Annotated in this window: 60 protein-coding genes, 5 tRNA genes and 1 pseudogene (1 of these 66 running past the window's edge); 30 read left to right on the top strand and 36 right to left on the bottom strand. The window is 56.3% G+C overall.

The genetic code is table 11. The features are described from left to right. The 4 genes from argJ to HK20_RS07945 all read left to right on the top strand — a co-directional run. Positions 1-939, top strand: partial view of a bifunctional glutamate N-acetyltransferase/amino-acid acetyltransferase ArgJ gene (gene argJ / locus HK20_RS07960; protein ID WP_086646547.1) — the 3' portion only. The gene continues 309 nt to the left of window position 1, outside the view; 939 of the gene's 1,248 nt are visible here — the last part of the coding sequence; its start codon lies beyond the left edge, outside the window; it ends in the stop codon at positions 937-939. Between the two features lie 56 nt (positions 940-995). After that, entirely contained in the window at positions 996-1,655 is a 660-nt protein-coding gene (locus HK20_RS07955) for an RDD family protein (RefSeq protein ID WP_086646546.1), read from the top strand. A 135-nt stretch (positions 1,656-1,790) separates the two neighbouring features. Continuing rightward, a complete protein-coding gene (locus HK20_RS07950) occupies positions 1,791-4,292 on the top strand; it encodes a mechanosensitive ion channel domain-containing protein (protein ID WP_086646545.1) in 2,502 nt (833 codons plus the stop codon). Positions 4,293-4,304: 12 nt separating this feature from the next. Then, positions 4,305-5,057, top strand: coding sequence for a 2OG-Fe dioxygenase family protein (locus HK20_RS07945; protein ID WP_086646544.1), 753 nt, complete (start codon positions 4,305-4,307; stop codon positions 5,055-5,057). 30 nt (positions 5,058-5,087) lie between these two features. Here the strand turns inward: HK20_RS07945 and HK20_RS07940 are convergent, their stop codons facing one another. Further along, positions 5,088-5,429, bottom strand: a complete 342-nt coding sequence (locus HK20_RS07940) for a hypothetical protein (RefSeq protein ID WP_143296473.1) — start codon at positions 5,427-5,429, stop codon at positions 5,088-5,090. A 174-nt stretch (positions 5,430-5,603) separates the two neighbouring features. On the opposite strand from HK20_RS07940, the gene HK20_RS07935 reads away from it, so the two are divergent. After that, positions 5,604-6,017, top strand: a complete 414-nt coding sequence (locus HK20_RS07935; RefSeq protein WP_086646542.1) for a hypothetical protein — start codon at positions 5,604-5,606, stop codon at positions 6,015-6,017. A 72-nt stretch (positions 6,018-6,089) separates the two neighbouring features. On the opposite strand, the gene HK20_RS07930 is transcribed toward HK20_RS07935, so the two are convergent. Next, positions 6,090-7,016 (bottom strand): DnaJ C-terminal domain-containing protein, encoded by a 927-nt coding sequence (locus HK20_RS07930; protein WP_086646541.1) that lies wholly within the window; start codon positions 7,014-7,016, stop codon positions 6,090-6,092. 421 nt (positions 7,017-7,437) lie between these two features. On the opposite strand from HK20_RS07930, the gene HK20_RS07925 reads away from it, so the two are divergent. From HK20_RS07925 to HK20_RS07900, 6 genes are all read left to right on the top strand, one after another. Then, on the top strand, positions 7,438-7,728 hold the full coding sequence (locus HK20_RS07925) for an accessory factor UbiK family protein (protein ID WP_086646540.1): 291 nt from the start codon (positions 7,438-7,440) through the stop codon (positions 7,726-7,728). Positions 7,729-7,788: 60 nt separating this feature from the next. Further along, positions 7,789-8,289: a YbjN domain-containing protein gene (locus HK20_RS07920; RefSeq protein WP_086646539.1), complete on the top strand. Its 501-nt coding sequence runs from the start codon at positions 7,789-7,791 to the stop codon at positions 8,287-8,289. A 2-nt stretch (positions 8,290-8,291) separates the two neighbouring features. Continuing rightward, complete coding sequence (gene proC, locus HK20_RS07915; RefSeq protein WP_086646538.1) at positions 8,292-9,113, top strand: pyrroline-5-carboxylate reductase; 822 nt, start codon at positions 8,292-8,294, stop codon at positions 9,111-9,113. A 64-nt stretch (positions 9,114-9,177) separates the two neighbouring features. Continuing rightward, entirely contained in the window at positions 9,178-9,837 is a 660-nt protein-coding gene (locus tag HK20_RS07910) for a TetR family transcriptional regulator (RefSeq protein WP_086646561.1), read from the top strand. Between the two features lie 69 nt (positions 9,838-9,906). After that, positions 9,907-9,981, top strand: a tRNA-Gln gene (locus HK20_RS07905). A 243-nt stretch (positions 9,982-10,224) separates the two neighbouring features. Continuing rightward, complete coding sequence (locus HK20_RS07900; RefSeq protein ID WP_086646537.1) at positions 10,225-11,466, top strand: MFS transporter; 1,242 nt, start codon at positions 10,225-10,227, stop codon at positions 11,464-11,466. Between the two features lie 87 nt (positions 11,467-11,553). Here the strand turns inward: HK20_RS07900 and HK20_RS07895 are convergent, their stop codons facing one another. Beyond that, a complete protein-coding gene (locus HK20_RS07895; protein ID WP_025826862.1) occupies positions 11,554-11,823 on the bottom strand; it encodes an HU family DNA-binding protein in 270 nt (89 codons plus the stop codon). A 753-nt stretch (positions 11,824-12,576) separates the two neighbouring features. Between HK20_RS07895 and HK20_RS07890 the strand changes: the two genes are divergently transcribed. Both HK20_RS07890 and HK20_RS07885 read left to right on the top strand, forming a co-directional pair. After that, the gene (locus HK20_RS07890; protein WP_086646536.1) at positions 12,577-13,029 is read left to right on the top strand and encodes an Ivy family c-type lysozyme inhibitor; all 453 of its coding nucleotides are present in this window, start codon (positions 12,577-12,579) and stop codon (positions 13,027-13,029) included. Between the two features lie 8 nt (positions 13,030-13,037). Further along, entirely contained in the window at positions 13,038-13,514 is a 477-nt protein-coding gene (locus HK20_RS07885) for a DUF4186 domain-containing protein (RefSeq protein ID WP_086646535.1), read from the top strand. Here HK20_RS07885 and ubiM read toward each other — a convergent pair. The 9 genes and pseudogenes from ubiM to HK20_RS07840 all read right to left on the bottom strand — a co-directional run bounded on the left by ubiM (position 13,496) and on the right by HK20_RS07840 (position 21,796). Beyond that, positions 13,496-14,689: a 5-demethoxyubiquinol-8 5-hydroxylase UbiM gene (gene ubiM, locus HK20_RS07880; protein WP_086646534.1), complete on the bottom strand. Its 1,194-nt coding sequence runs from the start codon at positions 14,687-14,689 to the stop codon at positions 13,496-13,498. The genes HK20_RS07885 and ubiM overlap by 19 nt on opposite strands. 3 nt (positions 14,690-14,692) lie before the next feature. Beyond that, positions 14,693-15,274 (bottom strand): nitroreductase, encoded by a 582-nt coding sequence (locus tag HK20_RS07875; RefSeq protein ID WP_086646533.1) that lies wholly within the window; start codon positions 15,272-15,274, stop codon positions 14,693-14,695. A 40-nt stretch (positions 15,275-15,314) separates the two neighbouring features. Further along, entirely contained in the window at positions 15,315-15,689 is a 375-nt protein-coding gene (locus HK20_RS07870; protein ID WP_086646532.1) for a histidine triad nucleotide-binding protein, read from the bottom strand. Positions 15,690-15,695: 6 nt separating this feature from the next. Then, positions 15,696-16,178, bottom strand: a complete 483-nt coding sequence (locus HK20_RS07865) for a phosphoribosyl-ATP diphosphatase (protein WP_086646531.1) — start codon at positions 16,176-16,178, stop codon at positions 15,696-15,698. Further along, entirely contained in the window at positions 16,175-16,963 is a 789-nt protein-coding gene (hisF, locus tag HK20_RS07860; protein ID WP_086646530.1) for an imidazole glycerol phosphate synthase subunit HisF, read from the bottom strand. Before hisF ends, HK20_RS07865 begins: the two co-directional genes overlap by 4 nt. Continuing rightward, positions 16,957-18,296, bottom strand: a pseudogene (gene hisA / locus HK20_RS13345) (1-(5-phosphoribosyl)-5-[(5-phosphoribosylamino)methylideneamino]imidazole-4-carboxamide isomerase). The gene hisF and the pseudogene hisA overlap by 7 nt, the downstream one beginning before the upstream one ends. Continuing rightward, complete coding sequence (hisH, locus tag HK20_RS07850) at positions 18,296-18,952, bottom strand: imidazole glycerol phosphate synthase subunit HisH (protein WP_086646560.1); 657 nt, start codon at positions 18,950-18,952, stop codon at positions 18,296-18,298. Before hisH ends, hisA begins: the two are co-directional and overlap by 1 nt. Positions 18,953-19,089: 137 nt before the next feature. After that, positions 19,090-19,686, bottom strand: a complete 597-nt coding sequence (hisB, locus tag HK20_RS07845; protein ID WP_086646529.1) for an imidazoleglycerol-phosphate dehydratase HisB — start codon at positions 19,684-19,686, stop codon at positions 19,090-19,092. A 58-nt stretch (positions 19,687-19,744) separates the two neighbouring features. Beyond that, positions 19,745-21,796, bottom strand: a complete 2,052-nt coding sequence (locus HK20_RS07840) for an NAD(+) synthase (RefSeq protein WP_086646528.1) — start codon at positions 21,794-21,796, stop codon at positions 19,745-19,747. Positions 21,797-21,977: 181 nt separating this feature from the next. Between HK20_RS07840 and HK20_RS07835 the strand changes: the two genes are divergently transcribed. Beyond that, a tRNA-Gly gene (locus HK20_RS07835) sits at positions 21,978-22,052 on the top strand. A 1,072-nt stretch (positions 22,053-23,124) separates the two neighbouring features. Further along, complete coding sequence (locus HK20_RS07830) at positions 23,125-24,459, top strand: site-specific integrase (protein ID WP_086646527.1); 1,335 nt, start codon at positions 23,125-23,127, stop codon at positions 24,457-24,459. A 54-nt stretch (positions 24,460-24,513) separates the two neighbouring features. Here HK20_RS07830 and HK20_RS07825 read toward each other — a convergent pair whose 3' ends face one another. The 4 genes from HK20_RS07825 to HK20_RS07815 form a co-directional block, all read right to left on the bottom strand. After that, a complete protein-coding gene (locus tag HK20_RS07825; RefSeq protein ID WP_086646526.1) occupies positions 24,514-25,563 on the bottom strand; it encodes a hypothetical protein in 1,050 nt (349 codons plus the stop codon). Continuing rightward, positions 25,560-25,811 (bottom strand): multiprotein-bridging factor 1 family protein, encoded by a 252-nt coding sequence (locus HK20_RS07820; RefSeq protein WP_369823046.1) that lies wholly within the window; start codon positions 25,809-25,811, stop codon positions 25,560-25,562. Before HK20_RS07820 ends, HK20_RS07825 begins: the two co-directional genes overlap by 4 nt. Before the next feature lie 73 nt (positions 25,812-25,884). Next, complete coding sequence (locus tag HK20_RS12805; RefSeq protein ID WP_143296472.1) at positions 25,885-26,193, bottom strand: hypothetical protein; 309 nt, start codon at positions 26,191-26,193, stop codon at positions 25,885-25,887. A 13-nt stretch (positions 26,194-26,206) separates the two neighbouring features. Next, complete coding sequence (locus tag HK20_RS07815) at positions 26,207-26,398, bottom strand: helix-turn-helix transcriptional regulator (RefSeq protein WP_086646558.1); 192 nt, start codon at positions 26,396-26,398, stop codon at positions 26,207-26,209. Between the two features lie 184 nt (positions 26,399-26,582). Between HK20_RS07815 and HK20_RS07810 the strand changes: the two genes are divergently transcribed. The 11 genes from HK20_RS07810 to HK20_RS07760 all read left to right on the top strand — a co-directional run bounded on the left by HK20_RS07810 (position 26,583) and on the right by HK20_RS07760 (position 34,625). After that, positions 26,583-26,828, top strand: a complete 246-nt coding sequence (locus HK20_RS07810; protein WP_086646557.1) for a hypothetical protein — start codon at positions 26,583-26,585, stop codon at positions 26,826-26,828. After that, on the top strand, positions 26,825-27,271 hold the full coding sequence (locus HK20_RS07805; RefSeq protein ID WP_086646525.1) for a hypothetical protein: 447 nt from the start codon (positions 26,825-26,827) through the stop codon (positions 27,269-27,271). Before HK20_RS07810 ends, HK20_RS07805 begins: the two co-directional genes overlap by 4 nt. Further along, the gene (locus tag HK20_RS07800) at positions 27,268-27,696 is read left to right on the top strand and encodes a hypothetical protein (RefSeq protein WP_086646524.1); all 429 of its coding nucleotides are present in this window, start codon (positions 27,268-27,270) and stop codon (positions 27,694-27,696) included. The genes HK20_RS07805 and HK20_RS07800 overlap by 4 nt, the downstream gene beginning before the upstream one ends. 179 nt (positions 27,697-27,875) lie before the next feature. Beyond that, on the top strand, positions 27,876-28,970 hold the full coding sequence (locus HK20_RS07795; protein ID WP_143296471.1) for a hypothetical protein: 1,095 nt from the start codon (positions 27,876-27,878) through the stop codon (positions 28,968-28,970). A gap of 172 nt (positions 28,971-29,142) precedes the next feature. Beyond that, entirely contained in the window at positions 29,143-29,406 is a 264-nt protein-coding gene (locus tag HK20_RS07790; RefSeq protein WP_233129127.1) for a DNA-binding protein, read from the top strand. Beyond that, positions 29,403-30,077 (top strand): hypothetical protein, encoded by a 675-nt coding sequence (locus HK20_RS07785; RefSeq protein WP_086646521.1) that lies wholly within the window; start codon positions 29,403-29,405, stop codon positions 30,075-30,077. Before HK20_RS07790 ends, HK20_RS07785 begins: the two co-directional genes overlap by 4 nt. After that, a complete protein-coding gene (locus HK20_RS07780; protein ID WP_086646520.1) occupies positions 30,064-31,125 on the top strand; it encodes a toprim domain-containing protein in 1,062 nt (353 codons plus the stop codon). Before HK20_RS07785 ends, HK20_RS07780 begins: the two co-directional genes overlap by 14 nt. Continuing rightward, entirely contained in the window at positions 31,082-33,022 is a 1,941-nt protein-coding gene (locus HK20_RS07775) for a DUF927 domain-containing protein (RefSeq protein ID WP_086646519.1), read from the top strand. The genes HK20_RS07780 and HK20_RS07775 overlap by 44 nt, the downstream gene beginning before the upstream one ends. Positions 33,023-33,140: 118 nt before the next feature. Continuing rightward, complete coding sequence (locus HK20_RS07770) at positions 33,141-33,521, top strand: type II toxin-antitoxin system RelE/ParE family toxin (RefSeq protein WP_086646556.1); 381 nt, start codon at positions 33,141-33,143, stop codon at positions 33,519-33,521. Further along, on the top strand, positions 33,518-33,823 hold the full coding sequence (locus tag HK20_RS07765; protein ID WP_086646518.1) for a helix-turn-helix domain-containing protein: 306 nt from the start codon (positions 33,518-33,520) through the stop codon (positions 33,821-33,823). Before HK20_RS07770 ends, HK20_RS07765 begins: the two co-directional genes overlap by 4 nt. Before the next feature lie 241 nt (positions 33,824-34,064). Next, a complete protein-coding gene (locus tag HK20_RS07760) occupies positions 34,065-34,625 on the top strand; it encodes a recombinase family protein (RefSeq protein WP_025826829.1) in 561 nt (186 codons plus the stop codon). Between the two features lie 797 nt (positions 34,626-35,422). On the opposite strand, the gene HK20_RS07755 is transcribed toward HK20_RS07760, so the two are convergent. The 6 genes from HK20_RS07755 to mnmE form a co-directional block, all read right to left on the bottom strand. Next, a tRNA-Lys gene (locus HK20_RS07755) sits at positions 35,423-35,498 on the bottom strand. A 67-nt stretch (positions 35,499-35,565) separates the two neighbouring features. Continuing rightward, positions 35,566-36,477 carry a ParB/RepB/Spo0J family partition protein gene (locus tag HK20_RS07750; protein WP_086646517.1) on the bottom strand — a complete coding sequence of 304 codons (912 nt, stop codon included), beginning with the start codon at positions 36,475-36,477 and terminating at the stop codon, positions 35,566-35,568. Further along, positions 36,474-37,265, bottom strand: a complete 792-nt coding sequence (locus HK20_RS07745) for a ParA family protein (protein WP_086646516.1) — start codon at positions 37,263-37,265, stop codon at positions 36,474-36,476. The genes HK20_RS07750 and HK20_RS07745 overlap by 4 nt, the downstream gene beginning before the upstream one ends. Further along, the gene (gene rsmG, locus HK20_RS07740) at positions 37,252-37,848 is read right to left on the bottom strand and encodes a 16S rRNA (guanine(527)-N(7))-methyltransferase RsmG (protein WP_086646515.1); all 597 of its coding nucleotides are present in this window, start codon (positions 37,846-37,848) and stop codon (positions 37,252-37,254) included. The genes HK20_RS07745 and rsmG overlap by 14 nt, the downstream gene beginning before the upstream one ends. Further along, positions 37,838-39,718: a tRNA uridine-5-carboxymethylaminomethyl(34) synthesis enzyme MnmG gene (gene mnmG, locus HK20_RS07735; protein WP_086646514.1), complete on the bottom strand. Its 1,881-nt coding sequence runs from the start codon at positions 39,716-39,718 to the stop codon at positions 37,838-37,840. Before mnmG ends, rsmG begins: the two co-directional genes overlap by 11 nt. A gap of 21 nt (positions 39,719-39,739) precedes the next feature. Continuing rightward, positions 39,740-41,059: a tRNA uridine-5-carboxymethylaminomethyl(34) synthesis GTPase MnmE gene (mnmE, locus tag HK20_RS07730; RefSeq protein WP_086646513.1), complete on the bottom strand. Its 1,320-nt coding sequence runs from the start codon at positions 41,057-41,059 to the stop codon at positions 39,740-39,742. A 180-nt stretch (positions 41,060-41,239) separates the two neighbouring features. Here mnmE and HK20_RS07725 point away from each other — a divergent pair, with 180 nt between their 5' ends. Then, complete coding sequence (locus HK20_RS07725; protein WP_086646512.1) at positions 41,240-41,704, top strand: methylated-DNA--[protein]-cysteine S-methyltransferase; 465 nt, start codon at positions 41,240-41,242, stop codon at positions 41,702-41,704. A gap of 314 nt (positions 41,705-42,018) precedes the next feature. On the opposite strand, the gene HK20_RS12970 is transcribed toward HK20_RS07725, so the two are convergent. Beyond that, positions 42,019-42,336, bottom strand: coding sequence for a hypothetical protein (locus tag HK20_RS12970; RefSeq protein WP_158093043.1), 318 nt, complete (start codon positions 42,334-42,336; stop codon positions 42,019-42,021). A gap of 338 nt (positions 42,337-42,674) precedes the next feature. Between HK20_RS12970 and HK20_RS07715 the strand changes: the two genes are divergently transcribed. After that, positions 42,675-43,124: a hypothetical protein gene (locus tag HK20_RS07715; protein ID WP_086646510.1), complete on the top strand. Its 450-nt coding sequence runs from the start codon at positions 42,675-42,677 to the stop codon at positions 43,122-43,124. Between the two features lie 216 nt (positions 43,125-43,340). On the opposite strand, the gene HK20_RS07710 is transcribed toward HK20_RS07715, so the two are convergent. The 5 genes from HK20_RS07710 to hemE form a co-directional block, all read right to left on the bottom strand. Next, a tRNA-Pro gene (locus HK20_RS07710) sits at positions 43,341-43,417 on the bottom strand. A 69-nt stretch (positions 43,418-43,486) separates the two neighbouring features. After that, a complete protein-coding gene (locus tag HK20_RS07705) occupies positions 43,487-44,071 on the bottom strand; it encodes a TIGR00730 family Rossman fold protein (RefSeq protein WP_086646509.1) in 585 nt (194 codons plus the stop codon). A gap of 247 nt (positions 44,072-44,318) precedes the next feature. Beyond that, on the bottom strand, positions 44,319-44,771 hold the full coding sequence (hemJ, locus tag HK20_RS07700) for a protoporphyrinogen oxidase HemJ (protein WP_086646508.1): 453 nt from the start codon (positions 44,769-44,771) through the stop codon (positions 44,319-44,321). Continuing rightward, a complete protein-coding gene (locus HK20_RS07695; RefSeq protein ID WP_086646507.1) occupies positions 44,771-45,463 on the bottom strand; it encodes an HAD family phosphatase in 693 nt (230 codons plus the stop codon). The genes hemJ and HK20_RS07695 overlap by 1 nt, the downstream gene beginning before the upstream one ends. After that, complete coding sequence (gene hemE, locus HK20_RS07690) at positions 45,463-46,542, bottom strand: uroporphyrinogen decarboxylase (RefSeq protein ID WP_086646506.1); 1,080 nt, start codon at positions 46,540-46,542, stop codon at positions 45,463-45,465. Before hemE ends, HK20_RS07695 begins: the two co-directional genes overlap by 1 nt. A 368-nt stretch (positions 46,543-46,910) precedes the next feature. On the opposite strand from hemE, the gene HK20_RS07685 reads away from it, so the two are divergent. Beyond that, a complete protein-coding gene (locus HK20_RS07685; protein WP_086646505.1) occupies positions 46,911-47,543 on the top strand; it encodes a nucleoside triphosphate pyrophosphatase in 633 nt (210 codons plus the stop codon). A gap of 99 nt (positions 47,544-47,642) precedes the next feature. Beyond that, positions 47,643-47,718, top strand: a tRNA-Ala gene (locus tag HK20_RS07680). A gap of 103 nt (positions 47,719-47,821) precedes the next feature. Here HK20_RS07680 and HK20_RS07675 read toward each other — a convergent pair. The 8 genes from HK20_RS07675 to HK20_RS07640 all read right to left on the bottom strand — a co-directional run bounded on the left by HK20_RS07675 (position 47,822) and on the right by HK20_RS07640 (position 54,877). After that, positions 47,822-48,787, bottom strand: coding sequence for a baseplate hub protein (locus tag HK20_RS07675; RefSeq protein WP_086646504.1), 966 nt, complete (start codon positions 48,785-48,787; stop codon positions 47,822-47,824). Between the two features lie 174 nt (positions 48,788-48,961). Continuing rightward, positions 48,962-49,492 carry a hypothetical protein gene (locus HK20_RS07670; RefSeq protein ID WP_086646503.1) on the bottom strand — a complete coding sequence of 177 codons (531 nt, stop codon included), beginning with the start codon at positions 49,490-49,492 and terminating at the stop codon, positions 48,962-48,964. Between the two features lies 1 nt (position 49,493). Beyond that, a complete protein-coding gene (locus tag HK20_RS07665) occupies positions 49,494-50,228 on the bottom strand; it encodes a hypothetical protein (RefSeq protein ID WP_086646502.1) in 735 nt (244 codons plus the stop codon). Between the two features lie 12 nt (positions 50,229-50,240). Next, on the bottom strand, positions 50,241-50,564 hold the full coding sequence (locus tag HK20_RS07660; protein ID WP_086552993.1) for a hypothetical protein: 324 nt from the start codon (positions 50,562-50,564) through the stop codon (positions 50,241-50,243). Further along, positions 50,552-52,006, bottom strand: a complete 1,455-nt coding sequence (locus HK20_RS07655) for a terminase large subunit domain-containing protein (RefSeq protein WP_086646501.1) — start codon at positions 52,004-52,006, stop codon at positions 50,552-50,554. The genes HK20_RS07660 and HK20_RS07655 overlap by 13 nt, the downstream gene beginning before the upstream one ends. Then, positions 52,003-52,272, bottom strand: coding sequence for a hypothetical protein (locus HK20_RS07650; RefSeq protein ID WP_233129126.1), 270 nt, complete (start codon positions 52,270-52,272; stop codon positions 52,003-52,005). Before HK20_RS07650 ends, HK20_RS07655 begins: the two co-directional genes overlap by 4 nt. 245 nt (positions 52,273-52,517) lie before the next feature. Continuing rightward, the gene (locus HK20_RS07645) at positions 52,518-53,084 is read right to left on the bottom strand and encodes a recombinase family protein (protein WP_086552220.1); all 567 of its coding nucleotides are present in this window, start codon (positions 53,082-53,084) and stop codon (positions 52,518-52,520) included. A gap of 398 nt (positions 53,085-53,482) precedes the next feature. Next, positions 53,483-54,877 carry a phage/plasmid primase, P4 family gene (locus HK20_RS07640; RefSeq protein WP_086646499.1) on the bottom strand — a complete coding sequence of 465 codons (1,395 nt, stop codon included), beginning with the start codon at positions 54,875-54,877 and terminating at the stop codon, positions 53,483-53,485. Positions 54,878-55,031 lie beyond the last annotated feature (154 nt).

Raw genomic sequence — 55,031 nt, 5'->3', positions numbered from 1 at the left:
CAGGCCGCCGCCGAAGTAACAGGCTGCTCGCCCGATGCCGTCTATCTGGCCTCCACCGGGGTTATTGGGGAAATTCTGCCCGCCGAGCGCATTACCACTGCCCTGCCCGCACTGCATGCCGCCCTGTCCGAAACGGGGTGGGAGGCTGCTGCACGCGGGATCATGACCACGGATACCTTCCCCAAGGCCGCCATCCGCAAAACACGGATCAACGGCACGGATGTGGTTATTCAGGGCATGGCCAAAGGCAGTGGCATGGTCGCGCCCGACATGGCCACCATGCTGTCTTTTGTTGCAACGGATGCGGCCCTGCCAGCCTCCGTGCTGCAAACCCTGCTGGGCACCGGGGTTAAAACCACCTTCAACTGCATTACGGTCGATTCCGATACGTCCACATCGGACATGGTTCTGCTGTTTGCTACCGGTGCGGCGGGCAATGCCCCTGTGGCCGACACGGTGGATGCCCTGCACGACCCCGCTCTGGCCGATTTCAGGACCGCCCTGAACGACCTGCTGCGCGAACTGGCCCTGCTGGTCATCCGTGATGGGGAGGGTGCAACCAAACTCATGACCATTACGGTCAGCGGAGCGGTATCGGACGAATCCGCCTGGCGTGTGGCCATGGCCATTGGCAACTCCCCACTGGTCAAGACCGCCATTGCGGGGGAAGACGCCAACTGGGGCCGTGTGGTCATGGCCGTTGGCAAATGTGGCGAACCTGCCGACCGGGACACGCTGAGCGTATCCATTGGCGGCGTCTGCATTGCCCGGGATGGCACCGTAACCGAAGGGTATGACGAAACACCCGTGGTCGCCCACATGAAGGGGCAGGAAATTGATATTGCAGTTGACCTGGGGCTTGGCCAGGGCACGGCCCGCACATGGAGCTGTGACCTGACACACGGCTATATCGACATCAACGGCTCGTACCGTAGCTGAGTGTTCCGTTTTTTACAGATGACCTGCCTTTTCGCGGCACATCAGGGAGCCTGACCATGGCCAGCATTACGCCTCCGCCCGGCTGGGGCGCAACACCGCAACCCCAACCTGCCGGGTCCGGAGCATGGAACACACCACAGCCGCAGCCCGATGTATGGGTTTACGCAGGATTCTGGTGGCGTGTCTGGGCATTTTTGATTGATGCGGTCATCCTGAGCACGGCTGAAGGTATTCTCAGCCTGTTTTTTGGCCCCAAAATTAACGTGGACTGGGAAGAACTGCCCATCCCCGATACCTCCAGCCAGACGGTGGATGTGGTGAACATCGCCACAACATCGCTCCCGCATGCAAACCCCATTTCCGTGCTGATCCCGCACCTGCATGCGGGGTCGGAATGGCATACGTTCGGCATTGTGCTCAGTCTGCTGCCCATGGTGTACTGTGTCATGTTCGAAGCCTCCTCGTTCCGGGCAACGCCGGGCAAGCGGCTGTTCGGGCTGGAAGTGGTTACGCTGCAGGGGGAACAGATTTCGCATCCGCGTGCGCTGCTGCGGTTTGTTATCAAGGCGTTTCTGTCCTTCCCCCTGCTTTACATCGGGGTGCTGATGGTTGCGTTCACCCAGCGCAAGCAGGGGCTGCATGACATGATGGCGGGCACACTGGTCCTGCGGCACACAAAACCCGCCCAGATTGCCCCTTTTCCACCCCACAACTAAGCCCACCCGACTGCCCGAATAACAGTTGAACCGGTTGCCGGTCTTGATACCGCCTGATTTGCCTCCTACCCTGCGGGCAATATCAGGCGCGTAGCGCAAAACCCCCAGACCGTTCAGCAAAGGACAGGGCAGGTCATGACCGCACAAAGCCGGGACCGGTTTTTCTTTTTCTCCTGGATCTTCAAAAGTTGCCTTATTCTCCTGCTCGGCTGGGGCCTGCTCCCCACCGCGCGCGCTCTGGCTGACAGCCCTGCCGCCGTGCAGGCAGGCGGGCTGAGCCAGCAGGATGCCCAGCAACTGCTGAACGTGCTGAACGACCCGCAAAAGCGCGCCGAATTTTCCAAAACGCTCTCTCTTATGGCCAAAGGGCTGCCCGCAGCCCCGGCCGGGGCTGCCTCCAAGGCTTCTGCCGCCTCCAGCGCCGCACCTGCGGTCATAGACAATTCCGTGCACTCGGAACTTGATGATCTGGGCAACACGGCCACCGAGTACGTGGACAACTTTACCAGCCTGTTTACCGATCTGGGTTCTGTTGGCACATGGTTCCGCCATGAGGTGCAGAACCCGCAGTCCCGCCAGTCCCTGCTGGATTCCTTTGGCCGCGCCCTGCTGATTATTGCTCTGGCCCTTGTGGCCGAGCGGGCAACCAGCATTGGCCTGCGCCGGCCCCTGACATCGGTCAAAAAAATGGCCGAGGCGCGCGAAGCCCGGCAGGCAGAAGCCCAGACCATAAACCGCGACACACCGACCGAAACCGCAGCCGTGGCCGATGCGGACAGCGCCACAGATGCAGACACGACCCAAACGCGCGAAAAAGACCAGCGCCGCGGGAACGAAGTGCTCCGCTACCTTGTGCGCATTCCCTACAATGCCATGCACTTCCTGCTCAAACTGCTACCGGTTGGGGTATGCCTGCTGCTTGGCTACCTTGGCGCGGAGTTCCTGACCTCCACCGATCAGGCCCGCACCGTGGCACTGACTCTGGTTAACGCCTACGCCATTGCCCGCGGCCTTTACCTGATTGTTGAGACCGTTCTGGTCCCGCGCTCGCCCGCCATCCGCCTGCTGCCCATGCCAGATGACACGGCCCGGCTGCTGACCCGGTGGTGGAACGTGCTGGTCGCAGCCCCGTCCATTGTGATCTGCCTGTCCATTCTGGGGCGGGAGTTTGATCTGGATACGCGCGGGGTGGAAGCCATGATGCGCGGTGTGGTGCTGATCGAACACCTGCTGATTGCCGCCTTTATCTGGCGTATCCGCCATATTGTGGCCCGCGCACTCCAGCCCTCTCCGGGGCTGCGCAAAAATGCCCTGTGGGCGTTTGCTGGCACGCTGGCCAAGCTGTGGTGGGTGCCGGTTATTTTTCTGGACATGGCGTTGTGGTTTGTCTGGGCAGCCCACCTGAAGGGGGGATACCAGTGGATACTGCATGGCACATTGCTGAACTTCCTGTGCCTGATTGTCTCCCGCGTTCTTGCACTGCTGGTTTACGGGTTGCAGGACCGGCTGTTCCGCGTTGGGCCGGAATTGCAGGCCCAGTATCCTGACCTGCAGAAACGGGCGGATTTTTACTACCCGTTCGTGCGCAAGATCATCACCATTGCCATTATCCTGACCACCGCGATCTGCGTTGCACAAAGCTGGAGCATTCCCACCTTTGACTTCTTCCTCCACTCAGCCCTTGGGCTGCGTCTGGTCGGGGCTGCGGCCTGCCTGCTGATCGGCATGACCATTGCCGCCGTGGCATGGGAGACGGTGAACAGTATTCTGAACAAGCAGATCTCGCGCTATTCAGCCAGTGCGCAGGAGGCACGGGCTGCAAGGCTGCGCACCGTGCTCCCCATTATCCGCACGGTGCTGCTGGCCGTGATCATTATTTTTGTGGCCGTTACCACGCTCTCGCAAATCGGGATCAACGTCACACCGCTGCTTACGGGTGCGGGTATTCTGGGTGTTGGCCTGTCCTTTGGTTCGCAAAGCCTTGTCAAAGACGTGATCACCGGCTTTTTCATGCTGGCAGAGGACGCCATTCAGGTGGGGGACTGGGTTACAACGGGTGGCATTGCCGGTACGGTTGAACATCTTTCCATCCGCACCCTGCGCGTCCGGTCGTTTGACGGGGACCTTCATATTATCCCGTTCTCCTCCGTGACCTCCATTGCCAACACGGCGCGCGGCTTTAACCAGATTATTGTGCGCCAGACGCTGGACCTGAGCGAAGACACGAGCAAGGTCGTCAAGATCATGCAGAAAACCATTGAAGACATGCGCAAGGAAGACACCTTCCGCCCCATGATCTTCTCTGATTATACCGATCTGGGTGTGGATAGCTCGGATGGGAACGGTGCTGTGCTGGTTGGCATCATCAAAACCGCACCGATGATGAAGTGGAAGGTCCAGCGCGAGTTCTACCGCCGTATTGCCCTGCGTATGGCGGCTGCTGGTGTCAAGTTCTACACCCCCACCAGCTACTCCACCACGCCCCCCAACGTGCCCCTGCATATGGCGCTCGACGCCATGCCCCCCATGCCGCAAGGTGGCCCAGCAGCCCCCGCCCCGGCCAGAACCGAGCAACCGCCCGCGCAGCAGCCTACGGCAAACACGCCACCGGCCGCACCGCCCAAAGCCGACGAATAAGAGGCCCATCCCATGTCCGAGCCTATTTTTGCGACCACCCTTGCGGGCACCATTCTCCAGACTCTGGAAACCCCTTTAGCGGAGGATGGCTTTGCCTTCCTTCAGGCGCAGGCCATGCAGACCGCGCTGGAGGCCGAGGGCCTGCAGGGGTGGGAGGATTTTGCCGCAAGCTGGAACGATCTGGGCGTGGACCGCTACATGGCCGACGGCGGGCGCTACCGGCGCAGGCGCTATGCCACGTTCTCGCTGACCCAGGGCGCGATAACGCGCAAACCACACCAGCCCCATTACCAGAGCCGGGATTACAATACCCTTAATGGGGGGGTGGAACGCTGGTTTAAACCCGTACTCCCCGCCCTTGGCGAGCACCCGGCACTCATGGCCATATTGCGGCTGGCCCTACGCGTGGTAACGGACCTGACCCCCGCAGAGCGCAGGCCCAACGCATGGCACACGGAAATACACCAGTTCCGTATTGAGGCACGGCCCGATGCCGTTGGCCGCCCCACGCCTGAAGGACTGCACCGTGATGGCGTGGACTGGGTTTTTGTGGTGATGGTACGGCGGGAAAACGTGGCGCAGGGGGAAACATCCATCCACGATCTTGGCCACAAACAGGTTGGCAGCTTTACCCTGACCAACCCCATGGACACAGCCGTTGTAAACGACAACAGGGTTTACCACGGCGTAACCCCCGTACAGCCCGTGGACCCCAGCCGCCCGGCTTACCGCGATGTGCTGGTTGTAACCCTCCGCCACGAATAGACGGAGCAGCGGCCCGGAGCAGGGCCGCTTTTAGTAGCCTGCGTAGTAAATTGCGTGCAGCCCAAGGGCTACAAAGCAGACTACAAAAACCATTGCCCCCGCCATCTGGGAAAATTCCTTGAACGTCATGCCCGGATTATGGGCTGGCGGGGCAACGGGGTGCTGGACCGGGGCAGGATTATCAGGCTTGGAGGCCGGCAGCACATGCACCGGCTCGGCCAATGCCTCGTGCGTTTGCGTGTGCACTGCGGCGTTGCTGGGTGCGGCAGGCTGGGATTCATCCGCCTGTTGCGGGGCCTGTACTACGGGTGCCTGCCCATCGTGCAGAGAAGCGGCCCCGTCAACACGGCTTTGTGTTTCCTGCTCACTCATGATGCTGTTCTCCACGTGGTTGTCATGCAGACCGGAAAAGATCCTGTTTTTTTGGTCCTGTCATGGGGGTTCGTCAAGCAGTTCAGGGTATCTGCCCCACGGTGCCAGCACTGGACGGGACCTGACCAAACACGCCACATAGACCGGACCTGATTTTTTGCTACGGAAGCAGACATGAAACATATTCTTCTTTGTTCCGCCATGCTGGGGCTGGCAGCGGCTCCCGCAATGGCCGCCCCCCATACGGCTACCCCCGCACCCGCAGCCGCCACGGCAGAGGCCACCTACCCCATGGCCACCTTTATGGGTGCCTGGACCGTGCGGGCCGAAGTGCCTGCCTTTACGGTTGCTGGCAACCGGGCCATGGGCCCCGCCGCCCGGCTTTTGGTCAATGTACCCGAAGTCTATGCCGCCAATATTGGTGAAAGCCGGTTCAGCCTTGCCCAGAAATCCGGTTCATCCTGGTCTGGCACACAGCATGGCACCACCATGACCATGACCCTGATCTCCCCTAACGCAGGGCATATCCTGATCACCAATACCAACGGTCACAAGGTGGACGTTCCCCTGTACCGCAACGACCCCTGAGCCACTGACTGGCCTGCGAGCCAGACAGATCCCCCCTCCCGCACGTTATTTAACGCGCGGGAGGGGCGCGCATTATGCGTTTACTGCGCTTTCTGGCGTCCAGTCCTTTAGAAAAGCCTCCAGTGCGGCATCGGCCTTGCCAACCTTGACCTCCAGCCGCACGTAAAGATTCCCCGCTTCCTTGCCGCCATGAGCCTGCACACCCTTGCCGCGCAGGCGCAGCACGGTGCCGGTATCGGAGCCTGCGGGTACGTTCATTTTAACCGTGCCTGTGGGTGTTGGCACCATAATGGGGCCACCCAGCACTGCGGTTTTCAGGTCCACGGGCAGGGTTTCCCGCAGGTCCGAGCCTTCCCGCGTAAAGGTGGCATCGGGCAGTACGGTCACTGTAATCAGCGCATCCCCTGCGGGGCCACCCTGCACGCCGGGCATGCCCTTGCCACGCAGGCGCAGGACCTTGCCATCCTCCATACCGGGGGGAATACGCACATCCAGCGTTGCGCCATCTGGCAGGTTCACGCGTGACGTAGCGCCATTCACTGCATCCAGAAAACTGACATTCAGCGCAAAGGACCGGTCAGCCCCCTTGCGCGGGCCAGCACGGCGTGCGCGGGCACCTCCGCCAAACATGCCACCGAACAGGTCGCTCAGGTCTTCTTCCTGAAAACCACCCATGCCAGCGCCACCGGGGCGGAACCCGCCTGCACCGCCAAAACCACCCCCAAAGCCGCCGCCGCCAAAACCTCCGCCCCCAAAACCAGGGTGGCGTTCCTGCCCGGAGGCATCAATCTCGCCCCGGTCAAAGCGCGCGCGCTTGTCCGCATCGGACAAAAGGTCATTGGCCTGATTGAGCGCCTTGAACTCCTCCTCGGCCTTTTTGTCGCCGGGGTTCAGGTCTGGATGATATTTTTTGGCCAGCTTGCGGTACGCCTTGCGGATGTCATCCTGACTGGCTGTCTTGGCAATACCTAATACTGAATACGGATCGCGATCACTCATGCAGCCGTCCCTTCCCCCATCCTGTTACCATTGTCGGGCTGCATCCTGCGCCGCCCACAGCCAGCCACCGCCATAAGGCGTGCATTCAGGCGGAGAGTGCAAAAAGCCTCCGCCAAGACTGTTGTCATTATAATTGTGTCTCCATACCACACTGCACGCCTGCCCAAAGTGTGTTGGTTGCGCGCACCGTTTTTGCAACTGTTATCCCTAATAATGGGAACGCGCCCCCAAGCGGTCAATGGAGGGAGAGCGAAAGCCACATGTGCGCCCAACAGATAAACTACACCACAAAAACGGAAACCGGGGCATGGCCTCTGTCCGGCTGAGCCTTTATTCTTTATAAAGTCGGGACCATAAGAGCGCTACGCCAGACAGCCGCAGGCTGTTGGTCGCTCATAACGGATTGATTGGAGACCCCCGCATGGCTGACAAACCGCGCTTTTTTGATGATCTTGCAGGTGTTGCCGGAGGTGCCGTGTCCGCACTGACCGGTGTGCGTGAAGAAATGAACGCCATTGTCCGCAGCCGTGTGGACGAAGTGCTGACCAGCCTGCAGGTTGTCCGCCGTGAAGAATTTGAAGTCATGCGCGAACTGGCCGCACAGGCCCGCATTGGCCAGGAAGAGGCCGAACGCCGCCTGGCCGCACTGGAAGCACGGGTGGAAGCGCTGGAACAGCACCTGACCAGCAGCCACAAGGGCGGCGCACACTAAAAGGCCGCACACGCCCTTTGTCCCGTTTTTGTTTTTGACCGCAGGCACGGGAGTCATGCCATGCCAGCCCTGACAACCGGCTCCACCACCCCACCCACCAACCCGCTGGACCTGATGGAACAGGTCATTGCCGGGCATGGGTGGACCTTTGACCGCTGCACCCCGACCGAAATGGCAGCCGAAGCCCCGGCCAGATGGTGCGACTACGGATTGTTTTTTTCGTGGTCGGCCGAGCTGGGCACCATTCTGTTTACCTGCGCCTTTGACCTGCGCGTAAGCCCGGACATGCGGCTGGCCCTGTACGAGCTGATCGGTCTTGCCAACGAGCAGGTATGGGTCGGCCATTTTAGCGTCGATACGGAAGACGGGGTGCTACTGTTCCGCCACGCCCTGCTCCTGCGTGGTACGGAAACCGCAACCGACATTTTTGAAGACATGATCGACATCGCCCTGACCGAGTGCGAGCGGTTTTATCCGGCCCTGCGCTTTTTCCTGACCGGTGGGCTGAGTGCGGCAGATGCACTGGCTTCGGCCATGCTGGACTGCCATGGAGAGGCATGAATATGACTGAGCATTTTCCCCTTCCCTCCATCCTGCTTGTCGGGTGCGGCAAAATGGGTGGTGCCATGCTTGAAGGCTGGCTCAAGGCCGGGCTGGCCCCCTCCGTCATTATTGACCGCCACCTTGCAGACCTGCCAGCCCCCCACAAAGTGGTGCAGAGCATACAGGATGTTCCCGCCAGCTTTACGCCGGACGTGATTATTGTTGCGGTTAAACCGCAGAAGGCCAACCCCGTGCTGGCCGAACTGGCCCAGCGTTTTGGGCAGGCAACGCTGCTTTCGGTCATGGCGGGGCGTACCATTGCCAGCCTGCACGACACCTATGTGCAGGCCAACCCGCAGGCCAACCCGGTTATTATCCGCTCCATGCCCAACACGCCCTGTGCGCTGGGGGCAGGTATGAGCGGGCTATACGCCCCCCCCAACGCCACAGCGGAACAGAAATCTTATTGCGATGCCCTGCTTTGTGCTGTGGGGGAAACCGTATGGGTGGCCGAGGAAGGGCTGATCGACTCCGTTGCTGCCATTTCCGGCAGTGGTCCGGCCTATGTATTTTTAATGGCAGAACTGCTGGAAAAAGCAGGCGTGGAGCAGGGTTTGCCCGCCGATGTTGCCCGCAAGCTGGCCCGTGGCACCCTGTATGGCGCAGGCTGCATGCTGCATACTCTGCCGACCGATGCCGAAGAACTGCGCCGCAACGTAACCAGCCCCGGCGGCACCACGGCGGAAGCCCTAAAGGTAATGATGGCCCCGCAGGCATGGCCTGCAACCACCTCTGCCGCCATTGCTGCTGCCGTACACCGCGCCAAAGAGCTGGCCAGCTAGCCTGTACTGCTTTGCCAGCACCACTCCGCCAAGCCATTTACCGCTCATGCGACAGGTCTTTGATATGGATAATGACGACTTTGACACAGCCCTTGTTGCGGCTGCCCTAACACTGGCTCAGGACCGGGGCTGGAGCTCCGTAACCGTGCTGGCTGCGGCGCGCGAGGCGGGGCTGCCCCTGCCTGAAGCTCGGCGGCGCTTCCCTCTCAAGGCCAGTATCCTGCTCCGTCTTGGCCGCCTGGCCGATGATGTGGCTCTGGCGGACGACATGCTCTGCGGCGCTGTGCGCGAGCGGCTGTTTGACCTGCTTATGCGCAGGCTGGATGTGTTCCAGCAGTACCGCGGTGGGTTGCAGTCCGTTTTGCGCACCCTGCCCATGGACCCGGCCCTGACCCTGCTGCTCGGGGGCGCTACGGTGGAGAGCATGCGCTGGATGGCCGATGCCGCAGGCGTAAACGCCAATGGCGTGCTTGGCTTTGTGCGCGTGAACATGCTGGTGGCCGTATGGACCCACACCCTGCGCGTCTGGGAAAAAGACGAAAGCCCCGACATGGGCAGCACCATGGCAGCTCTGGATCAGGCACTGGACAAGGCCGGACGCTTTGGCCTGTTCCCCACCGGCGCAGATGCAGATACCCAGCCGGACGGACTGGCTGACCTGAACGATGTGGCCGACATGGATGCAGGTTTTACGCAGGGCACAATATCCGCCCCGCGCGACTAATTTTGCGACAACCGGCCTTTACGACCGAACCCTGTTTAGCTTAAAAGAGGCGCAGGCAGTTCAGGCCATTGGGGCGTAGCCAAGCGGTAAGGCAGCGGATTTTGATTCCGCCATGCGGAGGTTCGAATCCTCCCGCCCCAGCCAGAACCTGTTTTTCCCCTCCGATAAATCATACGGTTGCGGCTTCTCCCGGTCTTGTGGGAGGGTGTGGTGATCTTACTGTTCCACCATCATGGTCTCCACATCAGGTGGTGGCCATAACACAGCAGTTTTTGCCAATACGGTGTTTTGATTAGCCCTGCGGGTGTTCGTGCGCATTCATGGCCGAACAGAGTGCTTTTTAAGCCCGCCACTTTTTCTGTTCCCGGATACAATACAGCTTTTGCCATGCCTGATGCCCCTGCTCCCCCATCCCCCCTTTTGCGCCACCCCGGTCTGGTTGCTGTTATTGGCGCACGGGCCTTGTCCGCTTTTGCCGGGCAGGTGCAGGCCGTAGCTGTTGGCTGGCAGGTTTACGCGCTCACCCATAGTGCAGCGGCCTTGGGGTTTGTGGGGCTGGCACAGTTCCTGCCCATGGTGGCGTTTATCTTCCCGGCCGGGCATGCCGCAGACCAGCACAACCGCCAGCGTATTGTTGTCACCTGCCAGACCATAGAACTTCTGGCTGCGGCGTTCATGGCCTATGCCTCTTTTACGCACCAGTTGAACGCCACCATGATTTACGGGCTGGTTGCCATATTTGGCACCTGCAAGGCGTTTGAAATGCCGGCCCAGCAGACCTTCCTGCCCTCCATTGTGCCGCCAGCACTCTTCCCCCGTGCCACAGCGCTCTCTTCCTCCCTGTTTCAGGTCGCGAGCATTGCTGGGCCATCTCTGGGGGGGCTTTTGTACGGTCTGGGTGCGGGGGTGTGCTATTCGCTCTGCGCGATCAGCTTTGCCATAGCGGCGCTGGCGACCTGGTCCATGGTCATAACAAGTCCGGCCCGGCCACGGCAGCGGGCTACTCTGGCCGCGGTTTTTGGCGGTATTGCCTTTTTGCGGCGCAAACCCACCATGCTGGGTGCGATCTCGCTTGATCTGTTTGCCGTGCTCCTGGGCGGGGCCACGGCCATGCTGCCCATTTTTGCCACGGATATTCTGCATGCCGGGCCGTGGGGGCTTGGATTGCTACGGGCAGCCCCTGCCATTGGTGCCTTGCTTGTTGCTGCGGTGCTGGCCCGCCACCCGCTGGGCAGGCATGCCGGGCGGTGGATGTTTGCCTCCGTAGCCGTTTTTGGCGTGGCGACCATTCTGTTCGGTTTTTCCCACTCCATAGCCGTATCCGTGCTTATGCTGGCCATTCTGGGCGGGGCGGATGTGGTGAGCGTTATGGTCCGTGGCGCACTGGTCCAGCTTGGCACACCGGACGAAATGCGCGGCCGCGTCTCGGCCGTGAACATGCTTTTTATCGGGTCATCCAACCAGTTGGGTGAATTTGAAAGCGGGATGCTGGCGGCTGTTATGGGCCCGGTTGCCGCCGTTGTGCTGGGAGGTGTTGGCACACTGGTTGTAACAGGCATATGGATGGGCCTGTTCCCCGGCCTGCGCAAGCTGGACAGGCTGGAAGATATTACAACCGATACAGTATAAACCCCGAACAATAAAAAAAAGCCGCACCAAATGACCGGTGCGGCTCCTTGCATGACCGGCCCCTAAAGGCCGGTATGGCTTTGGTGTTCAGACAGCTTTTTTAAGATTGGGGCTGGCTTTAAACCGTACCGTTTTACCAGCCTTAACCTTGACCGGCTCGCCCGTGCGGGGGTTAAGCGCCTTGCGGGCCTTGGTTTTACGGACTGTAAACGTGCCAAAGGACGGCAGGGTAAACCCACCCTCACGCTTGAGTTCGACAACAATAGCATCAATAAGGTCATTCGCAGCCTGATTGGCGGCAACCCCTGTGCAGTTGATCGAATCCTGAATCACTGCTGCAATAAAGGCCTTGCTCATAGAGTTACTGGCTCCCTTTCAGACAGAATTTTGTACATGACAATTATTGAACGGATATGCCTAAAAGGCTTTAACGGCTTGTAGTCACATTTCTTAAAAATTACCAACATAAAAAATATATCTTTTTTCGATTCCTCCCGATGGGAACAGCAGAAACAGAATCTGTGTCTTTACAGACACACACCTCCCATCCACTTACAGGCACGGCGTACTGGCTGTGCAGACCGCAAAACCCGCACTATTCCCTCCAACTGTTACAAAACTCCCTTATGCTATTACATAATTCCTAACCATAAATAGCATGACAATTTGCAGAACATATTCAATGACTCAGATCATTTCTTGTGCGGATAAAAGCAACACCTCTGACCTGACACAACAACCAGAGAGCCACAGCATTTGCATATAACGACTTATTTTTGAAAATACCGTTTTTAAATAATGGATTTTTTAAACTACCTACACATAGGTTCCGTGGCATGGCCAGTTATGCAAGCAGATGCCTACGTCTTTTTTTTTCGGCCACACACCTGACCTCCCGTTCTTTCCGGGGATTCCAGATTTTGTAAATGATGGAGTCCGTAGCAGTTAATTTAATATTAACGGGAGCAATTCGGTCTGGTTTTATTACACACTGCCTGTGCGTTTATTGCCCTTGTTTGATCATAATACAGGTATAGTCTGCTCCACAATCCAAATACAGAACGGATACGGTTCTGTTATTGTGGCAAACAGAGTTCATGAGGTGCAACCATGCGTTTTTCCCTCCCTTTACTGTCGGCTCTTGGTCTGGCAACACCGGCTCTGGCGGCAGAACTCCCTGTTACTGCGGAATTTGCCGCACAGCCTGCATTCGCACCCGCATACCATGCCATGAGCACCCTGCCCCCGTGGGTTTCGGAGCTAAAGGCGACCTCGGTCCCGGTTGAAAAAACAAGCATTGATGGCAAGCCCTACCTGCTGGGGCACCTGTGCAAACCCCATGACTGTGCGGCCTACCAGATGGAGGTGGTATTTACTCCAGATGGCCATAAGGCATGGGGGTTCCTGTCCGTTGTCACCAATGGTGCCTTGTACCAGATGCCACTGGGTGAACCATCTGCCCCCATTCTGGCAGCACTCAGGACCGCCTATGCGACCAACAACCCCGAACATCCCGGCTGCAATAGCCCTGCCGCTGGAAAAACAGACCAGCCAACCCCATAAAGCAGGGTATGACTTTTTTTCAGGATGACCTCTTCCCGCGCCGGACTGTGGCACCACAAGCTGTGGTGCCACCAGAGTTGTGGGAAAAACTGGCGCGCTCCACGTTCAGACAACGTTTTCATCTCAATGCGCAGGATATGGCGTATCTGCGGGAAAAAGGTTTGCCGCTGGTGCTCGAGCATGGGCAGGACTTCATCGCCCGCCGCCTGGCACCCGCCGCACCGCTCAAAGATGGACGGCAGACACCGTGGAAGGGGCACCCGGTTTTTGTAGCCCAGCATGCCACGGGAACATGCTGCCGCTCATGTCTGGCCAAATGGCATGCGCTGCCATCCGGCCGCCAGCTGAATGAAGCGGAACAGGACTATATTCTCAGCGTGCTGGCCCACTGGCTGGCAGGGGAACTGGCACGGCCAGACACACCACAACCAGCCCGCAAAACCCGTAAACCTGCCCGCCCTCCTGCTCAGGGAGTAGAGGGCTGACGGTCCATTAACAGGGATGTCACCGCTTTTTTGAAAGGGGAGAACCTGTCTGCCATACGCAGGCACCCTTCACGGATCTGGCGGAAGGGTGGGCCGTCATGGGTGTAGAGCGAGGCAATCCCGTTTGTGCCCGCAAACAGTAGCGCCGTTGCCTTACGGTGCTGGCGCTCAAATGCGCGCAGGGCCGCGGGGTTGCCTGCATCCCCATTATTCGCAACGGCTGCCAGCACCTGCCGGGCCAGTATGTCCTGCCCCTTCAGGCCCAGATTAAACCCGTGTGCCGTAATCGGGTGCATGCCAACCGCAGCATCGCCCACCAGTGCCAGCCTGCGGGCTGTAAACCTGTGCGCGTAAACGCCTTTGAGCGGGTACACGTGCCGGGTGCTGACAAGCCGCATGGCCCCAAGGCGATTGCCCACGCGGCGCATGATTTCGGCATTAAACGCCTCACGCGGCATATGGGCCAGTGCCTCAATCTCCTGCGGGGGCAGGGTCAGCACAAGGGAGGAGGCCATGCCGTTAACGGGCAGCAGGGCGATTGTCTGCCCCTCATCAAACCACTGGAGCGCAACATTATGGTGAGGGGATTCGTGCGCCATGCGGCAGACCATCATGGACTTGCCAAAATCGTGCACAATTGCGCCAATGCCCGCGCGCTGCCGGGTGGGAGAAAAACGCCCGTCCGCCCCGACAACCAGCTTTGCATTCACCTGCCCGCCCGTATGGTGGACCGCCGCGTAGTCCTGCCCCTGCCGGATGGTCTGCACCGCCGTGCCGGGCTGGAGGGTAATGTTGGGCATATGCTGTGCCGCAGCAAACAGGCCGCGACGGATCTGGTTGTTGGAAACCAGCCAGCCCAGCGCATCCACCCCTTCGCCCCGCGTGTCAAACGTGAGCGGGTGCCGGAAACTGCCAGTTTCAATCCGTGCTTCCTTGAGCGGGCAAACAACCGCCTGCGGAATGTGGGCCCACGCGCCGGTCTGTTCAAGCAGACGGACAGAGTGGTGGGTCAGGGCAATTTCACGCCCGTCAAAGCCGGGTTCGGACCATGTATCAAGCGGAGCGCGCTCCAGAACGGTTACCGAAAGACCACCACGCGCCATAAGAAGAGCCGTGGCCAGCCCGACCGGACCACCACCAATAACGGCAACATCTGTCTGCTGTATGTCGGACATGGGTTAGTCCTTGTCTGCGCCAAAGGTTACGGGCTGGCCGTGCCAGCGCGCGGTAAACAGGGCGGGGTCGGCCCGCTTGGGTGTATGCTGTGCGCCGTCCGGCGTACCCACAAACAAAAAGCCCGCCAGCCGGCTTAACCCCAGCTCGGCCGCCAGAACGGCGTCCTCCACCAGTGCACCGGAAACCCATACGCCACCAAAGCCCGTTGCATACAGGGCGTTAAGAATATTCATGGCCCCGGCGGCCACGCACATTTCCTGCTCCCAGAGCGGAATTTTATGCTCGGGCTGCAGGTGCATGCCCAGAGCAATAATCATGGGCATGGTGGCAAAACGGGTGCGACGTTTTTCAATTTTGGCAGCGGGGGCTTCTGGCTCCACGCGCGCCATGCTGGCCACAATGCGCTCGGCCAGAGCGGGGCGGTCCTGCCCCTCGATCACAACATAACGCCATGGCTGAAGCCGACCATGGTCGGGTGCGCGCATGGCCGTGCCCAGAATAGCCATCAACTGCTCGGGCGAAGGAGCCGGGTCCTGCAGCCGGTCGGTAGAGGCGCGGGAGAGAAGCATGTCCATAGGCGTCATGGTCTGGTGCCTTTGTTGCAAAAGGGGGCGTTAAGCCGAGTTATTGTGGGAACGCCGGAAGCGGGCCACCCCCCATGAGGTGCAGATGAAAATGCGGGACTTCCTGCCCCGAATTGGTGCCTGCGTTGGTAATCAGCCGGTAGCCGTTTTCTTCCAGCCCCAGAGTATGGGCAATCTGCCCGGCAGCGCGCATGACCCCGGCAATTTCTTCCGCCGGAGCGGTCTTGCTGAAATCCATGAAGGAAACATACGGCTTTTTGGGAATAATCAGCACATGCACGGGGGCTTTGGGGGCAATGTCCTCAAAGGCCAGCACCCAGTCGTTTTCAAAAACGGGTTTGCACGGGATTTCACCACGCAGGATTTTCGCAAAAATGTTCTGCTGGTCGTAAGGGCCTTTGCCGGTCACAGCCATAGTCGGTCAGTCCTGTTTTGTTGCATCTGATGCGGTTGCACCGGATGGGGGCAGGGATACTTTGGGGCGGGAGGCTTTTTCGGCAATGCCGCTTGTGCCTTCACGCCGGGCCAGTTCGGCCCAGACCTCATCTGGCGTAATGCCTGCATTCACCCACATGACAATCAGGTGGTACAGCACATCGGCACTTTCCCCCACCAGCAGACTGGTGCGGCCTGCCACGGCTTCGATCAGGCATTCCACCGCTTCCTCACCAAACTTCTGCGCGATCTTGTAGGTACCGCGTGAGAGCAGGCGGGCCGAATGGCTTACTGCGGGGTCCGCGTTCTTGCGGCTTTGCACAACGTCATACAGCCGGTTGAGCACGGAAGCATCTGCCCCATCGGACAGAGGGGGGAGTTCCTGAGTTTCTGCCACCTTGGTTTTTTTAGCCTTGACGGTTTTTGTCTCGGCTTTGGCAGTGGCTTTTGACGGAGCTTTTTTGATCATGACGTCTGACTGACCTGAAAAGGAGCGGGGGAAGGGCGAACCGGCAGTCCGGCCTGGGTCAAAGCCTGTTTGACCTGAGAGACGGTAAACTGCCCAAAATGGAAAACACTGGCGGCCAGCAACCCTGTTGCCCCGGCCCGGGCACCTTCCACAAAATGGTCGAGCGTGCCAACACCACCAGAGGCCACAATAGGCAGGCGCACAGCCTGTGTTGCCGCGCGCAGCAGGTCCAGATCAAACCCGCTGCCCGTGCCATCACGGTCCATGGATGTCAGCAGGATTTCACCCGCGCCGCGCTCGGCAGCCTGTTTGCACCAGTCTATGGCGTTAATGCCCGTTGGGGTGCGGCCACCATGGGTAAAGACCTCCCACGTGCCCGGTGCGGTCTGGCGGGCATCCACCGCAACCACAACACACTGGCTGCCAAACTTGCGCGCGGCCTCGCTAATCAGTTCGGGGCGGGTCACGGCGGCGGAGTTCATGGCGCATTTGTCTGCCCCGGCCAGCAGCAGGCGGCGCATGTCATCCGTGGTGCGCACCCCTCCGCCCACGGTCAGGGGCAGGAAGATTTTTTCTGCGGTGCGGCTCACCACGTCCAGAATGGTATCCCGGTTTTCGTGGCTGGCGGTAATGTCCAGAAAAGTCAGTTCATCGGCCCCGGCAGCATCGTACACCGCGGCCTGCTCAACCGGGTCGCCCGCATCACGCAGGGCAACAAAGTTGACGCCCTTGACCACCCGGCCATTTTTTACGTCCAGACAGGGAATAACGCGTAGCTTCAGCATCCGCTCAGCACTCGCAGGGCTTGTGAGGGTGATACGCGGCCATCATACAGCGCGCGGCCAACAATAACACCTTCTATGCCCGGTGTGGTGTTGGCCGCCACGCGCAGGGCTGCAAGGTGGTCAAGGCTGCCCACACCCCCGCTGGCAATAACGGGAATGGATACGGTGTTGGCCAGCGCTACGGTCTGCTCAATATCCAGCCCTTCGAGCATGCCGTCCCGGCTGATTTCGGTAAAGATGATTGCGCCAACCCCTGCATCCTGCATCCGCAGGGCAAGGTCGGTTGCCTGCATGTCCGACACTTCTGCCCAGCCCTCGGTCGCCACCAGACCGGAGCGCGCGTCAATCCCGGCCACAATACGGCCGGGGAAGGCACGGCAGGCCTCGCGCACCAGAGCGGGGTTCTTGACCGCGACCGAACCCAGAATAACGCGGGTAATCCCCGCCTCCAGCCATGCGGCAATGGCGGCCATGTCCCGCAGGCCACCGCCAAGCTGGACCGGCACATGGGCGGCGTCCAGAATGGAGCGTACAGCCTGTGTATTGGCCGATGCCCCGGCAAATGCGCCGTTCAGGTCCACCACATGCAGCCATTCAAACCCTGCATCCTGCCATGCGGTGGCCTGTGCGCCGGGGTTGTCGGAATAAACGGTTGCGTCGTCCATTTCCCCACGCCGCAGGCGCACACACGCGCCATCTTTCAGGTCAATGGCGGGGTAAAGGGTCAGCGGGCGGGAGGGCGTGGATGTGGTCATGGCGTGTGGCTGGCTTCTTGTTCGTTACGGGTCTTGGTGGACTGTAAAGGCAGGGTATCATCGAGGCATTTGGTAAGGAACAGCCCCGATACAAGCTCATCCCCCACCCGGGCATAAAACGGGTGTTTGCCCCATATGTGGAACCCGGTCTTTTCAAATAGAGCAATGGCTGCGGTCTGTGTCTGCAACACATCCACATTCAGCACCCGGAAGCCCATGTTGCGTGCGGCGTTTTCCACCTCCTGCAACAAGGCGGCCCCCAGCCCCTGCCTGCGCGCGTACGGTGCAACAAACAGGTGGGCAAGGGTAATGCACATGGCCTGTAATTCGTTATTGCGGGGGGCGCGAATAAGCTGGGCCCCGCCAACAATAACCCCATCCAGCCGGATGGCGAACAGCATGCGCTCGGGCACCAGCAGCAGACCGCGGAAGTAACGCTCAAGCACCTGCCGGCCCTGTGGCTGCAACCAGCCAAACCCGCCGCCATCCAGAATGGCGGCATCCACGGACTCGCACAAAGCCTGAAGGTCATCTTCCTCCAGCGACAGAATGCGCTGGACGCGGGTTACGCGGGACATCAGAACGTCGCTTCCGGTTGCCATGCTAAAAAGTTCGCAAGAATCTTCAGCCCCACAGTCTGGCTTTTTTCCACGTGAAACTGTGTGCCTGCCACGTTATTGCGGCAGACAATGGCTGGCACTCTGCCGCCGTAATCCGCACTGGCCAGCAGCACGTCATCCGTGGTGTTGCGCAGGGCATAGGAGTGGACAAAATAGCCGTGCGGGGCTGGGCCCAGCCCTTGGGTCAGCGGGTGGGACTGGTGGAGTTCCAGCTCATTCCAGCCCATTTGCGGCAGGCGCAGACCGGGGGCTTCCATGGGGGCGATTTCCCCCGCGATCCAGCCAAAACCTTCGGTTACACCATGCTCAAGCCCGCGTTCGGCCATAAGCTGCATGCCAACGCAGATTCCCAAAAACGGCGTGCCTTTTGCCACAGCCTGCAAAATGGCGTCCTTTAAACCCGCAATGGCCTCCAGCCCCTGCGCGCAGTCCGCAAATGCGCCCTGACCGGGCAGGATAATACGGTCCGCGCGCCGGACCTCGCCCGGTTCGTTGGTAATGATCACTGAGGCGTTAAGACCGGAAAGCTCGGCAGCACGCTGGGCAGCCCGGGCGGCAGAGGCCAGATTGCCCCCTTCGTAATCGACAACAGCAATGGAGAGAGGCTGGGCCATAAAACCCTCCTGGTTCTGATCGTGCGGAAAACCGTGCCACTCCCCCGCACCGGGGCAAAAAACACGGCTGGTTGTCTGTTGGGGCGGGACCATGCTCTGGCCAGAACATGGCGGAATCACACCCGCCGCCGGTTGGTTTACAGGACGCCTTTGGTCGACGGAATGGCCCCAAGGGCGCGCGGGTCCGGCTCTACTGCCATACGGAGTGCGCGGGCAAGAGCCTTGAACGCTGCCTCGGCAATATGGTGGCAGTTTTTACCGGCCCGCTGGTTCAGGTGCAGGGTGAGCATGGCGGACATGGCAAACGCCCGAAAAAACTCTTCCACCAGTTCCGTATCCAGTTCGCCAATGCGGTCCCGGTCAAAGGTGGCTTCAAACGTCAGGAACGGACGGCCAGAAAGATCGACCACTGCCTCACACAACGCTTCGTCCAGCGGTACAAGGGCTGAGCCAAACCGGCGCACGCCGCGCTTGTCGCCCAGTGCCTGCCGCATGGCCTGCCCCAGGGCAATGCCCGTATCCTCCACCGTATGGTGGCCATCTATATGCAGGTCACCCTTGACCGTTATATCCAGATCAAACAGGCCATGCTTGGCCAGGGCGGTCAGCATGTGGTCAAAAAAGCCGATACCGGTTTCAACCCGAGCCTTGCCAGTCCCGTCCAGAGTCAGGGCAATGGCAATATCGGTTTCGCTGGTAACGCGGTGAACTGTGGCGTGGCGCGATGTTGTCATGGTCCCAGCTTATAGCCCAAGACCGGGCACAATGCCATTCCACCGACTGGGCGGTATTTCAGGCTTCGGGCACATGTTCTTCCAGCTCCTTCAGCCACAGGGTTGCGTTGCCATCGGATGGGGCGCGCCAGTCCCCACGGGGGGAGAGGCTCCCCCCCGCCATGACCTTGGGGCCATTGGGCATGGCCGAGCGCTTGAACTGGCTGGTGGTAAAAAACCGGAACATAAAAACCTTCAGCCATTTACGAATAACCGGCAGGCCGTAGCTTTTGTGGTCATGCGACATAAAGCCCGGCGGCCAGGCGCCTTGCCCGGCATCACGCCAGACCTGTTCGGCCATAAAGGCAATGCGCGCGGGACCAAAACCGTGGCGCAGCACGTAATAAAGCGTGAAGTCATGCAGGGCATATGGCCCGATTGTGTCTTCCGTGCTCTGGCTGGCACCCGCCGTTGCGGGGATCAGTTCGGGGGAAATCTCGGTTGCCAGCACGGTACGCAGCACGGCGCAGACATCCGCCGGGAAATGCCCCGAGGCAATGCACCAGCGGATAAGGTGCTGGATAAGGGTTTTGGGCAGGCCAGCATTCACGTTGTAATGCGCCATCTGGTCCCCCACGCCGTAGGTACACCACCCCAGCGCCAGCTCCGACAGATCACCCGTGCCAATAACAATACCGTTGTGCTGGTTGGCCAGACGGAACAGAAAATCCGTGCGCAGCCCGGCCTGCACATTTTCAAACGTAATGTCATGCACAGGCTCCCCTCTGGCAAAGGGGTGGTCCATCGTCTGGAGCATAAGGGTTGCGGCAGGCCGGATGTCCAACGTTGCCTGCGTAATGCCCAGATGCTCCATCAAGGCATGCGCGCTGGCCAGTGTCTGCTCCGTGGTGCCAAAGCCGGGCATGGTGTAGCCCCGTATGGCCGTGCGGTGCCAACCCAGTTCGTCCGCCGTGCGTACCGCCACCAGCAGAGCATGGGTGGAATCCAACCCGCCAGATACACCAATAACCATGCCCGCAGCCCGGCAGCTTTTAAGCCGCTGCTTGAGAGCCGAAACCTGAATGGTAAAGGCTTCAAAACAATCCTGCTCCAGCCGCGTCGGGTCCGCTGGCACAAAGGGAAAACGCGAGAGCGGGCGCAGCAGACCCAGGTCTGAGACCGGGGGAGCCAGCGTAAACCCTATGGAACGCCAGAGGGCTTGGGGCGGGCCAGCCATGGCGGCGCAGTCGGCAAAGGAGCCAACCTGTGCGCGCTCATGGCGGAGCAATGTAAGGTCAATATCCGCTACAACGGCCTGTGCGCCTGTGGGAAAACGCTCACTTTCGGCCAGCAGCACACCATTTTCAAAAATGGCGGTCTGGCCATCCCACGCCAGATCCGTGGTGGATTCGCCCTCGCCCGCCGCGGCATACAGGTAGGCCGCCACACACCGCGCAGACTGGGAGAGGCAGAGCAAACTGCGGGTACGGGCCTTGCCCACGGTAATATCGCTTGCAGACAGGTTGGCCAGCACGGTGGCCCCGGCCATGGCCTGCGCTGTGGAGGGCGGATTGGGGACCCACATATCCTCACAGATTTCCACGCCAAGGCAAAAACCCGGCACATCCTGGGCGGTAAACAGCAGGTCCACACCAAAGGGAACATCCTGCCCACCGAGGCGCATACTCTGCCCCAGCACGGCAGCACCCGGAGCAAAGTGCCGTTTTTCGTAGAACTCGCGGTAATTGGGCAGGTAACTTTTAGGCACCACGCCAAGAATACGGCCCCGGTGCAGCACCACAGCGCAATTATACAGGCTGTTCCTGTGGGCCAGAGGAGCCCCAACCACCAGCACGGGCAGCAGATCCACCGTTGCCTGCGCCAGCTCCACCAGTGCGTTTTCCACCCCACGCTGGAGCGTGCTGTGCTGGAGCAGGTCCTCGATGGAATAGCCGCTCAGCCCGAGTTCTGGGAAAACGCACAAGCCTGCACCCTGCTGGGCGCAGGTGCGGGCCGTGGCCAGAATCTGGTCCCTGTTGGCGTACGGGTCTGCAAGGGTGACGGGCGCCGTGCAGGCCGCCACGCGCACAAATCCCTGATGGTACAGAGATCGGAATAAGGACGTGGTCACGGCTTTCCTTCCTTGCTGCGAGGAGCACTGTCCTGTCTAGCAGGCAGGCAAACCGACCGCCAAGGGCTGGCAAAGCGCTGCTCCATGACAGATGCGTGCAGTTGCATGCAAAAAAAGCACCTTTTTTGCATTTTCCCTCTTGCACAATTGAGCGCTCCCCCATAAAAGGAGGCCATCCAATGCGGGCGTAGCTCAGGGGTAGAGCACAACCTTGCCAAGGTTGGGGTCGTGGGTTCGAATCCCATCGCCCGCTCCAGATTTTCCTAAGAAAATCAGGAGCTTGGATGAATAGCAAAAATGTTCATCCTGCCGCATTGTTTACCTCCCTTATGATATTCATAAATACTGCAATCATCCACCGTGTTGCGTGCATCTGATCGCATTGCCTTTATCTACGATGAGCACTTCTTGTGCAGTCATTCAGCCAATCCCCCTAGATTGCCTGAAGTAGCCACGCATAGTGCCTTCTCCATACACGTTATGGCTGTGCATGGGCCGCCCTAAAAGAACGGTGTTTACCGTAGTCCAGCCAGTTTGCCCTTTCATTTTGCACGGCTTTTTTCCTGCCTAGTTCGCCGTAATAAAAAACATGGCCATACGGAGGGCGCGTGACCTCAGGCAGGAGTTCTTCCTTGATAAGAACCCACCTCCACTCTTCCGCACAATGCAGCAAACACATAACCAAGGCTGAGCCTGGTGGCACATCATATGCTCAACGCACGGATGGCCTTTGGGTCATAGAATCACAAAAACAGACAGATTTTTGGAAAAGAGAGGAAAAAGCCCAGCCTTGGTGCTGAGAACACGCCGGCAACGGAATAAAGCTTGCGCCGGGTCAGCTTGAAAAAATGGTTTCAAATGATTCCGAATAGACTCCGGCAGGCTGGACTATTTTTCCAGCCTGACATCTGAACCACCAAAATTTAGGAAAATTTGGTGGGTGCACAAGGACTCGAACCTTGGACCCGCTGATTAAGAGACACAGACCCCGAGATACCGTTAAGACGCAGGGAACCGCAAGGAGACGAAAAAACGGCTGTTTTTGGCGGGTCTATAAAAAGCGATGATGCAGGGTGACGCAACGAGCCGCACGGATTACCTTTTCAAATGACTCCGGATTGACTCCGGAAAACGGCATCAGCGAGTGCAGGAGGGGGACAGGTGCCAAAAATTCGGGCCGGGTTACACCAAATGCGGTGTAATAGGTGTATCAGGTGTAACACTCATATATATTATATTGATTTTATTGGGTTTTTTGGCTCTCAGACTGCTACACCTCTCCATTCCGTGAGGTGTAGCAGGTGTGACAGATGCACCGGAGGGGCCGCATGAAGCTGACAAAATCGGGAATAGACGCCCTCACCTGCCCGCCGGATAAGCGGGACGTGATGTTTACCGATAGCGAGGTGAAAGGCTTTGCCGTGCGGGTAAACGCCACCGGCACCAAGACTTTCCTGTTCAACTACCGTTTTGCCGGTAAGCCCAAACGGCTGGTGCTGGGGCAGTATGGAGCCTTAACGCTGGCACAGGCCCGCAAATTGGCCGAGGCGGCACGGGGCCGCGTTATGGCGGGCGGAGACCCTGCTGGCGATAAAAAGGCTCAGGTGCAGGAGTATCAGGCGCAGGTGGCCGAGCAGGCCGCACAAGCTGCCGCCAATGCCTTAACGCTGGATGTGCTGATAGACCGCTGGCTTGCCGGGGCATTGCGTGACCGGGCGGCCAGCTACCGGCGCGATGCCCCACAGCGCATACGCTATGCCCTGCCCCACCTGCTTGACCGTGCAGCCCACGCCATTACGCAAGCGGAGGTGCAGGCCCGGTTGGATGAAATAGCCGAGGACCATCCGACCACAGCCCGCCGACTCCATGCCTATGGCCGGGCCATGTATGGCTGGGCGGTCAAACGCGGGTTGGTGCCAGACAACCCGTTCTCTGCCGCGATTGTGGAAGGCCGCGAAGTCTCCCGCGACCGGGTATTGTCCGATGCGGAGCTGGGGGAGTTCTGGCGGGCTTCTGGCCTGCTGCCTTACCCGTTTGGCCCATTCTTTCGCCTGCTGGTGCTGACCCTCCAGCGCAGGAATGAGGTGGCGGGGATGCAATGGAGCGAGATAGCCCCCGACCTTTCAACCTGGACCATTCCGGCCGAGCGGGCCAAGAACGGCAAAGCCCATATTGTCCACCTGTCCGAACCGGCCCGGCATGTGCTGGCAGGGCTACACCGGCAGACAGATCCAAAAACCGGAACCATATCGCCCTTGGTGTTTACCTGCACAGGCAGAACGCCCATTTCCGGCTTCTCGGCTGCCGTGGCGCGGCTGGAAGCCCTGATTATGCGCGAACGAGCCGAGCAGGCCACCAGTGGGCAAAAAAAGCGGGAAAAAAGCCCCTCCACCCTGCAAGCTACGGTGGGGTGGCGATTACATGACCTCCGCCGCACGGGCGTGACGGTAATGGCCCGGCTAGGGATTGGCCCCCATGTGGCCGATAGAGTTCTGAACCACACGGAGGGCACCATTAAAGGCGTTGCAGCCGTTTACCAGCGCCATGAGTTCCTGACAGAGCGGGCCGCGGCACTGGATGCGTGGGCCGAGCATATGCTGAGTGTGGTTTCAGGAATAGGAGACAAACCCACGGCAGGAAATCTAGTGATGCTGACACGTTAAAAACGGCACCTAACGGAGAATCGGATTAGATACCTATTAGGTATCTTTCATTTCTTATTGTCGTTCATTTTTTTGTTTCATTTGGAATTTATCAAATAAATTTTCCACAAATTTAAATATTCTTTCGTCTCCCTTGTTATCAATCTCTTGACCTTTCAGAGAAATAGTTGTTTCTCCTTTCTTAAGGATGAAATTCCTTTCAACATTAGATATTTTTTCACAAATACTATTTATTAAATTCAAATCATTTGAAAAAACTGCCACTTCCAAAGCTGAAAACATAATCGTTACATTTGTTATTTCATTTTGAAAATATTTTATTTCATTTAATGACGACCGATACCCTTTGAAAAAGAAAAAAGCTATAATTTCACTACATAGAACAATAGATGATCTTTGAATATATCTTACAATATTCAAATTATCATGCGACGTTACATAGTTTATTGCAAAAATATCAGGGTTACTTATTGATACAATTATAAAAATTAATCCAAAAATAGAAAAAAATAATCCAATTAAAATATTTCTCATTGCTGTTGCTTGCATGAATTTTATAGTTTTAAAAATACCATCTATTATTAAAGATTTATTCTCTTTTATTATTGATATTTTTGTCTTCCCCTCCAACTGCTTTCTGAATTTTTCCTCTACTATTTTATATGTGTTCTTTTTTATTTCATATTTTAGTTCTATTTCTAACTTATTTTCAATGTCTCTTTTCCTGTTTTCATACTTCAAAAGATCACATCTACTCGTTATTTCCTGAATTTTACGATTTATTTCATTTATATCTTCTGATTTTCGGATGTTTTTTATTTCTTTTTTTATTTTATCTATTTCATTTAATGTTTCTATTGTTTTTAATTCCAGAGTTGCATTTTTTGTATTAAAGTGATTTCTGAAGTATATAATTATAATATTAAAAAATACTTTGTACGGGAATAAAAATGCTACAGTTGAAACAGATGCTATAATTATATCATATAATAAAACATGATCTACATGTCCTTTTTCGGGATGGTAAAGTATCTCTATAAGAGTGAAAATCACAATCAAGCCAATTGCAAAGCGGCCAATAATATTGCTAAAAAAACTTTTCATTTTAATTTCTTCCTTTGTATTAAACGAACACCTACCCCTCCGCCATGTTCAGAGATGAACTCGACCCCGGCGGCTTCTAGTCCAGAGCGGATGGCTTCTATTGTGGTGGCTTTGAGTTCTTCGCCTCGTTCAAGGCGGGCAATGGTATCAGGCGAAACACCTGCTTCTTTAGCAAGGTCTCGCACTCCCCAGCCAATAGCTGCACGGGCCATTTTACATTGAACAGCTAACAAAATCCGACCCCTCATCTGAGGCGTGACGGAAACTATCAAAAGCGGGAAATCTCGCTTTTGATAGTTTCCTAGATTTTCCCTTGATTGATTAGCTTTCGTGGAACGTAGCTCTCAGAGAGCCATAAAATACGGCACCTTCATCATTGGGGTCATTCTTAATAGTAACAATAGAGTCGTTTGAAAGAATACGAACAGAAATTGTATAATCATTCCCGTTTTTGTTCATCCCTTTCATTTGACTTGGTGCCTCACATGGAACGCCATGGTTTTTCCAAGTTATAATTTCAACAGGAATAGCATTGTCAGGCTTTTCATCCAACCACATGCAATATTTCCGACCTTTATCAACATGATTAGCTTTGGTCGCCTGCTTCGCTCCCGGGCATCCTGTCATCATTTTTCTCCAATATTTACGGTTTCAACCTCACTCCAGCCCCTCCGCCGTTTTCGGGGATGAACTCGACCCCGGCGGCCTCTAGTGCGGAGCGGATGGCTGTCAGATTGTTTGTGTATGGTGTGCGGGCTCCGCGTTCAAAATCCACGACTGTTTGCCGCGATACGCTTGCTTGCTGGGCGAGTTCTGTTTGGCTGATGCCAAGCATTGCTCGCGCGCCACGACATTGAGCAGCAGTAATCTCCACGAAACCTCTATCTTTTTGATTGACGTTTTTCTCGACGTAAATCAGAATAATTGAGGTTTGGCATTTTGCCAATCAAAACAGCCGATCAAAGGTGCTGGAACACCCTGACCGGCCTAACCACAACCGCTCGTATCAGGAGACGGTAATGGCTAACCACGCCTATACCATGCCCGGCAAATGCTTGGCAGTGCTTACCCTTGCTCGCCTGCATGGCGATGCTCTGGCCGCCATTGGCGCGGCTGGCCTTTGTGTGCTGGCTCTGTCTGGCGCTCTGCACCCCGAACACCTGCAAGCCCCCTCCGGCCAACAGGCACACCACACGCAGCCCCAACGCAAACCCGCCAAGCTTTACATGGCCTGCCTGCTCCCCAGCCCGGAGATGGCAGAATGAACCAGATTCAGACTGCCCCCACGGGCCTGTCCCGCCGTGGTGCTCTTGCCTCCGTATTAGCTGCCACAGTGGCCGCCATGCCCGTTATGGCCTGTGCTACTACCACAAATGAGGATAGCGCCGCTCTGGCCCTCTGTGCCGCGTTCTGGCGGGTGCATGGCCGCATTCGGGCAATGGATACAGACCCGGAATTGCCCTACGGCTCGCCAGCGCAAAAACGGTTTGAGGCGGATCTAGCCAAGCTGTACGGGCAGGAAGTGGATATTCTAAGCCAGCTTGCCAACACCCCAGCCCGCACCACGGCAGGCCAGCAGGGCAAGGCAGCCATCCTGCGGGCAATCCTCCCCACTGCCTTTGCAGACTTTGACCTAGGCATAGAATGTGAGGAAATCCGGCTGGTCCTGAGCCTGCTGGATGATCTGGCCGGAGGGCTGGCAGCATGAGCAAGCCGCACCCCACACAAACCGGCCTATCCCGCCGCACAGCACTGGCCGGGGTTCTGGCCCTTGCCGGTAGTGCTGCCCCCGCTCTGGCCGCCTCTGCCACGCCAGATGATGCGGAATTGCTGCGGGTGGTTCAGGCCGGGCTGGAGGCCGATGCAGCCTTTTGCCAGCTATCCGAGGCATGGAGCCATACAGTTGACATACCGCCGCATGTGGAAGCTCAGGAACTCGCTCTAGCAGATGCCCTGTCCGATAAATGGGATGAGGCCGGGAGCCTGCAAGCCCATACGTTGTCTGGGCTACAGGCCAAAGCCCGGTTGGCCCTTACCGCCATGCCCCTTAACCGCAACGGCACAGTCAGCCCCGGCGCTCCGGAATACCTTGCGTGGTCGCTCTGCCGTGACCTGCTGGGGGTGGCAGCATGATAGCCATGCAACAGCCCTCCACTGGTTCCCTATTGCCAATTCCCGTTTTGTTCCCCATCGTGGAGCCAAGCGCGGCTAGGTTTGGCCGCCGAACGCCTGCCCCCCATGACAGGCCCGCCGCGCTCCCTTCCTATACTCATGGGGGTAACCGGCGTGGGGCGGTTGTAGTGAGGTCTATTGTGTCTCCCTTCGTAGCAGACAGGCTACGAAACGGTATTCATCTCTCATCTTCTGTGACTGTATTTGGACGCTATGACGCCCGACTGTCTGAGTTGGACAAAGACCTTTCTCACAAAGCATACGCTTGTTACGTAAATGACGTTCCTCAGGCGTGGGTGCTTAACCCTGAATATTGGTGGCCGAAAACCAAAGACAGGGAACCCGCTGATAAGGTTTATATTTTTCACGATTTTTGTATCACTTATGCTGCAATGTGCAGCTACGTTCGTGAACTGCTTTGCTATGGTGACCTAGAGGCTTGTGGGCGTAAAAAGGCTGCGGACAACCCATTTTCTGTTATGGATATTTCGCTTTTTGGTCACTCAGGCAGGTTAAAATTTTCGGAAAATCGCTTATCGATAGATAAGCTGTCTTTCTTCGATATACGCACTGCCAGCAGAATGGGTTTGCCGTTTAGCTGTGCCATGTCAGCATTTGGCACTCCTAATCTGGTTAAACGCTATGTGACTTTCCGCCACGTAGTTGCCGGTGGTGACAAAGCACACCGCAACAATTTGCGCCAAGTCACTAAGGCATTACAGCAGGAGGTCTTTTCTCTCCTAAAAGAAGGCTTGCTACGAGCAGTTACAGTCTATGACCAAAACCCCATTGAACCCGGTGTCTGGCATCAACCAACAATAGATATGGATGCGTCCACAATCCGCGATATTGAAGGCAGTTGGGTGGAGTTTCGTATTCTTTCACCATTAGCCATCCGTAAGCAGGCCGATCTATTAGAGTGGCGTCCAGAAGCTACACTACCTCCAATATCTGCTCCGCAGAAACCTACTGCGGAACAAACCAAGAGGCCTGCTCTGCAAGCATCTGATAATAAGCTTGTGGAACTGGCTGTTTGTGAGGACAAAAGACGAGCGGAAAATGGTGAGGAATTATTGGATATGAAGGAACGGCTGACCTTCCTCCAAAAATATAAGCCCAAATTAACCGCGAACTATTTGAGAACCGAGCTAATGCCCCAAATTAAATGCCACGCAAAAGCTCAGGATATTCCTCTGCGTGGAAGAGGCAATACAAAACAAAGGGTTGGCAAATAATAGGAGGCGAACTGCATTCCTCCTATTTGCCGACTATTCCCCTCCGATTTGGGTTTTTGCTTCCATCCCTTCATGCACCAAGCAGCCCACACATGCCGCAAGGTGCCTATGAAACGGGGAGTTTTTCGTAATGCCTACAATGGCACCAATTCAGAATGACAAGGCAAGACAGATGGGCACTGTTGCTCACTTTCCTGCACACCACCATAAGGAAGCCATAACGCCGCTGGTGGTGTCAGAGGCTAAAGCCGCCGCAATGATTGGCCTTGCTCCACGCACCTTGCAGAGCAAACGGCTGGACGGCTCTGGCCCGGTTTTCGTGCAACTCACAAAGCGCCGGATTGGTTACAGCGTGGAAGCCCTCCGCGTATGGGTAGCCAACCGCTCTGCTCGTTCCACGGCTGACGCCACCACGCGCTTTGGGGGTGTGGCATGACTGACGCCTATGATCTGGACGACACTCTCCAAGGCACAGATTTTGAAGATACCTCTACCGTGCTGTGGAACGGGGATACCGCAGAAGGCAAACCGGGCCTGCTGCTCAGCCTTCTTTATTTCTTCTGGAAAATTGACTGGCACCAGCACAACACACTGATGCGGCCTGACGTAACCTACCTTGTGACGGAGAATAGCCGTTTCTTCTCGCCCCCACCTTCGGAGGGCGTCATTCATGGCCTTATGCACGCATGGTTGCACCTAAGCAAAGTGACCATCGCCAACCAAAGCTTTGAGGAGTTGTGTGAAGGCAGCCAAACGGAGGGGGCAAAAGAACGCTTCATTCCACTGGCACCTGCCCTCCGCTGGTTCTGGATGGGTCTTGAAAACGACGACCGCGCCATAGAAGCCAGAAAGTGGCTCACTGCTATTGGGTGGGAGAACATCATCAAGGACGCGGCGGCTCGGGATAAAGCAACACGCGCAATTCTGGCAGGACACGCTACTGGCTTTGCCTTTTCTATTGAGGAAATGCCTGAATATACCCGCGCACGAAAGGCAGCAGAGTCCCGCTTTGAAGCAGATATGCAGACTTGGATGCGTGGTGGAGCCATTGCCCCCATGCCTGCCCTAAAAGACTATCCACCAGAGGTGCAACATGAGGCGGCCTAACGCCTCCGAACTGGCCCGGCTTCTGGCGGACCACATTACGCGCCTTGCACCTGAACTGCTGCCGCATGGCAAAAAGGACGGAGCGGAATGGCGCGTAGGGTCTTTAGCTGGAGAGCCGGGGCAAAGCCTTGCTGTGCGTCTGACAGGCGCACGGCGGGGGCTGTGGTGTGACTTCTCCAGTGGGGAGCGTGGCGATGCTCTGGATCTTGTGGCCGCCTGCCTGTTCAGCCATAACCGCAAAGACGCAATGGCATGGGCCAACACATGGCTGGGGCTGGCGAACAACGCGCCACATGCCCCCGTCCAACGCCCTCCGGTTCAAGAAAAACTGAATAGTCCTGAACTGGACAAGGAAGCACAGCAGCGCAGGGCCAAGGCCCGGCGGCTGTGGCAGGACGCAGCGCCCGGCATTGCTGGCTCTCCAGTCGAACACTACCTGCAAGGCCGTGGCATAGACCTGCGCCTGCTTGGCCGTGCGCCGGGTGCGTTGCGATTCCACCCCGCCGTGTGGTGTGCGGAGGTGCAGCGCCCGTTGCCTGCCATGCTGGGCGCTATCTGTGGACCAACGGGTAAGATGGTTGCGGTGCACCGCACATGGCTGGCACAGGCACCCTCCGGCGCATGGGGCAAAGCTGAACTGGCAAACGCTAAAAAGGTGCTGGGCAGTTTTGCAGGTGGGTGCATCCGCCTATGGCGTGGTGCCTCTGGTGCAGCCCTTGGCATGGCTCCGGATGGTGATGTGACCATTCTGGCGGAGGGCATAGAAACAGCCCTGAGTTGTGCCATTGCCTGCCCGGAATACCGTGTTCTGGCCTCTGTCAGCCTAAGCAACATGGCTGCCGTCAAACTGCCTGACACCATTACCGAAATTATTGTGGCGGCTGATAACGATGCCGGAAATCCGGCTGCGCGTAAGGCGCTGAAAGCTGCCCTTCACCAATTTGCACAGCAGGGCCGCACGGTTCGGCTCGCCGTGCCAGAAATCGAACATGGAGACTGGAACGATGTCCTCCGAAACGAACCAGACACAGACCGGAACAGGTCGTGAAGGTGTGCGGGCAGCTTTGTCGGGTGCCAAGGTTATCAAACTGAAAAGCGGTAAGGATAAAGACACCAAGAGCAAGCCCTCCGCTAGACGGACAGAAACAGAGGACGGGCGCTTTTTCTGTGACGCTCATGGCCTGTTCCGAAAAGCAGCGGACAGCACCAAAGCGGATATGAAACTGTCCGGCCCTATTGAAGCCATAGCCGAAACACGCGGGCCAGATGGCAAAGGTTGGGGCATCCTGCTGGGCTGGATTGACCGGGACGGACAGCAGCATGAGCAAGCCTTTCCGCGTAGCCTGTTCAGTGGCGATTGTGGCGAACTGCGGAGCCAGCTTGCAGACGGCGGCCTTACGCTCTCATCCAGCCCCGCAGCCAAGGCCGCCTTTGCGGACTGGCTAAGCAGCATTTCCACACCAGAGCGGGCGCAGTCGGTCGGGCGTATTGGCTGGCATACACTGCCATCTGGCCGAGCCTATGTGCTGCCAGATGCCACCTACGGCAACATGGACGAACGGGTAGTGCTGCAAACAGCCGAGCCAGAAACGGATCTGTTTGGCATGTCTGGCACGGTGGAAGAATGGCAGCAGCACATAGGTTTGCTGTGCCGGGGCAACAGTCGCCTTGTCCTGGCTGTATCGAGTTCATTCGCTGCACCATTGCTCGGCCTGCTGGGACTGGATGGTGGTGGTATATCGCTCTTTGGTGCCAGCCGGGCCGGTAAGTCCACAGCATTGCTGGTTGCCTCCAGCGTATGCGGTGGCACGTCAGATGCCGGGGCCAAAGGCTATGCCCGTTCTTGGCGCTCTACCTCCAACGGACTGGAAAGCGTTGCGCTGGCAAGTTGTGACGCCCTGCTACCGCTGGACGAAATAGGCCAGCTAGACCCACGAGAAATTGGCGATGTGGCCTACATGTTGAGCAACGGACAAGGCAAGGTCCGTGCCAGCCGCACCGGCTCTGCGCGGGCAGTTGCGCGCTGGCGGGTGCTATTCCTGTCAACGGGCGAAAAAACACTTTCCGATGTAAACTCCGAGGCAGGCCGGGCCACCAAAGCAGGCATGGAGGTGCGCTACTGTGACGTGCCAGCCGATGCAGGAGCCGGTATGGGCCTGTTTGAGAACACGCACCATCTGGATAATGCTGGAGAGTTTGCCGACCATCTGGGCAATGCCTGCGGGCAGTTTTACGGCGCAGCCTTTCGGGCCTTTCTGGAACGTCTGACCGCCCTCATGGCGGAGGAAGGCATACGCCCGCTACGCGAACGCCTGCTGGAGCGTCTGGAAGCCATAGCAACAGGATACCTGCAAAACTGGCCCCGCGCCTCCGGACAGGTCCGTTCCGTTGCCCGGCGCTTTGCCATGATTGCTGTGGGCGGCGAACTGGCAACCACCTTTGGCCTGACCGGCTGGGATGCCGATACGGCAGACGCTCTGGTCGGTCTCTGCTTTGGTGACTGGTTACGGGCGCGTGGCACCTCCGGCCGGAGGGAAGATGAACAGGCCGTGCAGCAGCTCCGCGACTTCATTGCCCGCAATGGTGCGTCCCGCTTTCAGGATTGGGTGGACAGAACGGCAGAAGAACTCCCCCAGTCATGGGATGAGGGCAAGCCACCACCAGAGAGATACCGCACACAGAACCAAGCAGGCTGGAGACGCTGGGCCAAAACGCAAGAGGGACAATGGGGCTGGGGTTATATGCTGACGTCCTCGGGGATGCGGGAAGCTCTGGCGGGCCTGAACCTGCGGGATGCTACCAAGGTGCTGGCCGAGCGTGGTGTGCTGATACCGGATAAAGAGGGCAAATTCTCGCAATCTGTCCGCCCACCGGGGCAAGCTGGCAATATTCGGCTTTATGTGGTGGCCGGAAACATTCTGGCACTCTCTAGCGGCAATGAGTGAGCTATGGCCGGAGGGTAAGCGACTGCCCTCCGCTCATAATGCATGACATTGCGGTTATTTGTGTCTTGTTGCCCTTCTGTTGCCTTGAAGAATATATAAGTAGGTGTATATCGTTCCTATGACGTCGGAACGTAAACCCATCGAGTTCTTAGGAACAGCGTTGTCTGATTTGCGGGAGTTTCCCCCGGAGGTCATGCGAGAGATGGGGTATGAACTGGCGCTGGTGCAGGAAGGGGATGCCCCCTCTGACTGGAAGCCAATGGCTATTGTCGGTCCGGGTGTGAAGGAAATTCGTGTTAGTGATGAGGATGGTATTTACCGCTCTCTTTACGTCGCTAGCCTAGGAAGCAAAGTTTACGTTCTTCATTGCTTTCAGAAGAAGTCACAGACAACACCTAAGAAAGACATTGATCTGGCGTCAAAACGGCTTAGCGCGCTTTATCGTGAATTGCGGGCGAGCAGTAATAAGCCAAAGCAGAAAAAGGAGAAGCAGAAATGACCAAGAAAACAGAGGAGTTCACTGCTTCCCAGACCTTCGATAGCGTGTGGGATGCAATCTGCGATACACGGGAAGAAGCTGAACAGATGAAGCTTCGTTCCGAAGTTATGGCGGCCCTTGAACGCTTTGTGAAAGATAACAAAATGACACAGGTGCAGGCAGCGGATGCCTTTGGCGTCACCCAGCCTCGTGTTTCCGATCTGATGCGCCGGAAGTTTGACAGGTTCTCTCTGGATAGTCTTCTGAGTATGGCCGCAAGAGCAGGATTGCAGGCACAGATCACTTTCCGCAAAGCTGCCTGACTAACACCTTCATTACTCCAGCCAGAGGCCAGCGCAGTGCTGGCCTTTTCTGTATCTGGGGTGTTTCGTGTCGCTATGCGTCTGGTACATGGCTTAGATTGTTTCATTAGGGCATACCCCATAGAGACAAATTTATGAGACAGCGGATTGGCGGTTTTCTGCGTCTCAAATGGGTTTATTTTTAATTTTGAGACAGATAAAAGAGAAAGTCTAAACCCTATTGAGACAAATGAGACGCGGAATGACCATTTACGGATATGCGCGAGTCAGCACGACTGACCAAGACCTGACCATTCAGGAGCAGACCCTTACCGCAGCCGGGTGCACGGTCATTCGCTCCGAAAAAGTTTCAGGGTCGAGCACCAGTGGCAGGAAAGAACTGCAAACCCTGCTTGCCTTCCTCCAGCGGGGCGATGTGCTGGTCGTCACACGCATAGACCGGCTGGCCCGGTCTATTGCTGACCTTCAAACCATTATGATGGAACTCAAGGCAAAGGGTGCAGCCTTGCGCTGCACAGAACAGCCCGTGGACACCAGCACAGCAGCAGGCAAAGCCTTTCTGGATATGCTGGGTGTGTTTGCCGAGTTTGAGACAAACCTCCGCCGAGAACGCCAGATGGAAGGCATAGCCAAGGCTAAAGCGGACGGACGTTATAAAGGACGAAAGCCTACAGCCCGCAATCAGGCCACCGAAGTGCAGGCACTTATGGAGCAGGGTATGAGCGCCACCGAGATTGCCAGCCGTCTTGGTATAAGCCGGGCCTCTGTTTATCGCTGCAAGGATGCAGCCGAGCCTGCGTGAGCCGTGGGCATGGCGTGCGTGGTGTGCGCGGGCAGCGCGCGGGTTTCTTTTCCGATTTTTGAGTATTTCAGAGCTAAAACAGGCCGAGCCATGCATCAAAAGCATAACGAAAAATGTGTATTTTAAGGGGAAAAAAGCAGGGAAAACCAGCCATTTAGAGCGGCAATATCCCTATAAATGGCAGAAAACAGCCATTCATGCTTTCAAAGTGATACACCTATTTTCGGCAGGTGTAACAGCCAGAACAAAAAAGGTGTATCACTTTTAGATAAGTAAATCAGTCACTTATCCAGAGTGATACACCTGTTACACCTGATACACCTTTTTTTGGGTAGGGGTGGTAAGAACGGGAAGGTGTGACGCGGCCAAGGTCATGCGTAAAGCGCATATCTCAACCTTGGCTCATAGGCCTGGGGCTATCGGAAAGTCGGGATGCCCTTGGGCACCGCAACCGCATCAGGCTCACGCACGGATTTTTTCGGCTGTTTGAAAAAAATCAAGTTTTCAAACGCTGGTGACTGTCATGGGGATGGGGGTATCCAATCTCTAGCGGCCATGAGCACCCGGACCGCGCCATGGGCAAATTTTTGCATCCGCGAAATTGAAACAAAAAGACACACAGGTAGCCGGAGGGCCAAGGCTGTCAGGTTTTTGAGAGAGAAAATCTGTGGCGGGAAAGAACCCTGCCCCATGCCAGCTCAGAAAACGCGGTTTCAAATGACTCCGGATTGACTCCGGAAGGCAGGAGAACCCTGCCAGCCTGAAACCTGAAAACCACCAAAAGCTAAGGAAAAGCTTGGTGGGTGCACAAGGACTCGAACCTTGGACCCGCTGATTAAGAGTCAGCTGCTCTACCAACTGAGCTATGCACCCTTACAGCCCATTGGGCTGAAGTGGGGGTCTTTTACCACCCCTTTTTGATAAGCACAAGCCTGAAAATTCAGGATTTTAACAAAGCCAGCACAGTATCCAGCTGATCGAGGCTTTTATAATGGATTTCTAGAGAGCCCCCTTTGCGTCCATCAAAATTAACGGCCACTTTGAGCCCCAATCGGCTGGCAAGATCACGCTCAAGGGCTGCAATTTCCGGGTTCTGGATCTTTTTTTCCTTCACCACCGGCTTACCGGCCTGCTGCTCCAATGCCTTCTGCACCAATGCCTCAGTCTGGCGCACTGACAACCCACGGGCAATCACTTCAGCCGCAGCAGCCACAGGGTTGGGGTGCGCCAGCAATGCCCGGGCATGACCGGCAGACAGCGTGCCTTTTTTAAGCTCCGCCCGAACGGCATCAGGCAGCTTGAGCAGGCGCAACGTGTTGGCAACATGGGGCCGGGACTTGCCAATGGCTCTGGCAAGGTCTTCCTGCGTCAGGCTGTAATCGTCCATCAGGCGGTTAAAGCCTTCGGCTTCTTCCACCGGGTTCAGGTCCGTACGCTGGAGGTTTTCCACCAGTGCCGCGGCCATGGCATCGGCTTCGCTCAGGTCACGCACATGCACGGGCACTTCGTGGCACTGGGCTAACTGAGCGGCCCGCCACCGGCGCTCACCAGCAATAATCTGGTACTGGCCTTTTTTATCTGGGTCCGGGCGTACCAGAATAGGCTGCAAAATACCCCGCTCGCGAATGGAGTCTGCCAGTTCCTCAAGGGCAGCCGGTTCCATAATCTGCCGAGGCTGGAATGGCCCGGCAACAAGGGCTTCAACCGGAAGAACGCTCACAGCACCACCCTTGTATTCAGATTCATTCCCTTTTGAACTCATGCCTGCCCCGGCGGCATCCCCCAGTAATGCGGCAAGCCCCCGGCCCAGTTTTGGGCGGGCAGCAGCTTTGCTCCGTGGTGGCGCGCTCATGCCGTTCTCCTCATGATTTCGGCGGCAAGCGCCTGATAGGCCGTAGCTCCGGTTGCGCGGGGGTCATAGGTCATGACGGGCAGACCGTGGCTCTGCGCTTCGGAAATGCGGATATTCCTCGGGATAAGGGTCTCAAGCACATCATCGCCAAAAAAGCTGCGTGCGTCTGCTGCGACCAGTTCAGACAGATTATTCCGTTTGTCATACATGGTCAGCACAATGCCTGCGACCTTAAGGCCGGGGTTCAGGTTCTTGGTCACATGCCCAATAGTTTTGACCAGATGCCCCAAGCCTTCGAGCGCAAAAAATTCGCACTGCAAGGGGGCCAGCACGCCGTGGGCCGCAACCAGAGCATTCAGGGTCAGCAGACCAAGGCTTGGGGGGCAGTCTATGATAATATAGTCCACCTGCTGGGCCAGTGGCTCCAGTGCCTCGCGCAGCCTGTATTCGCGGCCTTGCGTTTCAACCAGTTCGATCTCTGCCCCGACCAGTTCCGTGTTGGCTGCGATAACCGACAGGTTATCAATCTCGGTCGGCTGCAAAAGATCCTGCGCAGATTTTTCGTGCATGAGCAGAGCATAAGCACCACCTTTTCTGGCATCATAACTAACGCCAACACCGGTAGAGGCATTGCCCTGCGGGTCCAGATCCAGAAGCACAACGCGAGCGCCATCGGCTGCCAAAGCTGCGGCCAGATTGATGGCGGTGGTTGTTTTGCCCACGCCGCCTTTCTGGTTTGCTACTGCAAGAATGCAGCAGTCTTTTCGGTTTTTTTTAGCCTTCTGCACGATTAAAATTACTCACTTCCAGAATAACACCATCGGGGCTTGTTTTGCTGGGCCATGACCGGACATCAAACCGCCAGGTCCTAGCTGCCTCCTCAATTTCCTGCTCGGCCTGCCGTCCCTTCAGAAACAGGCCAACACCACCGGGCTCCAGTAATGGACGCGCCCATGTTAACAATTTGTCCAGCGGGGCCAGCGCACGCGCCGTAACCACTGGTGCGGGAGCAACCTCAACACTATCCAGCCGGCAGGGCAGGACAGTAAGGGGGGCACCCGTTATTCTGGCGGCTTCACGCAAAAACGCGGATTTACGCTGATCGGATTCGATCAGCACCCCCGGAATATTGGCCGCTATACCCAGCACAATACCGGGAAAACCACCACCTGACCCCATATCCACAAATCGCTCGCGCCCTTTTACCAAAGGTACAAGCTGGAGACTATCCAGAATATGCCGCTCCCACAGGTTATCCATATCCTTGGGGGAGACAAGGTTGATCCGCTCATTCCACTTTTTGAGCACAGCCATATAGGCGTGCAGACGTTCTTCTGTTTCACGTGAAACAGTCTCGTACTCAGGCAACATGCACCTGCTCCTGCCCTTTGCGCAAATAGGCCAGAATTGCCATAAGCGCCGACGGTGTCATTCCGGGAATACGCTGTGCAGCACTAAAACTTTCTGGCTTTGCCTGCTCCAGCCTTTCCTTCATTTCCGTGCTCAGCCCACCAATGCTGGCAAAATCCAGCTTCGGCGGAAAACGGATTTCCGTTTCAGCTTCCAGTTGCTTGATTTCCCTGTTCTGGCGGGTCAGGTACCCACTATAGCGCGCCTGCGTGGTCACATACTGGCGCACCCGTTCCGGCACCTGCAAAAACCATGGAGCAATCTGCTCTACAACCGATGGATCGGCCCCATAGCCCAGAACCTCCAGCAAGCTCCTGCGTCGGCCATCCTGCGCAACCTTCATGCCCACACTGGCAAGCTGCTGTGGCTGCCAGCCTTCGGCTTCGGCCTGCGCCGTTACGGCATTGATCTGCCCCAGTTCGTGCGCAAAAGCGGCCTGCCGCTGGGCACCAACACACCCCCACTCCACGCCTAACTGAGTCAGGCGGATGTCGGCATTATCTGCCCGCAGGGTCAGCCTGTATTCGGCCCGGGATGTGAACATACGGTAGGGTTCGCTCACCCCCTGCGTTGTCAGGTCATCCACCATAACACCAATATAGGCCTTGCCACGGTCCAGACTCACGCCTGCCTGCCCACCGGCACAACGGGCGGCATTAACCCCGGCCAGCAGGCCCTGTGCCCCGGCCTCCTCATACCCGGTTGTTCCGTTAATCTGCCCTGCCAGAAACAGGCCGGGGCACTGGCGTAGCTCAAGCGATGTTGTGAGCTCACGCGGGTCAACATAATCATACTCCACTGCGTATCCGTACTGCGCGATCACCGCGTGTTCCAGGCCGGGAATGGAGTGAATCATGGCATCCTGCACATGGGCAGGCAGGCTGGTGGAAATACCGTTGGGATAAACCAGATTGCCTCCCTCATGCTCGGGCAGAGCTTCGGGTTCGAGAAAAATCTGGTGGCTTGTCTTATCCGCAAACCGCACGACTTTATCTTCAATAGATGGGCAGTATCTTGGCCCACGGCCCGAAATCCCTCCCCCATAGACGGCAGACAGATGCAGATGTTCACGAATGATCTCGTGCGTTTTCTGTGTAGTCGCGGTAATGCCGCACACCATTTGCGGGTTGGTAATAGCCTGCGTCATGCGGCTGAAAGGTTCGGGAATAACGTCCCCTTTGTCTTCAGCCAGAGCGGACCAATCTATGCTGCTGCGTTCAAGCCTTGCCGGTGTGCCGGTTTTCAGGCGCCCCATGCGCAGGTTCATGCTCCGCAGGCGCTGTGCAAGAGCTTTTGCCGGCTGCTCCCCTATACGCCCTGCTGGCTGGGACTGATGCCCGATATGGATAACCCCATCCAGGAACGTACCGGTTGTAAGCACAACCGCACCGGCCTGCCATTGCCTGCCATCTTCGCACACAACACCACAGACGCGTCCATCGTTCTGGCACAGCAGATCGGCCACAGCGCCTTCCACAATATCCAACCCCGGTGTCTGGGCGAGCAGGTCCTGTATGGCCTGACGGTACAGCATACGGTCCGCCTGCGCACGCGGCCCCTGCACGGCTGGCCCCTTGGAGCGATTAAGCAGTTTGAAATGAATACCAGCCCGGTCAGCCGCACGGCCCATAAGCCCATCCAGTGCGTCAATTTCCCGCACCAGATGGCCCTTGCCTATGCCCCCGATTGCCGGGTTGCAGGACATGGCACCAACCGTGTGTTTGTTATGCGTCAGCAGGAGCGTTCTGGCTCCACACCGGGCGGCTGCGGCGGCTGCCTCGCACCCGGCGTGACCACCGCCAACCACAATCACATCGTAAGACTCCATCATCACCACGCCCGCACCATGCCCTTATTTGCCAATACAGAACTGCCCAAAAATGGCATCCAGCAGTTCCTCAACCCCTACATGTCCTGTTAACCGCCCCAGAGCCCGCATGGCCAGCCTGAGTTCCTCACCCCGCACTTCGGGCCATTCCTGCCGGAGTGCTTCTTCCAGACTGGCGCAGGCATCCTGCACGCCTGCGCTATGGCGGGCCCGGGTTAACAACGGTATCCCTGTGGACGATGCGGTTAGCGCCAGTACCTTCTGCTCCAGAATCTGGCGTAGCGCATCCAGCCCCTCGCCTGTTTTCAGGCTGACAGGAATAACACCAACGCCCTCTACCTCTGCCGGAAGGTCGGCCAAGTCAAGCTTGTTCCCAACCACAAGCGCGCCGGGGAATACACTTTGTGGCACGTCGGGGGCTGCAAACATCTGCACAACACAGTCGGCCTGTTTCACGTGAAACAAAGCACGACGCACACCTTCGGCCTCTATTTCATCCTCGGTTTCACGCAGGCCAGCAGTATCAACAAACGTGACCTTGATCCCCGCCAGACTACCCACAATTTCCAGCGCGTCCCGCGTGGTCCCTGCAATGGGGGAAACAATGGCGGCATCCCGTTCTGCCAGCCAGTTTAACAAACTGGACTTACCTGCATTGGGTGGGCCTGTAATGGCAAAAACCACCCCACGCCGAATACGCTCCCCACGCTGCCCATCAGCAATATGCTGCTGCATCTGCTCAATAAGCTGGCGGATTCCTGATCGGATTTCCTCCTCCACTTCGGGGGGGATATCCTCGTCAGGGAAGTCTATCAGGGCTTCCTGAAAAGCCAGAAGCTTTTTCAGCCGCTCTGACCATCCCTCATAAACACGGCTCAGCGCACCATCGGCCTGCGCCAGTGCCTGCCTGCGCTGGCTTTCGGTTTCCGCGGCCACCAGATCGGCTATGCCCTCGGCCTCTACCAGATCCATCCGGCCATTGGTAAAAGCCCTGCGCGTAAATTCACCCGGCTCCGCAGGACGTGCCCCTGCATCCACCAAAGCATGGGCCACAGCCTGAATTATGGCAGGTCCCGCATGCAGGTGCAGCTCAAACCCATCCTCCCCCGTATAGCTTTTGGGGCCGGGAAACCACAGGACAAGGGCTTCGTCCAACAGGGTGTCCTGCACATCCGCCTGCCGCCATATGCGGCGCAAAACCGCCTTGCGTGGTGGAGGCAACACACCACAGAGCTTTACCAGAAGATCCGCACTCCCTTTGCCGCTCACACGCATAACGGCAATAGCCGCGCGCTCTACACCTGTAGACACAGCAAAAATAGTGTCTTCCCCCTGATATCCCACCGTACTGTGTTCCTTACTGTTTTGTTCAAGACAACACCGTGTTTTTAGTGCAGTTTTGTCCGCAAACGTAGATTTAAAAAATGATAAAAAGCGGCCTATATGGAACGTGCTCGCAGCAGCACCACACCGTGCCCGCTTTTGCCCCGCCCACTCTGTTGTTATTCAGAAAGTGCCAGACCCATGCCTCAGCTTTCCCTCCACTCTCCCCTGGGACCACTTACCCTGTCTGAAGAAGATGGAAAAATCATTTCCCTGGATTGGGGCTGGGGACGGGACCAGACCGAAACACCACTCCTCTGCCAGGCACGGGACTGGCTGGACCAGTGGTTTGATGACCCGTCAGCCCTAGGCGCCTTCCCCTTTCCGCTCGAACCCTATGGCACACCATACCAGAAAAAAATCTGGGCCGTTTTGCAGACCATACCCACAGGGACGACCACAACCTATGGCGAGCTGGCGCAAAAGGCTGGCGGCAGCCCCCAGTCTGTAGGGCAGGCTGTTGGGCGCAACCCTATTCCCATTCTTATCCCGTGCCACCGCGTACTGGCGCGCAATGGGCTTGGTGGATATTCGGGCGATGGTGGCGTGGATGACAAGGTCTGGCTACTTGAACTTGAAGGGGTAGAACTCCCTCAACGGGCCTGAACAGCCCCACAGGTTGCCAATGCTCTCGCGTAGCAACCTGTGGCTCTGGCCTTAACGCTTATCGCAGTTTTGCGTTAAGTTGTTGTAAAAATAACCACTTTTACAATTGAACATCGCAGTTCCATCACTCCCCTCCACATTCTGGCTGGGCGGGGGCATACTTTGTGTTGCCGGATATTGCCCATAATCCGGACTGGCATAATAGGATGGCGGCGCATAGTAGCTCTGCCCCGTTGCCTGCTGTGGTGGCGTTCCCTCTGGCACGGGTTGTGGAGGAACCTGCTCTGGCGGTGCATATGATCCGCTATATGTTTCTACATCAGCCGTGCGGCCATAAGCATATGGCATGGACCATCCCCAGCCCCAACCCGCCCAGTAAGGGCTCCAGTAGGGGTTGCCCCAATACGGGCTCCAACCGCCATATCCCCCATAACCACCATAAGAATAGGGGTATCCCCACCCCCAGCCACCACCGTAATAGCCACCCCAGCCACCGCCCCAGCCGGGGCCTCTGTCCCATCCACCAGGGCCACGCCAACCGCCGCCCCAGCCGCCATGGCCCCCCCCATGCCAGCCACCACCGGGCCCGCCAAAATGACCACCACCGGGGCCACCGCCAAAGTGCCCCCCATGCTGCGCATAAGCATGACCGAAAGAAAGATGAACCCCCGCCAGCAGCAAAGCCAGAAGACCTATTTTTACCGTATGTGTCTGCTTCATTCCTACGCCCCCACTCTTGTCTGCTGATCAGGAGACAAAAAAATCATGTTCTAATAATGGGCATGATCTGGAAGGCTTTCCAGCACAGGATTCCATCTTTTTCAGTATGCCAGAAGAGCCTCTCCTGCACGATTTACCTTGCATATATTGAATACCTGATATACGTTTTAAACAACGGAGGAAGCGCGGTGTCTTTATACACCGTTCCGCTTTTGCCCCCTAACAAACCCAAATTAGGAGGCCGGACAACATGGCATGGAAAAAAGCAACATTCGTCTCGCTCTGGCTCGCAGCCCTGAGCCTTGCTATCTGCTCCACGTTTATTTTTATGACATGCGGACTTAAATTTTCTGTCTTTCATGCCGGTTTGGCCGTGCACTGGCAGGATTTTACAGATAATTCCGCCCTGTCGCGGTTCTTGTGGCAATCCCTGCCGGAGTCCGAGCAATGGTCCGATTATGCGCTCTCACTCCCCGGTCTGGTCGCCAGTGCGGCTTTTGTGTCCAGCATTGTGCTCGGTTCTTTTGCCGCATTGCAGTTTGAGGAGCTGAACAAAGGTATTCAGGCTGACCGACAGGCCGATATGCGCCGGTGGGAAAACCTGCTGGTCGGGCAGATGCAGGATGCACATCATCCCTCCCTGTTTGCAGCCAATACCCTTGTGGACAGCCATTACACAGCAGTCGCCAAACGGGCCTGAACCGAACTTCTGCCACATAAAAACCCCTCACGCTCCTGAGTAACGTGAGGGGTTTTTTGTTGAATACAACAATAATTTTTATAAATGATGGGACAATGGAATACGCTGTCTGAATATTATATGCGTTGGATTTTGCAGGTGTTGCATACTTTGGCATGCAAAAACAGAGTGCCTAAAAGCACCCTGCAAGGAAAACTGATTTTTCCAGAAAAGCCATGGTCGGAGTGAGAGGATTCGAACCTCCGGCCCCTGCGTCCCGAACACAGTGCTCTACCAGGCTGAGCTACACTCCGTTATGGCTGAATGCGCTATACATCTCTCTTGCTTTATAAGCAAGAGAGGAAATGCATGAGCCCTCTGGTTTACAGGGCAGACATAGGCAGATCATGCACCTGATCAGATACAACAGAACACGCCAGAGCGGCCGATATATCCGGCACGACCTGAAACAGCGCGCGCGCTTCTGCCGAGGCAAACCCCTGGCTAACTGCTGTATCCAGCATGGCGACCATGGCATCGCCCCAGCCGTCCACATTAACCAGCAGAATAGGCTTTTTGTGCTGGCCAAGCTGCTTCCAGGTCAGAATTTCCATTGTCTCATCAAATGTGCCAAATCCGCCCGGAAGAATCCAGAATGCATCGGCCTGCGCAAACATGATCTGTTTGCGGGCATGCATGGAGTCCGTCACAATCAGCTCGGAAACCTGATCATGCATCCGTTCACGGGTTTTCAAAAACTCGGGGATAACCCCCGTTACCGCCCCGCCGGATTTAATAACAGCATCGGCCACCACGCCCATGAGCCCGTTGGCACCACCGCCATAAATCAGTCGAATGTTTTTTTCGGCCAATGTTTTACCAGCCAGTTCCGCTGTCTGGCGATAAACAGGTTTATCCCCCATGCGGGAGCCACAAAACACCGCAACTGAACGCACAGTTAAGGACATATTACGCCTTCTCCCCGATATTGTATTTTTGTAAATTTTAGCAATTCAAACATATGGGCAAAAAATAATCCATGTTTTTGCCATAGGTTTTTAAACCTTGATGTCAGGTTACAAGGATTTACATAAAACGCAAATCTGTGTCTTGTACAGGAAAGTCAAAGCCATTACCCCGCTCTTTTTGTGCGGGGTAATGGCAACATGCTGCATGATATAATATAAGAAATACTATTATATTATATCATATTTTTTAAAATGGCCTAACAACAACCATAATAACAATAACCATCATCAGCACAGTTGGCACTTCATTGGCCAGTCTGTAAAACTTTTCCGAATGCTGGTTATTATCCTGTGCAAACCCACGGTACCAACGACCGCACAGGCCCTGAAAACCGAACATAAGCAGCACACACAGCAATTTTAAATGCCACCAGCCAGCTCCCCAGTCCACCGAGCCGGGTGTTAAAACCAGCAAGACACCAAAGAGCAGACTGGAGCACATGGCCGGCACCATAATGGCCTTGATCAACCGGCGCTCCATGGTTTTGAACCGCGTGCTTTCCGCAGTCCCGGCCTTGACCTGACAGTGATACACAAACAGCCGGGGCAAATAAAACAACCCCGCCATCCATGCCATGACAGACATGATGTGAAACGCGACAAACCACCTGACCCATGGAAGAAGCACGTCAAAAACCATTATGATACAACCTTGATCAGTTCGGAAAGAATATGCGGGAAATCAGATAATTTCTCTATTCTTTCGATCCCTTTCCAATCCGGAAGTGCTTTTTCCGGTGCACGGAGCATAACGCAGGCCATACCTGCATCAACTGCCGCCTTAGCACCGGGGTCACTATCTTCAAGCACCACGCATTCGCACGGCAGAACACCTTCTGCCTCGGCTGCTTTCAGATACACATCGGGTCTGGGCTTGGGCACACCCATATCCCGCGCAGAATGAATACGCCCGTCAAAATAAGGGGAAAGGCTGGTTTTTTCAAACTTTACGTCCATTTCCTCGCAGGAGGAATTGGACGCAACACGCACGGGAACACCCAGCTTTTGCACCGCATCAAGCATGGCGTGCACACCGCTAACTGGTTCCACGCCTTCCTTCATGGCGGCAACAAAGCGCTGCTGCATTGTTGGCTCCCACTCAGCGCCCAGCTTTTTGCCTGCATTGCGCTCGATCATGGGCTGAATGGTCGCCAGGGACATGCCAGAAAATGTCTGCACAGCCAGAGCATCGGGCACGTTCCATCCGGCCTCCCGCGCCGCCTGCGCACACAGGCGGCAACAGGTTTCCTCGCTATCAACCAGCACACCATCACAGTCAAAAATGACCAGTTTAAGCGGCCCGCGAAAAACCTGAGAGAGAGCCAGAGTCATCAGGGCGTTTCCCGCACGGTTTGAACAAGATCAGCCACATGCTCCACAGGCGTTTGCGGCAGAACACCGTGGCCTAGGTTAAACACATGGGCACGCCCCCGCCCGGCTTCACGCACCTGCAGGGCTTCACGCCGCATGGCTTCCCCTCCGGCCAGCACGGCAACCGGGTCCAGATTACCCTGTAGGCCCAAAGTGTCTGGCACCATATTGCGCACGGTTGCCATATCGGCCCCGGTATCGAGTGCCAGAACATCCACACCTGTCTCACGCGCGTATTCTGCGGCCATCACACCAGCAAGGCGTGGGAACCCAACAACTTTGACGTGCGGGTAACGGGCCTTGATGGTCTGCACGATCTGCCGGCTAGGCTGGATAACGTGACGGCGAAATTCCGAAGGAGGCAAAAGCCCGGCCCATGAATCAAACAGCATAACGGCTTCTGCCCCGGCTTCAATCTGGGCGCAAAGATAGGTTGCTGTTGTCTCGGTCAGCAGGGCCATAAGCCGGTCAAAAAGTGCAGGTTCAGAAAAAGCCATGTTCCGCGTTACAGAAAACTCGCGCGAGCCACGGCCTTCAACCATATAACAGGCCACGGTAAATGGAGCGCCCGTAAAGCCGAGCAACGTGGTTGCACCAGGTTTGGCAACCCCAATGCTTTCTGGTCCATCCACGGCCTTGCGCAGGCGGGACAGGGTTTCCAGCACAGGGGCGGTTGCCTCTGCAATGCGTGCGGGGTCCAGTGCATTAAGGTCCTGTTCGGAGCGGATAGCACCAAGAACCGGGCCTGTGCCTTCCACAAATTCAAGGGACTGACCCATAGCCCATGGCAGGATCAGAATATCCGAGAACAGGATGGCCCCATCCATGCCAAAGCGGCGGATAGGCTGCAAGGTCAGCTCCGTTGCAATATCAGGGGTCATGCAACGGGTCAGAAAATCCGCCTGTGTCCGCATGGCGCGGAATTCGGGCAGAAACCTGCCAGCCTGGCGCATCAACCACATCGGAGGGGGCCACAGTGCCTCCCCGTTCAGAGTTCTGAGCAGACGTTTGGCGGCGGGAATGTGTGTTTGCGTTGTCATGAGCAGAAGTCCTGCACGTCTTTGTCCGCGCTGTCCACGCCCCTCTTCCTATAAAAAAAGAAAGAAAAAGATTTGATGAGATATGAGGGTACTGTTGATAACGGGGTACCCGGCATTCCAAAAATGTACCCCATCTTTCCCACACTGTGTACAGATTGAAGGCCCTTGCAAAATAAAGGCTTTTTGGAGTTATCCAGAAAACATCCAACCACCCCTGTGTACAACTCACCGGTTCATGAGAGTTGCAGGTTGTGCCCGGTACTCGGTACGGCCATGTTCTGAACTCCGTACAATCCACATGTACCCCGGTACTAAGGGAAGTACTCACAGCCCCATTTTTCACCAGTACCTGAAAGAGACTCGCTTCCGTGACTGATTTAGTACTAACGCCGACTCTAATACAGAACAGAGCGTACAAACTGCTTCTGGCCAGTGGTTCTGCTGCCAGGCGGCGTATTCTGGAAAATGCCGGATTGGCCTTTGATGTTGAAGTTTCTGATGTGGATGAGGCGCATATCAAGCACGAAGGCTTACAGCAGAACTGGTCTGCCGATACGGTAGCCCTTCGGCTTGCTGAAGCAAAAGCGCTCTCGATTCAAAAAACCGATCGGCTTGTGATCGGGGCGGATCAGATGCTGAGCTGTGATGGCACATGGTATGACAAGCCGGAGGGACTGGCAGGGGCCCGCCAGCAGTTGCTTGAGCTGAGGGGAAAAACACACACCTTACATACTGCGGTCGTGCTGTGCCGGAATGGGCATATTCTCTGGCGGCATGTTGCCTGCCCAAAGTTGAGCATGCGTGTCTTTTCACACGCATTTGTGGAACAGTATTTGGCACTGGAGGGAGAGGCCTGCCTCGGCTGTGTTGGCTCTTACCGGCTGGAAGGTCCGGGCATACAGTTGTTTGCTGCAATAGAAGGAGATGCTTTTGCCATTCAGGGTTTGCCGCTCCTCCCCCTTGTTGCGGCACTGCGTGAGATGAAAGTGCTCCCAGATTAAAAATTAGGGCTTGTCAGCATTTTAAGTAGGTTGTAAGAGGCTCAACACACACCGCAGGACTGTTGCAAAACAGAACAGGGCAGTGTGTGACAGAACAGTGGGGCCATAGCTCAGTTGGGAGAGCGCTTGAATGGCATTCAAGAGGTCGGCGGTTCGATTCCGCTTGGCTCCACCAGTTCTTCTTCCTAAACCTCTGAAAAATAAATGTTTTTGTTAGAGCTTGGAAGCTGTACCCCTCTTAAAACCCCCCTTACGAAAATACCAACTTGCCAGAATTGCTAGCGGGCAAATCCGGTTGCATTGCCTGTGAATTCGGGCCGACCTGCTTCCAATATGGTTACCCATGAACCATTTGGTTCTTCTGTTTGCAGTTGATGCTGGACACGCTGCACTACCCAAAGACCATTAGATGGGGGGTAAATTGACCCTGTTCCAGCCAAAGATCGCAACTGCCCGCTATCGTTCACCCACGCAGCGGGTGAGTATTTGCTCTTCAGTTTGATCGTTGAACGAAAGCCGATGCTGGGATTAAACAGGCATTGCAAGCCAACGCCCCCTTGGCTGTAATTTGGGTAGCCCATTAAGCCGTTTTCAGATGAAATTTCTATAGCCCCGCTGGCCTCTGCGGTGAAGGCTTTGGGCCAGATGTGTAGGACATTCATGGATATGGTGTAGTAAATTCCTGCGGCTCGAGCGCAGGAATTTATCTGGTCTGATGCGGCTCCCCAATAATAGACAGGGCCAGAGAATGTTGCAGTGACTCCATTATTTATGAAACCAAGTTCTGCTTTTTTAGCTATTGCTTCCATAATCGTTGGAACCGAAACCCCAGAATTAAATGAGGTTGTAGTAATTGGCATTCCTGCAGGGATGGCGGTCGACATGGCGCGCACTTCAAAAGCAACATTTGGTGCATCAGAAAAATCTACATATCCCTCTATAATGCCACCAGAGAATATAGCAGATAGAGCGTTTCCATCATTTCCAGCCATGACAGTTACGGTGTTCTTGCTTTGATCAACGAGGCCAACTTGTGCAACTGAAAGCCGGTTCATCTGGCTAAGCTGCATGCCCTCAATACGCAGGGCGCACATAACGCCAGTTTCCATTCCTGCACTCAGTATCTGGCACGATATCCGGTGACCTGAGAGGGTGATCTGCTCATTATCGCTACCGTCAAAGCCGCCCTGCACGATGTTGAAAACTACATCGATCCTGCGCTTAACAAAGCTTCCGTCAGACATTTTTTATCTCCTTTGGAGATAGAGTGTTTCCCATGACCCGAGCTCTCAAGGCCTCAAACCGGGCGATTCGTGCTGGTGTGGGCTTCTGCTTCCGCCATTTTTGGAAGCCTTTTTTCGATGCTGGAGCGCCTGCGTGCTTGGAATTCCTGAACGATTGATGATGACGCATTTTTTTCATCCCAATTTCCGGGGAGTGGTGACACCGAAGCGTGTCGCCATGTCTGCAGCGGAAGAGGATTGAGCTCGCCTCTGACTCATGAAGCCCTCAAAAACAGATCGAGCCGCATCATCAGCAATATGGGAGGCATCGTGGCCAAGAGCTGTTAAGCCCAGCCGGTAAGCATCGGCCGCACTGTCACATGCCATGGTGTCCACCCCCGTTGCCCAGGCAACTCTCTGGCGAGCGTAGTTGTGAGCGCGTAAGCCGCACCGAACGCGGAGTGCTGCATCTGCAGCAAGCGGGTTGCCTTGGTCATCTGTTCCAAAAATGATTTTTCGGACGCGCTCCATTTCATCAAGGGGGAGGCGGCTGTTGAGGAAATCGATCAGATCCACGGTGCGCATGGCAACTTCGGTGTCATCCGGCCCCGCATTATCATAACGCGCTTGTAGCTCATCAAGCATGTCGGCCACCTCTCCCCATGCATCGGGGGGCAAGCGCTCCTGAAGGAATCCGGTCAGCCGTTCGACTTGGGACTTCTTCATCTCATGCCCCTCCCATCAGCTTGCGGAGTGGGCCCTTTTTAGGGGGGCTTACGTCATCCCCTGGCAACGGGAATGATGCATCCTTATCCAATCCAGCCACAGCAGCCTGCCATGCAGAAGGAATACTTTTGCCAGCTTTCTCAGAGAGGATCGCCCATGCGGTTTGTGGTGTCGTCGCCAGCCCCTTGCCAAGATTGGTTGGCTGCAAGGCAAGTGTTTCATAAATCCCATGGGGTAAATGGCCACACCCAACGAGGTAGGTAATCTGGCTGATGCGCTCGATAATCTGCTCTTCGAGTGCTTTTGCTTCTTCGATGAGATGGTTGACCTCTGGGCTGTTTTTAATGACGTCATCAAATGCACGGCGTGTAGCCATTTTGGCCAACCCTAGGCGGCTATCAATTTGCTTCCGCCAGTCCGCCAATTCTTTCTGAGCTTCCAATGCCGCTTCAAGCTCATCTTCCACTGATGCCATATTGGCACGAAGCTGCCGCATGGAAGGTTGGTCAGTTTGTGCTTCTCCCATGGCTTCATGCACTAGGTTGGAAACACTTTCCTGTTTTGCCTCTTCAAATGCAGCTTCTGCACTACGAAGATTTTTTCGTAACTCTGAAATACACGAAGCAATTTTTTCCTGTGCAGCCTGAATTCCAAAAAACTCAGCCCCCAGTGCATTACGTTTTTTAATTGCGGCGTCCAGTTCCTGCCGAAGAGTATTTTCGGATAGTGGTGTCATTTCATTAGAACCTTACAGCTTGCGGGGAGCGTTGACGCCAGACAGAATGCTGTCTTCATCGGGTGTTGCATCGGTTGCGATGCTCATAGTGTCGGAAGATGAGTTGCCAGTGGTATTGAGCAGCATTCGGACCATGGCCTGCATTCCGGAAATATTGGCAGATCCCGGCGCAATTCCGTTTTGCTTAAGGGCGTTGCTGTAAATTTCAATGGCGCTGTCCATGCCAGCAATGTTTCCAACCAGAGGGGCGACCATCTGTCGGGCTGTTTCTGCTTCTTGCAGCCTGATGCGTTCTCGTTTGATGGCCCGGTCAATGGCCTGTTCTATCTTGCCCATACTGAAAAGCTTTCCCTTTTGCCTTGTTCGGCGATTTTTTGAACCATTGCTGGTGTGAATTTTGGCATCCGGCGTGCGCTTTGCATGAGGAGAGCCCCCGCAACCGCGTTGGCCACGTCATCATGGCCACCGGGGGCATGGTCGATATTATCCTTACCGCTGCGTCCGGTCCGTCTCTCAAGTCCGCAAAGCTGGCGTGAAAGCACTGGAATATCGAGAAGCTCTGCTTTTCCTGAATTCAGAAGGGGCAGCAGATCCCGGTAGAGGTCAGACCGAGGTTTGTCGGACAGGTTGTAGGCGATACCATGCTTGCGGAACTGCTCTCGCGGCCATTCACCGCCGTAGCGATCCCCCGTGACGCTGCTTAAACCATAAGATTTCAGAACACTTGCAAAATCTGACACAGTGGCTTCTGGACTGAATGGTGCCTTGCGTTCACGCACCAGATCCAGAACGGCACAGTCGTTTTCATGGTGAGCAATGGCTAATGTCATGCTGTCGGATGACCCGCCAGAAGGATCAACAAACGCCACGTAACGCACCCGACTGTCACGAGGTAGCTCATGCCGTCCCTGCACTGTGCAGGCTTCCAGCACTTCGGGTGCGACGAACGAGGCTATGTCGCTACGGAACTCAGCCCCGTATTCCGCAGCCGCAGCGGCGGGGTCTTCCTCGTAGGCGTCCCGCTCTTCCTGCTCGTCAAATTCGGGGTTCATGTCCCGTGTGGCGGCTTTCCACACGAGCGTATTGGCACCTTCCTGGCCATAATAGCGCTTGAAAGTTTTCCATAATACGCCACGGCGGGCATAGGGGCTGGAAGCCAGAAGCAGCATGGAACCCGGTATGGTTGCAAGGCCGGGGCGCAGTGCCCTCAGAATTTCCTCATCCGGGTTTGCGCTGCTGTCGTCACGCCAGAAGGCAATTTCATCGCACAGGACGGCTGCATATGTGTAACCACGCGTGGCGCGGAAGCTGGCGGTGCCGATCTCGATCACCACCCTGCGGCCTGTCATCTCTATGATTTCGTCAGTCTCGCGCGTGACTTCCTCTTCCATCTCTGGAACCAGAGAAATCAGTCCGCGCACATAACGGAAGATGGTACGGGCCTGTTTCCGATCTGCTGCAATGATGCCGACTGTTGCTACCTCGCCCGCAGAGAGAAAAGGGCGATAATCCTTCAATGTAGCCAGACAGGTACCCAGCAAGGCCAGAACACGGCTTTTCCCGGCCCGGCGGCCACAGATAAGAGCTGCACGACGGAATGTTTCTAGAGGTAAATCAGTCCGGCCCGTGTGGGTGGCGCATATGGCTTTCTGCTCATCCGTCATTTCCTCGCCAAGAAGGGCAGCAAGGAAGGCTTCCCACGCGGTCCATGTCGGGTTGCCGAACTCTGCCCCAAAAAGGAAAGGGTCGTGCATGGCCTGCAGAACGGTCAAGCTCATGTCCGCTCCCTCCGTTCAGCCAGAAGAGCGTCCATGCCACGTGTTGGGGCAGGTGCTTTGTCCAGACCCAGAGACCGCATGGTGCGGGTAAGGGTGTTTGCCCATGCCAGATACTGCCGTGAGTCCCGTTCAGCAGGTGTACCACCTTCGAGCATATGGCTGTCCATCAGGCCCATATGCAGCGTAAGCCAAGCTGCCCGGTCGATCAGAACAAGCTGTGTGATTGAGGGGTTACCGCCTAGGTGTTCGACCAGTGCAGAACGCACGTTTTTAAGAAGCCGCGCTTCTTTGCACCTTCCGTCCAGTTTATTGAGACTATCTGGTCTCGAGTAGGGGCCTATCTTTTTCATACCCCGTTTATATCAGGGGTATTTTACGTCATTCAAACAATAAAAATGAAACACCAATGATATACAATGGATGTTTCCAAAATTATGCGTCACACAGATGCGGAGAGATACACAGGGAGACAGTTCAAAAAGGACACATCACGAATTGTTACAAGTGGGTGTTATGGTTTTGCAGATTCCAATGCCCGATATACCCCAGATCTGGCGATGCCTAGAGCCTTTGCAATAGCGGTGGCTGACATGCCCTTTTCCTTCATTTTCCGGATGCTTTCTGTCCTGGACAGGACTGTGCGGGGGCGACCCATAGGGCGGCCTTCTGCCTTGGCTTTTGCAATGCCTTCCCGCTGGCGTTCAAGCATCAGGTCACGTTCAAACTCGGCTACGGCAGCCAGCATGGTCAGCATCAGCTTGGAGGTGGGGCTTGTCGTGTCCAGTGTTGTGCCGTTCATGGAGAGAACGATCAGTCCGCATTCCTTTGCCTGGGCGGTTTGCACATACCCCAAAAGATCAGCCGTAGAGCGGGCCAAACGGTCGGGCTTGGTCACAACCAGCACGTCACCCGGGCGCACATACTCCAGAGCTTCCAGCAGGGCTGGGCGCTTGCTGTCCGTGCCACTAACCTTCTCGGAAAAAATCTTCTCGCATCCTGCTGCTGTCAGGTCACGTATCTGCGCTTCCAGTCCGGCGTCCTGATCTACGGTTGAAACGCGAGCGTATCCGATCTTCATGGCTGACCTCATGTCCTAAAACTCCTAAGAGGTTATTCCTTGCTTGTCCTAAAAGTCAAATGGTAATTTTTAGGACTAGGACATTCCGTCATTTTGTCCCAATTTTTTCCTGTCCTGAAAGGCTTGCCTTTTGGGACAATCGTCCGAGCCTGATGCGCCAGCGCAGCGGCGGAGGGAGGCTGACCATAGGGGGAGATTTTTTCGGGCATATCCTCGCACCCCCTAAAACACCCATCAATCACGCCTTCAGAAAATCCGGATAAATGGAAAATAGAACCTGAAATTTTATGACAAGAATTGAAAGGGGGAAGGGTGGGGATAGGTAAACCCGTTATTCCTCATGTACGCGCGCGTATGGTGCCAAATCAGATAACCCTTCCCCACCCTTCCCCCAGTATTTAATCCATCCATCGGGTTTGCTCTGAAAGTAACGGTTTGAGGCCTACACCACGCACAGTCGGATACCCTCGTGATTTTACATAGCGAATACCGTTTGTCCGCTCCAACATCCCACGTAACCGTTTGTTATCGCTCTCAGGCTCTCCGTTGTTACGGCACCATTCCTGAAAATCCTTGAGCAGCATGCTGGGCTTTGTTTCCAGACCGGGGTCTAGAATGCACCTTTCGGCCAGCCACTGGCCAAATGTATCCTGTGCCTCGAAATACTCAGCCGTTGCTTCTCTCACGACTGCCGGGCGGGGCATGCTTTCACGCTGCCATTCCAGACACCCCTGTATCATCCAGTGCAGGATGCCCGGCCATTCTTCCTGTAGCTTGAGTTCTAGATCCTTGTCGGGGCTATTGGGCTTGTGAATGAACGGAACAATGTTGAAGCGCCTGCGGGCGGCCTCATCCACATTCTTGAGCACTGGCTTATGATTCCCTACGATGGTCAGTTTGAACTGGGGCTGGAAGGTAAAGTTATCCTGCCGCATGAAGCGTGCAGTAATAGGGTCGCCACCGGTCATCTGCTTGATCCGGCTTTCCGCCCATGCCCTGCCCTCCTCAGTCTCGGACGCGGTAACCAGACGGGCACCCCGGAGCATGGCAAGGTCGGTTGAATGCCGGTCCCCATGGCTGGCGGTGAATGTGTCCATGGCTGCGACCGTGGCGTAATCCCCCATGATCTTGGAGAGGACGTTGAGGAAAACACTCTTGCCGTTTCCACCGGGGCCATAACCAAATACCAGAGCATGTTCGCGTGTGTCCCCGGTCAGGCAGTACCCGCACCAGCGCTTGAGGAAGGTCATCAGCTCCTCATCCCTGTTGGTGGCTTCCTGCAGGAACTGGAGCCACTTCGGGCACGGTGCCTCATTTGGGGCTACGGCAGTCACGCGGGTCATCATGTCGTTGGGGGATGCAGGCCGGAGCGTGCCGCGGCGCAGGTCAACCGTGCCGCCGGGGGTTGCGAGCAGGTAAGGGTCTTTGTCCCAATCCTCCGGCACCACGGCATGCACTGGGTCTGTGCGGGCAAACCGTTCTACTCCACCACAAAAGGAGGCCTTGCCGGTAATGGCCTGCTCCTTGAACTCACTGTTCCGGTTGGCCTCGGCTACCAGTTCACGTGCATAGCTGAAGGCGCGGTAGGTACTGTCCTCTTTCCAGTGTGTACCGGTCCAGAGAAACCAGCGCCCGGCCTTGTGGTCATAGCGGAGTTCATCCTTGTACCGCTCGGTAAAGGCTGCTGCCATGCCGTGTTCGGTCAGCAGCGCATAATTGTTGCTGCCGGGCACATTCTGGGCCTGCCGTATGCCCTGGCGCACCACGTCCTCAATATTGGTTGTTTCGGTCATACACCCACCCTTGCCCGGAGGGCAGACGCGATGGTCTTTTCAATTTCACGTTGTGTCAGCCCCGCCTGCAGACCTGCTGTTGCCATGGCGTCTACAACCTGAACTGCCCCGGTTTTACCGGAGAGTAAAACTCTCGGAGGATGAACCCTATGGT

The sequence above is a fragment of the Acetobacter sp. DsW_54 genome (assembly GCF_002153575.1).
Classification (GTDB): domain Bacteria; phylum Pseudomonadota; class Alphaproteobacteria; order Acetobacterales; family Acetobacteraceae; genus Acetobacter; species Acetobacter fabarum.
This window is presented reverse-complemented; position numbering and strand designations above follow the sequence as displayed.

Bases quoted from the DNA above. Each gene is read 5' to 3' on its own strand.
- HK20_RS07770 (WP_086646556.1), top strand. From the start codon at position 33,141: ATGACGTCGGAACGTAAACCCATCGAGTTCTTAGGAACAGCGTTGTCT.
- HK20_RS07900 (WP_086646537.1), top strand. From the start codon at position 10,225: ATGCCTGATGCCCCTGCTCCCCCATCCCCCCTTTTGCGCCACCCCGGT.
- hemJ (WP_086646508.1), bottom strand. From the start codon at position 44,771: ATGGTTTTTGACGTGCTTCTTCCATGGGTCAGGTGGTTTGTCGCGTTT.
- HK20_RS07790 (WP_233129127.1), top strand. From the start codon at position 29,143: ATGGGCACTGTTGCTCACTTTCCTGCACACCACCATAAGGAAGCCATA.
- HK20_RS07955 (WP_086646546.1), top strand. From the start codon at position 996: ATGGCCAGCATTACGCCTCCGCCCGGCTGGGGCGCAACACCGCAACCC.
- HK20_RS07925 (WP_086646540.1), top strand. From the start codon at position 7,438: ATGGCTGACAAACCGCGCTTTTTTGATGATCTTGCAGGTGTTGCCGGA.
- HK20_RS07865 (WP_086646531.1), bottom strand. From the start codon at position 16,178: ATGATCAAAAAAGCTCCGTCAAAAGCCACTGCCAAAGCCGAGACAAAA.
- HK20_RS07875 (WP_086646533.1), bottom strand. From the start codon at position 15,274: ATGACGCCTATGGACATGCTTCTCTCCCGCGCCTCTACCGACCGGCTG.
- hisH (WP_086646560.1), bottom strand. From the start codon at position 18,952: ATGGCCCAGCCTCTCTCCATTGCTGTTGTCGATTACGAAGGGGGCAAT.
- HK20_RS07870 (WP_086646532.1), bottom strand. From the start codon at position 15,689: ATGGCTGTGACCGGCAAAGGCCCTTACGACCAGCAGAACATTTTTGCG.
- HK20_RS07670 (WP_086646503.1), bottom strand. From the start codon at position 49,492: ATGAAGAAGTCCCAAGTCGAACGGCTGACCGGATTCCTTCAGGAGCGC.
- HK20_RS07725 (WP_086646512.1), top strand. From the start codon at position 41,240: ATGCCTCAGCTTTCCCTCCACTCTCCCCTGGGACCACTTACCCTGTCT.
- ubiM (WP_086646534.1), bottom strand. From the start codon at position 14,689: ATGTCCGACATACAGCAGACAGATGTTGCCGTTATTGGTGGTGGTCCG.
- HK20_RS07945 (WP_086646544.1), top strand. From the start codon at position 4,305: ATGTCCGAGCCTATTTTTGCGACCACCCTTGCGGGCACCATTCTCCAG.
- HK20_RS07765 (WP_086646518.1), top strand. From the start codon at position 33,518: ATGACCAAGAAAACAGAGGAGTTCACTGCTTCCCAGACCTTCGATAGC.
- proC (WP_086646538.1), top strand. From the start codon at position 8,292: ATGACTGAGCATTTTCCCCTTCCCTCCATCCTGCTTGTCGGGTGCGGC.
- hisF (WP_086646530.1), bottom strand. From the start codon at position 16,963: ATGCTGAAGCTACGCGTTATTCCCTGTCTGGACGTAAAAAATGGCCGG.
- HK20_RS07895 (WP_025826862.1), bottom strand. From the start codon at position 11,823: ATGAGCAAGGCCTTTATTGCAGCAGTGATTCAGGATTCGATCAACTGC.
- HK20_RS07780 (WP_086646520.1), top strand. From the start codon at position 30,064: ATGAGGCGGCCTAACGCCTCCGAACTGGCCCGGCTTCTGGCGGACCAC.
- HK20_RS07660 (WP_086552993.1), bottom strand. From the start codon at position 50,564: ATGGGCAAGATAGAACAGGCCATTGACCGGGCCATCAAACGAGAACGC.
- HK20_RS07810 (WP_086646557.1), top strand. From the start codon at position 26,583: ATGGCTAACCACGCCTATACCATGCCCGGCAAATGCTTGGCAGTGCTT.
- HK20_RS07940 (WP_143296473.1), bottom strand. From the start codon at position 5,429: ATGAGTGAGCAGGAAACACAAAGCCGTGTTGACGGGGCCGCTTCTCTG.
- hisB (WP_086646529.1), bottom strand. From the start codon at position 19,686: ATGACAACATCGCGCCACGCCACAGTTCACCGCGTTACCAGCGAAACC.
- HK20_RS07805 (WP_086646525.1), top strand. From the start codon at position 26,825: ATGAACCAGATTCAGACTGCCCCCACGGGCCTGTCCCGCCGTGGTGCT.
- HK20_RS07750 (WP_086646517.1), bottom strand. From the start codon at position 36,477: ATGAGCGCGCCACCACGGAGCAAAGCTGCTGCCCGCCCAAAACTGGGC.
- HK20_RS07715 (WP_086646510.1), top strand. From the start codon at position 42,675: ATGGCATGGAAAAAAGCAACATTCGTCTCGCTCTGGCTCGCAGCCCTG.
- rsmG (WP_086646515.1), bottom strand. From the start codon at position 37,848: ATGTTGCCTGAGTACGAGACTGTTTCACGTGAAACAGAAGAACGTCTG.
- HK20_RS07695 (WP_086646507.1), bottom strand. From the start codon at position 45,463: ATGACTCTGGCTCTCTCTCAGGTTTTTCGCGGGCCGCTTAAACTGGTC.
- HK20_RS12970 (WP_158093043.1), bottom strand. From the start codon at position 42,336: ATGGGGGGCACTTTGGCGGTGGCCCCGGTGGTGGTCATTTTGGCGGGC.
- HK20_RS07815 (WP_086646558.1), bottom strand. From the start codon at position 26,398: ATGCTTGGCATCAGCCAAACAGAACTCGCCCAGCAAGCAAGCGTATCG.
- HK20_RS07675 (WP_086646504.1), bottom strand. From the start codon at position 48,787: ATGTCTGACGGAAGCTTTGTTAAGCGCAGGATCGATGTAGTTTTCAAC.
- mnmG (WP_086646514.1), bottom strand. From the start codon at position 39,718: ATGATGGAGTCTTACGATGTGATTGTGGTTGGCGGTGGTCACGCCGGG.
- HK20_RS07705 (WP_086646509.1), bottom strand. From the start codon at position 44,071: ATGTCCTTAACTGTGCGTTCAGTTGCGGTGTTTTGTGGCTCCCGCATG.
- HK20_RS07920 (WP_086646539.1), top strand. From the start codon at position 7,789: ATGCCAGCCCTGACAACCGGCTCCACCACCCCACCCACCAACCCGCTG.
- HK20_RS07910 (WP_086646561.1), top strand. From the start codon at position 9,178: ATGGATAATGACGACTTTGACACAGCCCTTGTTGCGGCTGCCCTAACA.
- HK20_RS07785 (WP_086646521.1), top strand. From the start codon at position 29,403: ATGACTGACGCCTATGATCTGGACGACACTCTCCAAGGCACAGATTTT.
- hemE (WP_086646506.1), bottom strand. From the start codon at position 46,542: ATGACAACGCAAACACACATTCCCGCCGCCAAACGTCTGCTCAGAACT.
- HK20_RS07665 (WP_086646502.1), bottom strand. From the start codon at position 50,228: ATGACACCACTATCCGAAAATACTCTTCGGCAGGAACTGGACGCCGCA.
- HK20_RS07775 (WP_086646519.1), top strand. From the start codon at position 31,082: ATGTCCTCCGAAACGAACCAGACACAGACCGGAACAGGTCGTGAAGGT.
- HK20_RS07825 (WP_086646526.1), bottom strand. From the start codon at position 25,563: ATGAAAAGTTTTTTTAGCAATATTATTGGCCGCTTTGCAATTGGCTTG.
- HK20_RS07935 (WP_086646542.1), top strand. From the start codon at position 5,604: ATGAAACATATTCTTCTTTGTTCCGCCATGCTGGGGCTGGCAGCGGCT.
- HK20_RS07640 (WP_086646499.1), bottom strand. From the start codon at position 54,877: ATGACCGAAACAACCAATATTGAGGACGTGGTGCGCCAGGGCATACGG.
- HK20_RS07800 (WP_086646524.1), top strand. From the start codon at position 27,268: ATGAGCAAGCCGCACCCCACACAAACCGGCCTATCCCGCCGCACAGCA.
- HK20_RS07820 (WP_369823046.1), bottom strand. From the start codon at position 25,811: ATGAGGGGTCGGATTTTGTTAGCTGTTCAATGTAAAATGGCCCGTGCA.
- HK20_RS07930 (WP_086646541.1), bottom strand. From the start codon at position 7,016: ATGAGTGATCGCGATCCGTATTCAGTATTAGGTATTGCCAAGACAGCC.
- HK20_RS07830 (WP_086646527.1), top strand. From the start codon at position 23,125: ATGAAGCTGACAAAATCGGGAATAGACGCCCTCACCTGCCCGCCGGAT.
- HK20_RS07885 (WP_086646535.1), top strand. From the start codon at position 13,038: ATGACTTTTTTTCAGGATGACCTCTTCCCGCGCCGGACTGTGGCACCA.
- HK20_RS07645 (WP_086552220.1), bottom strand. From the start codon at position 53,084: ATGAAGATCGGATACGCTCGCGTTTCAACCGTAGATCAGGACGCCGGA.
- HK20_RS07890 (WP_086646536.1), top strand. From the start codon at position 12,577: ATGCGTTTTTCCCTCCCTTTACTGTCGGCTCTTGGTCTGGCAACACCG.
- HK20_RS07950 (WP_086646545.1), top strand. From the start codon at position 1,791: ATGACCGCACAAAGCCGGGACCGGTTTTTCTTTTTCTCCTGGATCTTC.
- HK20_RS07655 (WP_086646501.1), bottom strand. From the start codon at position 52,006: ATGAGCTTGACCGTTCTGCAGGCCATGCACGACCCTTTCCTTTTTGGG.
- HK20_RS07760 (WP_025826829.1), top strand. From the start codon at position 34,065: ATGACCATTTACGGATATGCGCGAGTCAGCACGACTGACCAAGACCTG.
- HK20_RS12805 (WP_143296472.1), bottom strand. From the start codon at position 26,193: ATGATGACAGGATGCCCGGGAGCGAAGCAGGCGACCAAAGCTAATCAT.